Genomic DNA, 57671 nt, shown 5'->3' with positions numbered 1-57671 from the left:
GAGGGTGCGCAGCAGGTGCGGTACGTGCCCTACGGGGAGCCCGGTGCGATCCCCGACTGGGCGCTGCAGGAGCGGACCCGCCCGCGGGTGCTGGTCACCCTCGGCTCGGTGCAGCCGCAGATCGGCGGGCTGCCGATGCTGGCCCAGATGCTGGGGGCCCTGTCGTCCCTGGACGCCGAGCTGGTCGTGGCGGTGGCCGACCACCTGGTGGAGGGCCTGGGTCCGTTGCCGGACAACGTCATCGCCGCCGGCTGGGTGTCGCTGACCTCCGCGCTGCCCGGCTGTGACGCCGTGGTGCACCACGGCGGTCCGGGCACCATGCTGGCCAGCCTCTGCCAGGGCCTGCCCCAGGTGGTCATCCCCGGCCGCGGCAAGCCGATCGATGCGGTGCGCCGGCTGGCCGAGTTCGGCGCGGTGCACCACCTGCCGCCCGCCGAGCTGACTCCTGAGCGGCTGCTGGAGTCCTGCCGGGCCCTGCTGGAGGAGCCCGGCTACGCCAAGCAGGCCGTCGCGGCGCGGGAGGAGATCGCCGGTCTGCCGTCGCCCGCCGCGATGGTGCCGGTCATCGAACGCCTGGTGGCGGACGCTCGATGAGACGCCCGACGCCCGGAGCGGCACCGCACGGGCGGCGGGCGGTCGTGCTGGGCGGCACCGGCTGGCTCGGCCGGCACGTCTGTGCCGAGCTGGCCCGCCGCGGCTATGGGCTCATCGCGGTGGCCCGCCACCCGGCGCCCCATGCGGCGGGCCACCGGTTCGTCTCGCTGGACCTGGAGACCGCCACCGCCGAGCGGATCGGCGCGCTGCTGGCGCGGGAGCGGGCGCACCTGATCGTCAACGCCACGGATGCGGCGAACGCCACCGACGGCTGGGACCGGACGGAGGAGGAGATGGTCCGGATGAATCTGGACCTGGTGCGGCGGCTGCTGGCCGGAATCGGCTCCCTGCCGTGGCGTCCCCGCCTGGTGCACATCGGCACCGTGCACGAGTACGGGGACGTCCCCGTCGGCACGTCGGTCGGCGAGCACACCCGGCCGAACCCGCGCACGCCCTACGCCAGGACGAAGCTCGCCGGCTCGCAGGCGGTGCTGCGGGCCGCCCGGACCGGCGAGGTCGACGCCCTGGTGCTGCGGTCGGCCAACATCAGCGGTCCCCACCCGTCCCCGGAGAGCTTCCCCGGCAAGCTGGTGGCGATGCTGCGCGCGGCGCTGGCCGAGGGCGGTGTCATGTCGGTCACCGTCACCGACACCCGGCGTGACTACGTGGACGTCCGCGACGTCGCCCGAGCCGTCGCCCTGGCGGCCGAGGCGGACTGCCCGGGCCGGGCGATCGCCATCGGCAGCGGACGGGCCGTCGCCGCGCGGACCCTGGTGGAGACGTTCGCCGCGGTGACCGGCCATCCGGTGCGCATCGTCGCCGCCGAGGACCGGCGGGCCGCCGGCCTGGGCGGAGCATGGATGCGAGTCGATCCCCGGCCCGCCGCCGAGCTGCTCGGCTGGCGGGCCCGCATCGACCTGGCGGACTCGCTGCGGGCCATGTGGGAACAGGCCGCGGTCCCGGCGACCGGGCGGTGAGGAGCGCAGGACACGGTGAAGGGTCCGGGCCGGCCGGCCCGGACCCTTCGTCCGTCGGCGATCGTCAGACGGCGCGCCTCATTTGAGCACCCCGACGAACAACCCGCAGTCAAAGCGCCCGTCCGTCAGGTACTCGACGGCGAAACCGGCCCGCTCGAAGGCCCTCTCGTACTCCTCCCGGGTGAACAGCCTCATCAAATGCAGGTCCGTGAAGTGCCGGATGCCGGCCGACTTGTCGGCGACGATGTAGTGCACCGTGATCGGCACCTGCCGGCCGTTCCTGGTGGAGTGCGAGACCCGGGCCACCACCCGGTCACCACAGGAGACCAGGTCACGGGCGATGTAGCCGTCGATGAAACGCTCGGGAAAGTACCAGGGCTCGATCACCAGGACGCCGCCGGGGCTCAAGTGCCGGGCCAGGCGGCTCAGCGTGGCCTCCAGCTCTCCCGTCGACCCCAGGTAGCCGATGGAGCTGAACATGCACATGGCTGCGTCGTAGGTGCGGCCCAGGTCGAAGTCGCGCATGTCGCCCCGGTGCACCGGGACGCCGGGCAGCGCCTCCCGCGCCTTGGCGATCATGTGCTCGGACAGCTCCAGCCCTTCGACGGTCTCAAAGCGCTCCCGGGTGAAGGCCAGGTGCGCACCGGTCCCGCAGGCCACGTCCAGCAGCGACACCGCGTCCGGCCTGCGGGCCAGCACCAGTTCGCTCACCTCGGCGGCCTCGGCGGCGTAGTCCTTGCCCCGGCCCCGGTACACCATGTCGTAGATCTCGGCGAGGTCTGCCTCGTACATGGGCCTCACGTCTCCCAGGTGACGGGCAGGGACCACAGGCCGTAGACGATGGCGCCCTCCTTGCGGGGCACCTCGGCCAGCGGTTTGACCAGCCGCAGCGATGGGATGCGGCGGAACAGGGTCGTCCACACCAGCTGCAGTTCCAGCCGGGCCAGCTCGGCGCCGATGCAGTGGTGCGCCCCGTACCCGAAACCGAGCTGCTTGCGGCTGCCCCGGCGCAGCTCGAGCCGTTCGGGGTCGGGGAAGACCCGCGGGTCGTGGTTGGCGGTCAGCAGCAGGCACAGGATCCCGTCCCCGGCGGGGATCACGGTGCCGTCGATGTCGATGTCCTCCAGCGCCACCCGGGGCACCGCCAGGTCGCCGATGCTCGCCAGCCGCACCAGCTCCTCGACGGCCGGCTCGATCAGGCCTTCGGGGTCGGCCAGCAGCTCGGCCAGCTGGTCGGGATGCTCCAGCAGGCAGGCGGTGCCCAGCGAGATCATGCTGGCGGTGGTCTCATGCCCCCCGTTCAGCAGCATTCTGATCATGTTGACCAGCTCCCGCCGGGAGTACTCCTCACCGCAGGCGCGGTACTCGGCGATCACCGCACTGGTCAGGTCGTCGCCGGGCTCCTTCTCCTTGTGCTCGACCAGGTCGGCGATGTAGTCGTTGACCTCCACGATCGCGGCCAGCCGCTCCTTGGGGGTGCTGTCGGCGCCGAACAGATTGTTGCTGTGCTTGATGATGAAGGCGTGGTCGTTCTGAGGGACGCCCAGGTACTCGCAGATCACGGTGGTCGGCACCGACAGCGAGAAGTTCCAGTGGAAGTCGACCGGTGGCTCGCACTCCAGCAGCCGGTCGATGTGCTCGTCGATGACCCGCTGGATCATCGGCCGCAGCAGCCTGACCCGCTGGCGGGTGAACGCCGCGGCCACCTTGCGCCGCGCGGCGGTGTGCTCGGGGGGGTCGTAGCCGATGAAGGAGGTCTCGGTGCGCGCCTGCGGCGGGGGGACGAAGAAGAACGGGAAGTTGTCGTGCTTGCGGGAGGCGCTGATCCTCGAATCGGCCAGCAGCCTGCGGATCCGGTCATAGCCGGTGACCGCCCAGACGCGGAGCCCGGTGTTGGCGAGCGTCACTTGGACGACGCCCTTTTCCACCATCTCCGCGTACGTCGCGGGCACGGTGAACGGACCCTGCCGGGGGTGGGGGAACGGCTGCTCGGACCGGTGGACCGGACAGGACTCGTGGGTGGTCGCGGTCATCGTCGGTTGCTCCTCGAACTGTGCTGCGGGACGCGTCGGTGCACCACGGTCACGAGGCCGTGCGCACGCCGGACCGGGCGTCGCCGATGACCACCGGCGTGTCCCAGTGAATACGGTGGGTGTGCGGCCAGACGGGGTTGTTCTTGGACCCCTCCCGGAAGGCGCGCTTGATGAAGAAGTCCCGGATCACCCGTCCCAGCGGGCCGGCGGTGTTGCCCTCCTTGTTGTGCTTGCCCAGCGCCACGATGGCCTCCGCCCGCTCCCGGCGGAGCGACTCGTAGGCGTCGAAGGCGGCCTCGACCGTCGGCGCGTCCCGCAGGCACTTGGCCAGCACGATCGCGTCCTCCATGGCGACGGCGGCGCCCTGGCCTGCGGTCTGGGACACCGCGTGCGCGGCGTCCCCGATGATGATCATGCGGTCGCGGTGCCAGCGCGGCACCTTCGGCACGTCGTAGGCGAGGGTGGGGGCGGGCAGGTCCGTCGAGGCGGCGACGATCCGGGCGGCGGGCATTTTGTCGCCCCCGAACACCTCCAGCAGCCACTCCCGCCGGCTCTCGGCCGGCAGGCGGCGCAGCCGCTCGGCGCGCGCCTCGTCGGGCACCGCCGGGTTGGCGAACCACCACACGTCACCGCTGGGGGTCTTGATGTACATGAAGAAGCCCTTGCGCCCGAAGAACATGTGCAGCGGGCCGGGCTTGCCCTCGACCCGCAGGCCCTCGGCGGAGCCGAAGACGTTGAGCACGCCCAGGAAACGGGGGGCGGGCGAGGCCGGGTCGATGACGCTCCGCACCTGCGAGTGCAGGCCGTCGGCGCCGATCAGGATGTCGCCCTCGGCGGTCTGCTCGTCGGCGAACACCGCGCGCACCCCGTCGGCGGTGGGGACGGCGTCCACCAGGCGCTTGCCGTACTCGATGCGGATGCCGCGGCGGATGGCCTCGTTGCGCAGCTCGGCGTACAGCTCCGGGCGGCGCAAGGTGCGGATCACGGCACCGTCGCCGGAATGGCGGCCGATGCTGATCGGACCGGTGAGCGGCTTGCCGGTGTGCTTGTAGAAGGCGATCTCGGGGGTGTCGAAGCCCTTGCGGGTGACCAGCTCGGCCAGGCCTAGGTTCTCCAGGGCGTTCAGGCCGTTGGGGGCGAGGTTCACGAAAGCGCCGACGCCGTCTGCGGCGCGGTCGAAGGCCTCGTAGATCGTCGGCTCGAAACCGACCTTCTGCAACGCCATCGCGGCGACCGGGCCGGCGATGCCACCCCCGATGACCAGTGCGCGTGCCATGCTGCCTTCCTCTCTGAGCGCCTGTGCGGATGTGATCGGTTCGCGGACGGACGTCACTCGGCCGGGTCGGCCGGGATGTCCGGACGGGGGACGGTGCTGGCGCAGACGACGTCGTGCGGCGGCAGGACGCCGTCGACGAGGTAGCCGGTGACCAGGGCGTCCACTTCGGGGTTGCGGCACAGCAGGTAGATCTCGTGCTGGCCGGAGTCGGCGACGGTGATCAGCCGGTGCCCGAGCCGGGCCGCCATGGCCGCGCCGCCGGCGGCGTGGTCGATCGGGTCTCCGTCGGCGCGCACCACGATCCCGGCCGGGTAGCCGTCCCGGCGCAGGACGGTCGGCGGCTCCGGCGGGCGGAAGGAGCGGAAGGCCCCGACCCACGGCTGGGCCCGCATCACGCCGTACCCGTAGGGGTAGCGCTCGCGGTAGCGGCGCATGTCGGCGTAGTAGGTCTCCAGGTCGGTGGGCCAGTCCTTCTCCAGCGTGACGGCGTCCAGGACGCCGCAGCGGGTGGTGCCGCCGGTCTCGGTCGGCGGCCAGATCCGCTCGTCGGCCAGCCAGGTCCGGGCCGCTTCCAGGTCGCCGCCGCGCAGGTCGGCGACCATCCGGCCGAGCTCTTCCCAGCGCGCCCGGTTCGCCGATCGCGAGCCGAGCGCGCCGTCGAACAGCGTGCGCAGCCGGATGCTCTCTGCCCGCCCGTCCGCAGCCAGGGCGGCGGCGGCCTCTTCGACGGCCTCCAGGACCTGCTCGGCGGAGGTGCCCAGCCCGAAGTGCCGGTTGCGCTCGGCCACCCAGGCGGCCCACTTCTCCACGTTCTCCCGGTTGGCCGGGCCCTGCGCCATCAGTTGCTCGCGCCAGGACCAGTCCGGGTGCACGCACGAGTCGAGCACGCTGCGGTCCAGGTGGGCGGGGAACATGCTGCCGTAGACGGCGCCCAGGTAGGTCCCGAAGGTGTAGCCCAGGAAGTTGATCACCGGTTCGCCCAGCACGGCCCGGATCAGGTCCATGTCGCGGGCGATGTTGCGGGTGCTGAAGTGGGGACGCAGGTCGCCGCCGGCCCGCTGGTTGCCCTCTTCGCGGACGCGCATGTCCTCGGCGATCAGCGCGAAGGCCGCGTCGTCGGGCCGGGAGTCGAGCGGAGCCCGCACCGGGGTGACCTCGGAGGTCAGCGGGGTGGAGTCGCCGGTGCCCCGGGGGTCGAAGCCGATCAGGTCGTAGCAGTGGGCGAGCGGGCTGTCGGCCAGGATGTCGGGGAAGCGCCGGCCGAACCCGAAGTATCCGCCGGGCCCGCCGTTGACCGCCAGCAGGATGCCCCGGCGCCGCTGCGGGTCCAGCGCCCGCCGGCGGCTGATCGCGATGGTCAGCCAGCGTCCGGTGGGGTTGGAGTAGTCGAGGGGGACTTCGATGGTGGCCTGTTCCAGGCCCTGGCCGGCGTCGGTCCAGCGCACCTGCTGGTCGCGGAACGCCTGCAGGGCGTCTTTCGCTTCGGCTACTGTCATGATCTTCTGGCCCGCTCTCTGTTCTTTTGCGGCACTTGGTGCGTTTTGTTGGGATTTGCTGGCGAGGCTTCCGCACTGCTCTCGAATCCGCGTGGAAGAGGGCTGGACGCCCGGTGCGGGCGTTCAGGGGATGCGCAACACGTCCAGCACGGCCACCGTCCAGGCGAACCCGCCGCCGGCACCGATCAGCGCGCATGATTGGCCGGGCGCCAGCGCGCCGATGCGCACCAGATGAGCCAGCCCAGCGATCTGGTCACCGGCGCCCAGATGACCGACCCCCGAACCCCACGGCCAGGTCGTGCGGCCGGGGTCGATGTCCAAAGCGGTGAAGAACTGGAACTCCATCTTCGGGTGACCCAGGTTGGGCACCACGAACCAGGCGATCTCCTTGGCCTGGAGGCCGGCCTCGGCCAGGGCCCGCTCGTAGGCCGCCCGCTGCCCGGCGCGCAGCCGGTCGATCAGCTCCGATGCGCCCAGTTCCTTCATCAGCAGAGCGCGATGCTGCTCCAGGCTGATCGGGACGCGGGCCGTCAGCGGCCCGGCCCCGAACGGGTCGGCGCCCCGGCCCATCTTCTCCAGCGCCGGGTCGGAGACGGTCACCAGGCTGCGCAGCCGGGCGAAACCGCCGACCCGCGACAGCACGAGCGCGGTGCCGCCGTCCCCGCACACCGTGCCCGGGTCGGTCGCCCAACGGTCAAAGCCCGGCGGGCAGAACCGGTCACCGGTGGTGATCAGCGCGCTGTGCCGGCGAGGGTCGGCCCGCAGGTAGGCCGCGGCCAGTTCCATGGCGGCCAGGCCGCCGTTGGACAACTGCCCGACGTCCATGGCGGGGCAGGCGCCCCGGGGCCGGTCGCCGATCGACTCCCGCTGCACGTAGGAGGCCGGCGCCCACAGGTCGTGACCCTGAAAGTAGGTGCTGGCGTGCAGCACCAAGTCGATGTCGTCCGGGGCGGCACCGGCGTGGCGCAGCGCGTCCCGGGCGGCCTTGACCGCCATTTCGGGGCCCGACTCCTCGCCGACGCACACCGAACGCATCCGGGTGCGCCGGACGGTCCAGAGATCGGTGAGCCCGCGTTCGACCGCCTCCTCGGCGGGCATGGCCGGCGCCAGGTACAGGCCGACACCGGATACGAAGATCTCCGCGCCCCCCACCGCTCCTCCTTCCGCGACATGGGTCCACCGTTCGACAGACCCTGTGCGGCGGTGCTCGCAGGCGGCTCAAGCACAGACGGAGCCCTGGGGCCTCGATCGATCCTCAGGCGAGTCTTGAAGCCCTCGCCGCACCGTCGGGGCGAGGAGAGGAAGGTGACCGGATGTCGCTCACAGGGCAGCAGACCGTCGGGCCGGTCGCCCTCGTCCTTCCCGGGCAGGGTGCCCAACACCCGAGGATGGCGGCCGGCCTGTACGGGCACGAGGAGACGTTCACGGCCTGGATGGATGAGGCCTTCGGCCTGATGGGCGACGACGGCCCGCGGCTGCGAGCCGAATGGCTCGCATCGTCGCCGTCGCCGATGTTCGACGACGTGACCGTGGCGCAGCCGCTGCTGTACGCGGTGAACCACGCGCTGGGACAGATGGTGCTCGGCTGGGGCGTCCGCCCGGTGGCCCTGCTGGGGCACAGCGTCGGCGAGGTCGCCGCCGCCACCCTGGCCGGGGTCATCGACTTCGGCGACGGCATGCGGCTGATGCGCGAGCGGATCGCCTGCTTCGCCGACACCCCGCCCGGCGGCATGCTCGCCGTGGCGGCCTCGGTGGAGGACGTCGCCGATCTGCTGGGCGGCAGGGTGCACCTGGCAGCGGTCAACGGGCCCCGCCAGGTGCTGCTGGCCGGGGAGCGTGAGCCGCTGGAGGAGGCGGCACGGATCCTGGACGGCCGGGGCCTGATCTGCCGGGACGTGCTGGCCCGCCAGGCGTTCCACAGCCCGGTGGTCGAGAAGGCGGTGCTGGCCACCCTGCCGGGATTCCGTCAGGTGCGGCTGCGCCCGCCGCGGCTGACCGTCTACTCCGCCTACACCCAGGCCGTGCTGACCGACCGGCAGGCGACCGATCCGGAGTTCTGGGCGTGGCAGGCCGCCCAGACCGTCTACTTTCACGGCGCGCTGACCAAGCTGCTGGACGACCACGACTGCGTGCTGGTGGAGGCCGGGCCGGGCAACAGCCTGACCCAGCTGGCCCGCCGGCAGCGCCGGGTCGTCCAAGGACACAGCCGTGTCCTGCCGCTGCTGCCGGACCGTCCGCGGGGCGACGAGGCGGACCGCAGGGCCGTCGACGAAGCGCGCCGCCGGCTCACCGCCCCGCCGGCTGCTCGGGCCCGGCGACCCGCCGCGATGGAGGCGGGAGGACGCCATGGCTGACCGCACCGCCGCGCAGGCCGCACTCGCGGAACCGGTGGCCGTGGTCGGCATGGCCTGCCGTTTCCCCGGAGCCGACGACCTGGCCGGGTTCTGGCGGATGCTGCTGTCGGGCGGCGAGGCCATCGGATCGGGCACCGGTCGCCGCAAGGGCCGCCGCCCGGGCGGCTACCTCGCCGAGGTCGAGCGTTTCGACGCCGCCTTCTTCGGCATCTCCGCCCGCGAGGCCGCCGCGATGGACCCTCAGCAGCGGATCCTGCTGGAACTGTGCTGGCACGCCCTGGAGGACGCGCGCATCCCGCCGAGCGCGCCACCCGGTCCGACCGGCGTCTTCGTCGGCTCCTGCTCCGACGACTATGCGCTGGCCAGCCGCGCCTCCGGGACGGTCGGCCCCTACACCATGACCGGGATCGGCCGGGCCTTCCTGGCCAACCGGCTCTCGCACGCCTTCGGGTTCACCGGGCCCAGCATGGTCATCGACACCGGCCAGTCCTCCTCGCTGGTGGCATTGCACCAGGCGGTGGGCGCCCTGCGGCGCGGGGAGTGCGCCATGGCCGTGGTCGCAGGCGTCCAACTGAACCTGGAGGCCATCGGAGACCGGATCCTGGCCGAGCTGGGCGCGATGTCGCCCACCGGCCGCTGCCACACCTTCGACTCCCGGGCCGACGGGATCGTGCGCGGCGAGGGCGCCGGTGTGCTGATCCTCAAACCGCTCGACGCCGCCCTGGCCGCCGGTGACCGGGTGTACTGCACCGTACTGGCCAGCGCGGTCAACAACGACGGCGGCGGTCCCGGCCTCACCGCGCCCAGCCGGGACGCCCAGCGGGAAGTGCTGACCAGGGCCTACCGGGAAGCCGGGGTGGCGCCATCCGAGGTGGCCTACGTGGAACTGCACGGCACCGGCACCCCCGTGGGCGACCCGGTGGAGGCGGCCGCCCTGGGCGAGGTGCTGGGCCGGGGACGCCCGCCGGGCGCGCCGCTGCTGGTGGGCTCGGTCAAGACCAACATCGGCCATCTGGAGGGGGCGGCGGGCATCGCCGGGGTCATCAAGACGGCGGCGAGCCTGTTCCACCGCCGGCTGCCGCCCAGCCTGAACTACCGGCGGCCCAACCCGGCGATCGACCTGGAGGGGCTGGGACTGCGGGTGTGCGACGAATGGCAGGACTGGCCGGCCGCCGATCGGCCGCTGGTGGCCGGGGTATCCTCCTTCGGCCTCGGCGGCACCAACTGCCATGTGGTGCTCGGCGAGGCCCCCCGCCCGCAGGCCGGGCCGCCGCCGCAGACCGGGGACCGGGCGGTCCCGGTGCCGCTGTCCGCGCACGACGAGACGGCGCTGCGCCGGCTGGCGGCCGGGCTTGCCGACCGGATGACGCGTTCCCGCCGCCCCGCCCTGCTGGACCTGGCCTTCTCCGCGGCCACGACCCGGGCGCCGCTGCGCTGCCGCGCCGCCGTGGTCGCCGCCGACGCCGCCGGCCTGGCCTCCCGGCTGCGGGCCCTGGCCGACGGGACGGAACCGCAGGAGCCGGGCCCGATCACCGGCGCGGAGACCGCCCCGATCACCGGCGCCGTCGCGCCGGGCGAGTGCCGCATCGCCTACCTGTTTCCCGGCCCCGGCGCTTGGCGGACGGGCCTGGGACGACGGCTCCACAAGGAGTTCGAAGTCTTCGCACGGGCGTTCGATGAGGCCTGCGCCGCGGTCGAACCGCACCTGGGCACCGCCCTCCAGGACACCTTGTGGGAACGCGACGACCTGGACGTGCGTGCCGTCCACGCCCAGCCGGCGCTGTTCGCGCTGCAGATCGCCCTGTACCGGCTGCTGGAGTCGTGGGGAATGACCCCCGGCGTGCTGGCCGGCCGCTCCCAGGGCGAGTTCGTGGCGGCCCACGTCGCGGGCGTGCTGTCGTTGGAGGACGCGGCGACGCTGGTCGCGCACCGCGCCCGGCTGATGGACGGCGCGGCGGGAGGTTCCATGGACGAGCTGCGGGCCGTCGCCGACACGCTGACCTGGAACCGGCCCGTCGGCCCGGTGATCGTGTCGGCGGTGACCGGCCGGGCGGCGGCCCCGCAGGAGAGCGCGCACCCGGACCACTGGCTGCGGCACCCGGGCGCCGCCACTCGCTTCGACCTGGCCGTGCGGACCGCCCATGAGCTGGGCGCCCGGCTCTTCATCGAGGCCGGTCCCGGCGCGCAGCTGTCGGCCCTGGCGGCCGAGACGCTCGGGCCGGACGCCGCCCGGTACGCCGCACCGCTGGCCGGCGGCGACGAGACCGCCGGGGTCGCCGCGGCCGCCGCCGCGGCCTTCGTCTGCGGCGCCCCGGTCGACTGGTCCGCCCTGTACGGGCCGGGGGCGCGCCCGGTCGACCTGCCGCTGTACCCCTTCCAGCGCAAGCCGTACTGGCTGGACACCGCCCTGCCGGAACTGACCGCCGGGCCGGCCGCGCCGGTCCCGGACTGGGACGGCGATCCGGCGGCCCTGGTCGTTGAGTGCACCAACCGGCTGCTGGGCGCCGACCCGGGCAGTGAGCTGGACCTGGACCGCACGTTCACTGACCTGGGGCTGGACTCGCGGATGGCGGTGGCGCTGCGCACCGCGATCGCCGGGCGCACCGGCCGCGACCTGCCCGCCACCCTGCTGTTCGACCATCCCACCCCGGCGGCGCTGATCGAAGCGCTCCGGACGGAAGCATCCGGCTGACCGCCCGCCGCCCGGCACGGCGCATCCGCTGCACGTTCGCTGCAACCCGACGAAAGGCCACGTTGACGATGACTGCTGGAACCAGAGCCCCACGCGGTGAGCAGGAGGCCATCGCGATCGTGTCCATGGGGTGCCGATATCCCGGCGGCGTCCGCTCGCCGGAGGACCTGTGGCGGCTCGTCGCCGAGGGCGTGGACGCCACCTCGGGCTTTCCCGACAACCGCGGCTGGCGGCCGGAAGATCTCGCCGGCGGCCGGGCCGGCACCGACCGGGGCGGCTTCCTGCACGACGCCGACCAGTTCGACGCCAAGTTCTTCGGCATCTCGCCGCGCGAGGCCGAAGGCATGGATCCCCAGCAGCGGGTGCTGCTGGAAGTGGCCTGGGAGACCTTCGAACGGGCCGGCATGGACCGCGACGGCCTGGCCGGCAGCAACACGGGAGTGTTCGTCGGCGCGATGGCTCAGGAGTACGGGCCGCGGCTGCACGAGGACAACCAAGGCGCCGGCGGTTACCGCATCACCGGCAGCACGCCCAGCGTCGCCTCCGGACGCATCGCCTACTACTTCGGGCTGCGCGGTCCGGCGATCACCGTGGACACCGCCTGCTCCTCCTCGCTGGTCGCCGTGCACCTGGCCGTCCAGGCGCTGCGCCAGGGCGAGTGCGACCTGGCGCTGGCCGGCGGGGTGGCGGTGATGGCCACGCCGGGCATGTTCGTCGACTTCCACCGGCAGGGCGGGCTGTCTCCGGACGGGCGCTGCCGGGCCTTCTCCGACGACGCCAACGGCACCGCCTGGTCGGAGGGCGCCGGGTTGCTGCTGCTGGAGCGGCTGCCGGACGCGCTCGCCCGGGGACACCGCATCCACGCCCTCATCCGGGGCAGCGCCACCAACTCCGACGGCGCCAGCAACGGCCTGACCGCGCCGAGCGGGCCGGCCCAGGAGGAGGTCATCCGGCGGGCCCTGCGCAGCTGCGGCCTCGCCCCCCACGACGTGGACGCGGTGGAGGCGCACGGCACCGGCACCGAACTGGGCGACCCGATCGAGGCCCGCGCGCTGGCGGCCGTCTACGGCAAGGACCGGGACGCCGAACACCCCCTGTGGCTGGGCTCGCTGAAATCCAACCTGGGACACTCCCAGGCCGCCGCCGGAGTCGGCGGGGTCATCAAGATGGTGCAGGCGATGAAGGCCGGGACGCTGCCGGCGACGCTGCACGTCTCCAGGCCCACCCGGCACGTGGACTGGGAGCGCAGCGGGCTGGCGCTGCTGACCGAGGCCCGCCCATGGCCCCGGCGGGACGGCCGGCCCCGCCGCGCCGGGGTGTCCTCCTTCGGGATCAGCGGCACTAACGCGCACCTGGTGCTGGAGGAGGCTCCGCCCGTTCCGGAGCAGGACGACGAACCCGCCGCCGCCGGCCCACTGGTGTGGAGCCTGTCGGCCCCCACCCCCGAGTCGCTGCGCACCCAGGCCAGGGCCCTGGCCGGCTTCCTGGAGAGCAGGCCGCAGGCCGCCCCTGAGGACGTGGCGCGCACCCTGCGCGCCAAGACCCGCTTCCCCCACCGCGGCGTCGTCATCGCCGACACCCGGGACGACCTGACCGCGGGGTTGGCGACCCTGGCCTCCGGCGGCCCCGCCTCGCCCCCCACCGGCCGCTACCAGTCGCCGACCGTGCTGCGCGGCGAGGCCCGCCCGGACGAGGCCGGACCGGTCTTCGTCTTCCCCGGCCAGGGATCGCAGTGGCGGGAGATGGGCCTGGCGCTGCTGGAGGAGTCCCGGGTCTTCCGCGAGAGCATGCTCGCCTGTGAACGCGAATTGGCCGGATTGTGCGGCTGGCGGCTGACCGAGGAGCTGCGCGGCGACTCCTTCGACCGCGTCGACGTGGTGCAGCCCGCCCTGTTCGCGGTGATGGTGTCGCTGGCCCGGCTGTGGGAGTCGGTCGGCGTGCGCCCGGCGGCGGTGGTCGGCCACTCCCAGGGCGAGATCGCCGCCGCGCACGTGGCCGGCGCGCTGAGCCTGGCCGACGCCTGCCGGGTCGTGGCGCTGCGCAGCCGGGCCCTGCGCTCGCTGGCCGGCACCGGGGGGATGGTGTCCGTCCCGCTGGGCGTGGAGGCGACGCAGCGGCTGCTGAACACCGTGGACGGCGTGAGCGTCGCCGCCATCAACGCCCCGACCGCCACCGTGGTGGCCGGGAGCACAGACGGCTTGGAAGACCTCCTGGCGGTCTGCGAACGCCAAGGCGTGGAGGCCCGCCGGATCGAGGTCGACTACGCCTCCCACACCCACGCCATGAAGGCGCTCAAGGACACGCTCCTGGAGGAACTGGCCGGGGTGTCCCCGCGTCCGCCGCAGGTGCCGCTGCACTCGACGCTGACCGGCACCGTCATCGACGACGCGAGCATGGACGCCGCCTACTGGTACGACAACCTCCGCAGCACCGTACGGTTCGACCCGGTGATCCGGCAGCTGATCGACCGCGGCCACCGGGTCTTCATCGAGGTCAGCCCGCACCCGGTGCTGACCTACGGAGTGCAGGAGATCTGCGAGGAGATGGGGGTCCGCGGCACCGTCGTGGGCACCCTCCGCAGGGACGGCGGCGGACTGGGCCAGTTCCTGATGTCGGCGGCCGCACCGGCCGGCGCGGCCGGACCGGTCGACCTGACCGCGGTGCAGCCCCCCGGGCGGCAGATCGACCTGCCGACGTTCCAGTTCGACCGCAGTCGCTACTGGGTGACCGCGCCGTCCGGCGGCACGGGCGGCGCATCCGGCACCGCCGGCGGGGCGTTCGTCACCGGGCGGACCGACCTGCCGTCCGGGCAGACCGTGCTGACCGCGCGGATCGATCCGCAGATCCACCGCTGGCTGCCCGACCACGCCGTGCGGGACACCGCCCTGGTGCCCGCCACGGTGTTCCTGTCACTGCTCACCGAGGCGGGCGAGCGGATCGGCCGCCCGGTCGTCGCCGAGCTCGCCCTGAGCGCCCCGCTGCCGCTGCCCGACCAGGGCACGGCCGAGCTGCGGATCGTCTGCAAGGCCGCTGACGCCGCCGGCCGGGTGCCGCTGACCGTGCACTCCCGCCGTCCGGACGGCGGCTGGATCGAACATGCGACGGCGGTCCTGGCCGCCCGCGGCGGGGAGCAGGGCCAGGGGATCGAGCAGTGGCCCCCCGCCGACGCCTCCCGAGTCGACCTCACCGACGCCTACCGGCGCCTGTCGGGCCGCGGCTACCGCTACGGTCCGGCGTTCACCGGCCTGCGCGCCATGTGGCTGCGCGGCAACGAGATCTTCTCCGAGGTGACGCTGCCCGACGAGGTCGGCGGCCCGGGGGACTTCGCCACCGCGCACCCGGCGCTGCTGGACGCCGCCCTGCACGCCGCCGTGCTGCAGTCGGGCACCAGGCTCGTGGTGCCCTTCGCATGGCGGGATGTCGCCTTGGCCCCCACCCGGGCGCGGACGCTGCGGGTGCGCGCGGTCACCGAGGCCGGCCGGCTCTCCCTGAGCTGCTGCGATGAGGAGGGCCGCGTCGTCGGCTCGGTCGGGGAGCTGGAGCTGCGGCCCCCCGCCGACCCGGACGAAGAGGGCACCACCCTGGAACTGGCCTGGGAGCCGATGCCGCAGGAGGAAGAGGGCCCGTCCGCCGAATGGGCGACGCTGGCCTCTCCCGGCCTCGGCGCCCGGCGCGACTACCCCGACCTGGAATCGCTCCCCGACCCGGCGCCGGCGGTCGTCGCGGCCGCCCTGGCCGCGGACGGCCATGACTTGCCGGAGTCCGCCGAAGAGCTGGCCGTCGCCGCCACCGACCTGCTGCAAGGCTGGCTGGCCGACCGGCGGTCGGCTGACACGAGGCTGGCACTGGTGACGCGCGGGGCGCTGTCGATCACCGACCGGGAGCCGGTGCCCGGGCTGGCCTCCTCGGTGGTCACCGGGCTGGTGCGGTCGGCGCAGTCGGAGCACCCGGGAACGTTCGCACTGGTCGACATCGACGACAACCCCGCCTCCCTCCAGGCCCTTCCCCGGGCGTTGAGCTGTGACGAGCCCGAAGTCGCCATCCGGGCGGGACGGCTGTACCGGCCGCGGCTGCGGCCCCTGCACGACGACGGCCTGCGCCCCCCGGAGGGAGAGCGCTTCTGGCGGCTGGACGTCACCAGCAAGGGCACCCTGGAGAACCTGGCGCTCATCCCGCACCCGGAGGCCGCGGCCCCGCTCGGGCCCCGGCAGGTGCGCATCGAGGTTCGTGCGGCCGGGCTCAACTTCCGCGACGTCACCGTCGGGCTGGGGCTGGTCCCCACCGAGAAGACCATGGGCAGCGAGGGCGCCGGCGTGGTGACCGAGGTCGGTTCCGAGGTCACCGGCTTTGCGGTCGGGGACCGGGTGTTCGGGATGTTCGAACGCTCCCTGGGACCGGTCGCCGTCGCCGACGAGCGCATGATCAGGCATCTGCCCGAGGGCTGGAGCTATGCGCAGGCGGCGAGCGTGCCGATCGTGTTCATCACCGCCTACCAGTGCCTGGTCGACGTGGCCGGGATCCGGCCCGGCGAGTCGGTGCTGATCCACACCGCCACCGGCGGCGTCGGCCTGGCCGCGATCCAACTGGCCAGGCACCTGGGCGCCGAGGTGTTCGCCACCGCCGGCCCCGGCAAGCACGCGATGCTGCGCGAGTGGGGGCTGCCCGACGACCACATCGCTTCCTCCCGTTCGCTGGACTTCGCCGAGCGGTTCCGAGCGGTCACCGGCGGCCGGGGCGTGGACGTGGTGCTGAACTCACTGTCGGGAAAGGCCATTGACGCCTCACTGGGACTGCTGGCCGAGGGCGGCCGGTTCGCCGAGATGGGCAAGACCGACCTGCGCGACGTCGCCCGCACCGAGGCCGAGTACCCCGGCATCACCTACCGGACCTACAACATCCTCGGCCAGCACCCGGACCGGATCGGCGAGGTGCTGGCCGAACTGGTCGCCTTGTTCGAGGCCGGCGTCCTGACCCACCTGCCGCTGCGCACCTGGGACGTCCGCCAGGGCAAGACGCCGCTGCGGATGCTCAGCAGGGCCAAGCACCGCGGCAAGCTGGTGCTGACCATGCCGCGGTCCTTCGACCCGGACCGCCCGGTGCTGATCACCGGCGGCACCGGCGGCCTGGGCGCCGTCCTGGCCCGGCACCTGGCCGCCGCGCACGGCGCGCGGCGCCTGGTGCTGGTGAGCCGGCGCGGCCCCGCCGCCGAGGGCGCGGCGGAGCTGCGCGCCGAACTGGCCGGCCTCGGCGCCGAGGTGAGCGTGATCGCCTGCGACGTCACTGATGAGAACGCCCTCGCCAAGGTCATCGCCGAGCACGAGCCCGGCAGCGTCTTCCACACCGCGGGAATGCTCGGCGACGGGCTGATCTCCCAGCTCACCCCGGCCAGGCTGCGGGCGGTGCTACGGCCCAAGGTCACCGGAGCCTGGAACCTGCACCGCCTCACCGAGCACCTGGACCTGTCGGCGTTCGTGCTGTTCTCCTCGGCGATCGGAGTGCTCGGCGGGCCGGGCCAGGCCAACTACGCCGCGGCCAACGCCTTCCTGGACGCTCTGGCCCAGTACCGCAGGGCACGGGGCTTGGAGGCGACCTCGCTGGCCTGGGGCCTGTGGCGGGAGGCCACCGGGATGACCGGGCACTTGTCGCAGACCGACACCGCCGCATTGAGCCGGATCGGGCTGGCCCCGATGGAAACCCGGCACGGGCTGCGGCTGCTGGACCAGAGCCTGGGCTCCGCCCGGTCGTTGCTGGTGCCCCTGCGGCCCGCCGACACCGGTCTTTTGAACCCCGGCAGCCGCGCGGCCGCGCTGCTGAACGGCCTGCGCGAGGACGCCTCCGCCCGCCGTCCGGCCCCGGCGGCTCCCCCTGCCGTCCGGCCCGCCGCGGACGCCCCGGCGGATCCGGCCTCCCGGCGGCCGACGGCCGAGGATCTGCTGCAGCTGGTCCGCACCCACGCCGCCGAGGTGCTCGGCTACGGCGACCCGTCCACGGTCGGCCCCCAGGACTCCTTCAAGAGCCTGGGCTTCGACTCACTGCTCAGCGTGGACCTGCGCAATCGGCTCAACGCGGCGACCGGGCTCCGGCTGCCCGCCGGAGCCGTGCTGGACCACCCGACTCCCCAGAAACTCGTCGAGTTCATGATCACCAGATTGGACGGCCACGATGCCGCAGTACTTCGCTGACACCACCCCCGATCCCGCCGTGCAGACCCCCACCACCCCCTCCAGGATCGGCATGACCGAGGTGAGCCACCGGATCGACGTGGCGGCCCCGGCCCAGGCCGTTTATCGGATCGTCGCCGACGTGAGCCGCTGGCCGCTGTACTTCCCGCCGACCGTGCGGGCGGAGCGGATCGACGGCGACGACGCCGAAGAGCGCATCCGGATCTGGGCGCTGGCCAACGGCGAACTGCGCACCTGGGAGTCGCGGCGCCGGCTGTACCCGGATCGGCACCGGGTGGAGTTCGAGCAGACCCGCCCCCAGCACCCGGTCGCCGCGATGGGCGGCGCCTGGACGATCCGGCCGCGGCCGGACGGCGGCTGCACGGTCGTCCTGGACCACCACTACCGGGCCGTCGACGATGACCCGGTCGGGCTCGACCGCATCGCCCGGGCGGTGGACTCCAACAGCCGCTCCGAACTGGAGCACCTGCGGCGCGCCGCCGAGCGCGGCGACGCCGAGGCCGAACTGCTGTTGGACTTCAGCGACACCGAGACCGTCACCGGCCCCCTGGAGGAGGTCTACGACTTCATCTACGACGTGGCCAAATGGCCCGAGCGCATCCCTCACGTGCAGCGCATCGAGGTCCGCGAGGACACGCCCGGGCTGCAGTACATGGAGATGGACACCCGCTCCCCGGACGGCTCGGTGCACACCACGATCTCCGGACGGGTCTGCCTGCCGCGGCGGATCTCCTACAAGCAGGTCAAACTGCCGCCCGTGCTCGCCGCGCACAACGGTGAGTGGCTGTTTGAACCCGGACCGGACGGCACGGTCACCGTGACCGCGCGGCACCAGGTGATCCTCGACCCCGAAGGCATCGCCGCGCTGCCCGACCCGCCGCCGTCGCCGGCCGCCGCCCGGGAGGCGGTCCGGCACGCCCTCGGCTCCAACAGCCGGGCGACCATGGCCAAGGCCCGGGAGTTCGTCGAGTCCAGGGCCGCGGCGCGAGCCGAGGCCCGATGAACCGGGAGCCCGTCATGACCACCGATCTGCTTGACCGGGTGCGGGCCTTCGTCCACACCGAGCTGATGGACAAGGCCTCCTACTTCGACGCCCTGCCCGAACAGCCCACCATCGAATCGGTCCGGTTGCATGAGGCCGGGCTGGCGAACTGGTGGATCCCGGCCCGGTACGGCGGCCGTGGGGTGTCCCTGGAGGACGGTGTGGACATCGTCTCCGAGCTGGCCTACGGCGACGCCGGGTTCGCCTTCGGCTCCTTCCTGCCGATCCTGGGCACCACCATGCTGCAACTGTACGGGGAGGAGTCCCTGGCCGGCCCGCTGCTGCGGAAACTGGCCCGCGACGGCGGGGTGCTCGGCATCCTGGGCAGCGAAGAGGAGGCCGGGAGCGAACTGGGCCGCACCGCCACCGTCTTCGCCCGCTCCGGCGACGACCTGGTCGTCACCGGCGACAAGTACTTCTCCACCAACTCCGACGCCGCCGAGGCCCTGCTGGTGCTGGCCCGTTCGGCGGATGACGACGGCGACTTCGCCGTCATCGCGGTGCCGCGCGACACCCCGGGGGTGGAGATCGTCAAGCGCTGGGATGTGATCGGTGTCCGGGGCTCGGCCACCTACCAGGTGCGGTTGCGCGGGTGCGTGGTGCCGGCCGGCAACCGGCTGCGCGGCAACGGGCTGCGCAATCTGGAGATCGGCCTGAACGCCAGCCGCATCCTCATCGCCGCCACGGCCATCGGGATCGCCCGCCGGATCCGGGACCTGTCGATGGAGTACGCGGCGGGCAAGCGGGTCAAAGGCGTCCCGCTGACCGACAACGCGGTGTTCGCCGGCAAGCTCGGCCAGATCGAGATGCTCATCGACGTCATGCGCAACCAATGCCGGGCGGCGGCCGCCGAGTTCGACCGGCTCATGGCCGCCCCCGATCCGGCGGCGGTGATGTACCGGGCCGGCACGCTGCGTTCGGCCCTGGCCGCCAAGATGTACTGCGGCCAGGCGGGCTGGCAGGTCGCCACCATCGGCTCGGAGATGTTCGGAGGGCTCGGCTACACCCACGACCACCCGATCGGCAAGCTGGTCCGTGACATGCGCTACGTCGGCATCGTGGAGGGCGGCGACGACGTCATCCGCGATCTGCTCTACACCCGGTACGTGGTGCCCGCAGGGAAACGGCGATGACCGCGGCGTTGTGAACGGCTTCGGCCGGGCCCCGCGCGGGGCCCGGCCGAAGCCGTTGGGCGGTCAGGCGGTGAAGGCGGTGGTGTCCTCCTTCACCCACTGGGCGAAGACGCGGGCGAGTTCGTCGGTTGCCTCCTGCACGGCGGGCAGGACGGTGTGGCCGGCCTTCGGCGGGTTGGTGCGCGTCTGCAGGAAGAACCCGCCGCCGTCATCGGAGCGGCCCTCCTGCCGCCGGCGGGCGGTCGGGAACCCTTCCTCGAGTCCGGCCGGAGCCGGACCCGGCAGGGCTTGAGCGAGCCCCGATCGGGCCCGTTCAAGCTGAGGGCATCGGACCCGGGAACGGAGGGTGACCTGCGATGACCATGTACGTATGGGACTACCTGCCGGAGTACGAGAAGGAACGGGACGACCTGCTCGAGGCGGTCGATAAAGTGTTCAGCTCCGGCCGGCTGATACTGGGGGAGAGCGTCCGGGGGTTCGAGCGGGAGTTCGCCGACTACCACGGAGTGGCGCACTGCACCGGGGTCGACAACGGCACCAACGCCGTCAAGCTCGGCCTGGAGGCACTGGGCGTCGGCCCCGGTGACGAGGTGATCACCGTGTCGAACACCGCGGCGCCGACCGTGGTGGCCATCGTCGGCGCCGGCGCCACCCCCGTGTTCGTCGACGTCCGGGAAGAGGACTTCCTCATGGACACCGACCAGGTGGCCGAGGCCATCACTCCCCGGACCAAGGCGATCGTCCCGGTGCACCTGTACGGCCAGTGCGTGGACATGGCGCCGTTGCGCGAGCTGGCCGACCGGCACGGATTGGTGATCCTGGAGGACTGCGCCCAGGCGCACGGCGCCCGCCACCACGGCTGGCTGGCCGGCACCATGGGGCACGCCGCCGCGTTCTCTTTCTACCCCACCAAGGTGCTGGGCGCCTACGGCGACGGCGGAGCGGTCATCACCTCCGACGACGAGGTGGACGCCGACCTGCGGCGGCTGCGTTACTACGGCATGGAAGACGTCTACTACGTGGTGCGCTCACCGGGCCATAACAGCCGCCTGGACGAGGTGCAGGCCGAGATCCTGCGCCGCAAGCTCCGCAGGCTCGACCAGTACATCGCCGGCCGCCGCGCCGTGGCCCGGCGCTACGAAGAGGGCCTGGGAGACCTGGCCGACCAGGGCCTGCTGCTGCCCACGGTGAACCCGGGCAACACCCACGTCTACTACGTCTACGTCGTCCGCCACCCCCGCCGCGACGACATCATCGAGGCGCTCAAGCGCTATGACATCTCGCTGAACATCAGCTACCCCTGGCCGGTGCACACCATGTCGGGCTTCAGCCACCTGGGGTACAAGGAGGGGATGCTGCCGGTCACTGAGCGGCTCGCCAAGGAGATCTTCTCGCTGCCGATGTACCCGTCCCTGTCAAGGGAGCGGCAGGACAAGGTGATCTCGGCGGTGCGCGAGGTGCTGCGGACGCTCTGAAACACCGCCTCCCCGGACACGCGACGCGGGCCGGTCCGCTTGCGGACCGGCCCGCGTTCCGCCGCGGCGGTGCGTTCTCAGACGAGAGCCTCGATCTTCTTGACGACCTCGGCCGGGGCGGGCATCCCGGCGATCTCCTCGGCCAGCTTGGCCGCCCGCCCGGCATAGGACGGGTTCTCCAGGATCTTGGAGATCGCCGCCGCGACCTCCTCGGGAGGCTCCCGATGCGAGGGCAGGGTGATCGACGCGCCGAACTCGTCCACCGGGCGCAGTGGGATCGCCGAGTACTTGATCTCGGGCAGCACCACCTGCGGGGTGCCGGCGTTGAGCAGCGTCATGACGGTGACCCCGCCGCCGTGGTGGACGACCGCGTCCGCGGTCGGCGCCACCACGTCCAGCGGCACGTAACCGGCCTTGAGGCCGGGGAATTCCTCGCGCAGATGCGCGGCCACGGCCTCGGAGGTCGCCGCGATCACCTCCACCTCACCGCTGCTCAGCAGCGGGGTCTGCAGCAGCGGGCGGAAGAAGTCCACCCCCAGGTTCGGCACGAACATGCTGCGCGACCCGGAGGTCAGCACCACCCGGGGCCGGTCGCCCTTGGTGTACATCCACGGCTCCAGCGGGACCTGGCTGTTGCCGGGGGTCCAGCGCATCGGCTGGGCCGGCTCCGCGTGCGCGGGGCGGACGCTGGGCGGGGTGATGTCGACGAACAGGTCCCAGGCGGGGACCTGCTCCAGACCGAACCGCGACAACTCCGGCCGCAGTTCGTCGGTGGCGCCCTGCCAGTCCACGTCGGTGCGGTCGTAGATGGCCCAGGTGTGGCTGACCAAAGGCAGCCCGAAGCGATGGGCGATCAAGGGGGCGACCAGGGTGTACTCGCCGCCGATCACCACGTCCGGCCGCCAGGCCTCGACCAGTTTCGCGGCGCCCTCGTAGCTGGCGGCCGCCAGCCGGGCGAAGCCGCGGCCGGCGAAGTCCATCTCATCGTCCTCGCCGGTGGGCATCGGCAGCCAGTTGCCCTCCCGGTCCTTGAGCATCGCATCGCCCATGCCCAGCCGGGTCACCGGGGCGGCGGGCAGGCCGAGCCCGACGATGAGGTCCAGGTTCTCCTGCGGGGCGGCCATGATGACCTCATGCCCGGCCGTCCGGGCCGCCCAGGCGAGCGGGACGCTGGCGTGGATCGGGGCCGAACCACCCCCGGTCATGAAAAGGAATCGCACGGTCGTCTCCTGAAAAGGGATGCGGGTCACCGATGAAGGTCAGCGCCGGTTGTAGGCGCGCAGCGACAGGGCGCCGAAGACGGCCAGGAAGAGCACGCCGTAGCAGGCGGTCCCCGCCAGGGCGGCCGCCTGCGGGTCTCCGTCCATCAGAGCGCGCACGGCGGTCACCGTCTGGGTGATGGGGGAGACGCTCACCACCGCCTCCAGCCAGCCGGGCAGCGTCTTGGGGTCGACCAGGATGTTGGACAGGAAGCACAGCGGGAAAAGCACGGCCATGCTCACCGAGCTGACGGTCTTCTCGCTCCGCGCCGCGATGCCCAGGGCCGTCCAGGCCCAGGAGACGGCGAAGGCGAAGGCCAGCAGCACCGCAACGCCCGCGACCACGCCCAGCGGGCCGCCACCGGGACGGTAGCCCAGCAGCATCCCGACGCCCAGGATGCAGATGGAGGCCACGACGTAGCGGAACGCGTCGGCGACCAGGTAGCCCACCAGGGGAGCCGGCCGCCAGATCGGCAGCGTCCGGAACCGGTCGAACACCCCGGTGCGCAGGTCGACGTGGATGGTCATCCCGGTGTAGATGGTGGTGAGCAGCACGCTCATGGTCATGATCCCGGGCACCAGGTACTGCACGTACTCCTGCCGGGAACCGGCGATGGCGCCCCCGAACATCAGGGAGAACAGCAGCACCATGATGATCGGGAACATGGTCACGTCGAACATCTGTTCGGGCGTGTGCTTGATCTTCAGCAGTGAGCGCCAGGTGGTGGCGCGGACGGACTCCCACACGCCCGGCGGTGTGGGCCGCCGCCGCTCGGCCAGCAGCGCGCGCAACTGCTCGGACTGGGGCGCAGCCGGGCTCTCGGCCGTGGTGGTCATGGCGATACTCCTGTTCGGTCGGGCGGTTTCGGTCAGGTGGCCGGGCCGGTCAGGGACAGGAAAACCTCATCCAGGCTGGGACGGCCGAGCGCGAAGTCATCGACGGCGACGCCTAGCCGAGCGAGCTCGCCCAGCGCGGCGGCGGCCTGGGCGGCCGAGTCGTCGGCGCTGGTCAGCCGGGCGGCCAGGGCGAGCGGGTCGTCGCCGGCCTCGACGGTGGCGGCCAGCGACCGGCTCAGTGCGGCCCGGGCCCGCTCGCGCTGTGCGGCCTCGCGCAGCCGCAGGGTGATCGAGCCGGCGCCGACGGCGGACTTCAGCTCTCCGGGGGTGCCCTCGGCGATGACCCTGCCGTGGTCGATGACCGCGATCCGGTCGGCCAGCTGGTCGGCCTCCTCCAGGTACTGGGTGGTGAGCAGGACCGTGGTGCCGCGGGCGACGATGGTGCGGACGATCTCCCACACCTGGTTGCGGCTGCGGGGGTCCAGCCCGGTGGTCGGTTCGTCCAGAAACAGCAGGTCCGGGGTGTTGATCAGGCTGGCGGCGATGTCCAGGCGCCGCCGCATCCCGCCGGAGTAGGTCTTGACCTGCCGGCCGGCCGCTTCGGTGAGCCCGAAGGCGGCCAGCAGCTCCTCGGCCCGTCCGGGAGCGGCCGCCCTGCCGTGCCCGGACAGCCGGGCCAGCAGGGTGAGGTTCTCCGCCCCGGTCAGATCCTCGTCCACCGAGGCGTACTGTCCGGTGAGCGCGATGCGGCTGCGCACCGCGTCGGGCTCGGCGACCACGTCGTGGCCGAACACCGCGGCCCGGCCGCCATCCGGCCGCAGCAGCGTGGCCAGCATCTTCAGCGTCGTCGTTTTGCCCGCGCCGTTGGGGCCCAGCACTCCGTACACCGTCCCCGCGGGCACGGCCAGATCGATGCCGTCGACGGCCCGGAGCTCGCCGAAGGTCTTCACCAGCCCTGTCGTCTCGACGGCGAGATCCGTCGCGGATGCTGCCATGGCTTGCCTTCCGTTCGAATGAGCCGTTCGGGTGTGATCCGGCGCCGCAGACGCCGCGCGTCCGCCGGGAAACCCAAGGATGGGCCTGCGCGGTTAGGCCCTGGTCGAGTCCGTCTCGAGCACCGCGGCGCACGCTGAGCCCTCGAAGGGACCGGCGGGACGAACGCCTCCGGCTTTCGGCCCGGCTCCGGTCCGCGCCGCAAGCGCGCATCGAATCGGGAGGTCAGCGATGTCTCGTCGCGCTGTGATCACGGGGATGGGTGTACTGGCGCCAGGCGCCGTCGGGGTGAAGGAGTACTGGAGTCTGCTGTCGGAGGGGAGAACGGCCATCCGGACGATCACCCACTTCGACCCCTCGCCCTTCCGGTCCCGCATGGCCGGCGAGTGCGACTTCGACCCCGTCAAGGAAGGGCTGACCCGGCAGCAGATCCGCCGTCTGGACCGCGCGGCGCAGTTCGCGATCGTCGCCGGCAGGGAGGCGATCGCCGACTCGGGCCTGGACTTCGACCGGCTGGACCCCACCCGGGTCGCCGTGGCCCTCGGATGCGCGATCGGCTGCACGACCAGCCTGGAGCGGGAGTTCGTGATCGGCAGTGCCGACGGCAGCCAGTGGGAGATCGATCAGAACTACTCCGTCCCGCACCTGTACGACTATGTGAACCCCAGCTCGATGGCCGCCGAGCTGGCCTGGCTGGTGGGTGCGGAGGGCCCCACCACCATGGTCTCCACCGGCTGCACCTCCGGCATCGACTCCGTCGGCTATGCGGCCCGCCTCATCGAGGAGGGCAGCGCCGATGTCGTGATCAGCGGGGGCACCGAGGCGCCGTTGTCCCCGATCACCGTGGTCTGCTTCGATGTGCTGCGGGCCAGCTCGACCCGCAACGACGACCCGGCCACCGCCTGCCGCCCGTTCGACCGGACGCGGGACGGCCTGGTGCTCGCCGAAGGCAGCGCCATCTTGATCGTGGAGGAGCTGGAGCACGCCAGGGCCCGCGGTGCCCGGATCTGGGGCGAGGTCGCCGGTTACGCCTCCCGCTGCAACGCCTACCACATGACCGGCCTCGAACCCGAGGGCAGGGAAATGGCGGAGGCCATCGAGGCCGCGATGGACAAGGCGCGGGTGCTGCCGGCCCACATCGACTACATCAACGCGCACGGCTCGGGCACCAAGCAGAACGACCTGCACGAGACCGGCGCCTTCAAACGCAGCCTCGGCGAGGAGGCCTACCGGATACCGATCAGCGCCTTCAAATCGATGATCGGGCATTCGCTCGGGGCGATCGGCTCCTTGGAGATCGCCGGGTGCCTGCTGGCGATCCAGCAGGACCTCATCCCTCCGACGGCGAATCTGCACGAACCCGATCCTCTGTGCGACCTGGACTACGTGCCCTTGGTGGCGCGCGAGAAGCGGGTCCACACCGCGCTGACGGTCGGCAGCGGCTTCGGCGGTTTCCAGAGCGCGATGGTCCTGCGGCAGATGGGCGGAGACAAGCGATGACCCAGCGGGCAGTGGTAACCGGGATCGGCATAGCGGCGCCCAACGGTCTTGGGCCGACCGCATACTGGCGCGCCGTGATGAACGGGGTGTCCGGCCTCCGCACGGTCACCCGTTTCGACATCTCCAAATACCGCAGCAAGGTCGGCGGTGAGGTGCCCGACTTCGACGCCGAGCGGCACCTGCAGAGCAGGCTGCTGCCGCAAACCGATCACATGACCCGCCTGGCCCTGGTGGCGGCCGACTGGGCGCTGCGGCAGGCCGGCCTCAAGGAGGGGGACGTGCCCTCCAACCGGATGAGCGTGGTCACCGCGGCGACGGGCGGCGGGTATGAGTTCGGCCAGCGGGAACTGGCCAAGCTGCACGGCCAGGGACCCGACCACGTCAGCGCCTACCAGTCGTTCGCCTGGTTCTATGCGGTCAACACCGGCCAGATCTCGATCCGGCACGGCATGCGCGGCGCCGGCTCGGTGGTGGTCAGCGAGCAGGCCGGCGGGCTGGACGCCATCGGGCACGGCCGTCGGCAGTTGGCGGACGGCTCCCGGCTCGTCCTCACCGGCGGCGTTGACAGCGCGCTGTGCCCCTGGGCGTGGGTGGCGCATCAGGCCACCGGCGCGATGAGCCGCTGCCCCGACCCGGCCCGGGCGTACCTGCCCTTCGATGAGCGGGCCAACGGCTATGTGCCCGGGGAGGGCGGGGCGATCATGGTTCTGGAGGCCGCCGAACTGGCCGAGAAACGCCCGGGCACCAGGATCTACGGAGAGGTCGCCGGTTACGCGGCGACCTTCGACTCCCGTCGCCCGGGCCGGCCCTCGGGTCTGCGCCGGGTCATCGAGCTCGCCCTCGGCGACGCCGGGATGGACCCCCGCGACATCGACGTGGTCTTCGCCGACGCGGCCGGAGACCTCGCCCTGGACCGGGCGGAGGCGGAGGCGATCGCCGCGGTGTTCGGGCCGCGCGGCGTGCCGGTCACCGCGCCCAAGACCATGACCGGACGGCTGTTCGCCGGCGGCGGCCCGCTGGACGTCGCCTCGGCGCTGCTGGCGATGTACTGGGGCGCGATCCCGCCCACCGTCAACGTCCGCGAGGCGGTCCCCGACTACGAACTGGACCTGGTGCTCGGGCGGCCCCGCTATGAACCGGTGCGGGCGGCGCTGGTGCTGGCCAGGGGGCACGGCGGTTTCAACTCGGCGATCGTGGTGCGCGAATACCGCTGATCCGCCCGGATCGCGGCCGATCCTCCCGCGCGGGTCGAGCCGGCCGCGAGCCCGGTGGCCGATCCTCGGGGAGAGCCGGGAGGCCGGGCCGGTGCCCGCTCCCGGCCGTCGGCGGCATCGGCCGTGCACCCGTTCGCACACCGGTGCATGCGGCATCGCGCCGCGTTCCTCCGCCGTCCGGCGGGGATCTTCACACGCTAGGAGTTGTGATGACGACGCCAGTGGACAAAGAGGTGGAGAGCGTCGCGGCCGAGGGGCTGACGGCCCGGGGCGGTGCCGCAGGGAACGGCGATGTGCTCACCCAACAGGACAACCTGCGTACCCGCGCCGAAAGCCTGAACCGGCTGAAGGCCGCCATCGTGCGGGGGCCGAGCGTGGAGGCCACCCGCCGGCAGCGGGCCAGAGGCAAGCTCACCGTCCGGGAACGGATCGACCTGCTGTTCGACGAGGGGACCTTCGTCGAGATCGAGGCGTTCCGCAGGCACCGGGCGACTTCCTTCGGCCTGGACCGCAAACGTCCCTACACCGACGGCGTGGTGGCCGGCTGGGGGCTGGTCTTCGGCCGGAAGGTGTTCGTCTACGCGCACGACTTCCGGATCTTCGGCGGGGCGCTCGGCGAGGCGCACGCGGCGAAGATCCATAAGGTGATGGACATGGCCGTGGCGGCCGGTGCACCGCTGGTCAGCCTGTGCGACGGGGCCGGGGCCAGGATCCAGGAAGGCGTTACCGCGCTGGCCGGCTACGGCGGCATCTTCCGCCGCAACACCCTGGCCTCGGGGGTCATCCCGCAGATCAGCGTGATCTTGGGGCCGTGCGCCGGGGGCGCCGCCTACTCGCCGGCGCTGACCGACTTCGTGTTCATGGTCCGCGACGTGGCGCAGATGTTCATCACCGGTCCGGACGTGGTCGAGGCCGTCACCGGCGAGCGCATCGACATGAACGGCCTGGGGGGAGCCGATGTGCACGCTTCGCTGTCCGGGGTGGCCACCTTCGTCCACGACGACGAGGAGTCCTGCATCGAAGAGGTCAGGTACCTGCTGTCACTGCTGCCGCCCAACAACCGCACCCTGGCCCCCGTGGTGCGGACCGGCGACCCTCCCGACCGCAGGAACGAGGCGCTGCTGGACATCGTCCCGGTCGGCTCCGCCACGGCCTACGACATGCACCGGGTCATCGAAGAGATCGTCGACCACGGTGAGTACCTGGAGCTGCACGAGCATTGGGCGCGCAACCTCATCTGTGCGCTGGCGCGGATGGATGGCCGGCTGGTCGGTATCGTCGCCAACCAGCCCTTGGTGGCGGCCGGCGCGCTCGACATCGACGCCTCCGCCAAGGGTGCTCGGTTCGTGCAGATGTGCGACGCCTTCAGCATCCCGCTGATCACGCTGGTCGATGTGCCCGGCTTCCTGCCCGGACGCGAGCAGGAGCACAACGGGATCATCAGGCATGGCGCCAAGCTGCTGTACGCCTACTGCGCCGCGTCGGTCCCCCGCATCCAGCTGGTGTTGCGTAAGGCCTACGGTGGCGCCTACATCGTGCTGGACTCCCGGTCCATCGGGGCCGACCTGTCCTTGGCGTGGCCGACCAACGAGATCGCGGTCATGGGCCCGGAGGGCGCGGCCAACATCATCTTCCGCCGCGAGATAGCCGGCTCCCCCGACCCGGAGCGGACGAGGGCCGAGTGCATCGAGGCCTACCGCGAGGAGCTGATGCACCCTTATTACGCGGCCGAACGCGGTTTGGTCGACGACGTCATCGACCCGGCGACAACCCGGCAGACCCTGATAAGGGCGCTGGATATGCTGGAGATGAAGCACGCTCCCGCACCGGCCCGCAAACACGGCAACCCCCCGATGTGACATGCCCGGTGAACCGCTTTTCAGAATTGTCGCGGGCCGTCCGAACGAATATGACATCGCGGCATTGGCCGTTGTTTTCAGCATTGTGCGGGACCGAATCGCCGAGGAATCGGAAGAGCTCGCGGTCGCCCGGGAGGCGAACTGGTTGTCGTCGTCCTGTTATCACGCGCCCGGCGACTGGTGCGGCGCACTGCAAGCGGGCGGCTGGCGGACCGCACGATGGACATCCGAAGGCGGCGAACCCGGAATTTAGAGCATTTCGTGAACTTTCTGGCGAAAGTTGCATATCCCGGCTAGGGTGGGGTCCGATGCTCCGGGTGATGCTGGCAGAAGACATGCATATCGTCCGCGCGGCCATTGTCGCGCTTTTGGACCTCGAGGAGGACATCCGGGTTGTCGCGGACGTGGCTTCGGGTGACGAGATCATGCGCGTGGCCCGCGCCTACCGGCCCGATGTGGCGATCATTGACATCGACCTGCCGGTCGTCGACGGCATCACCGCGGCCCGCATGATCCATCAGGAACTGCCCGAGACCCGCACTCTTATCCTGACCAGCCTCGGCCGTCCGGGAACCCTGCGCAAGGCGCTGACGGCCAAGGTGGGCGGTTTCATCATGAAGGACGCGCCGCCGGGGGAGCTGACCGAGGCGATCCGGACCGTCGCGGCGGGCCGGCGCTACATCGACGGCCAGTTGGCTCTCGCGGCCTGGGACAGCGGGGAGTGCCCGCTGACGGAGCGGGAGCTGGAGGTACTGCGGATCGCGGCCAGCGGGTCGGGGGTGGAGGAGATCGCCGCCACTTTGTTCCTGACCACCGGCACCGTGCGCAACTACCTCGCCTCGGCGGTCTCCAAGCTCAACGCCCGCAACCGGATCGACGCGATCAGGATCGCCCACGCCTCCGACTGGCTGTGACCGCCGCCGCATCGTGCGGCACGGCGGGGGAGGGCGCCGCCCGGACGGCGGGCCCCGGCGCGCGGAGGCTCAGCCGGGCTGCGGGCCGGGCTCCGGCAAAGGCACATGCGCCCGCAGCATGAACAGGCCGTCGCGGCCGTGTTCGGCCTCCAACGAGCCGCCCAGCTCGGTCAGCCGGGAACGGAGACTGTCGACTCCGCCGCCCTCCGCCAGGGTGCCTCCGGTCGCGGACGCCCCGTCGTTGACGATGCACAGGATCACCCCCTCGGCTGTGCGCCGGGTGGTGATGGCGCAGCGGGTCGCCTCACTGTGCCGCAGCACGTTCGTCGCCCCCTCGCGGAGCACCATGGCCAGCACGTTCTGCACCGGCTGCGGCAGCCGGCCGTGCGCCAGGCTGATGCACGGGTCGATCCCCGCGGCGGTCAGCACCGAGCGCACCGAAGAAGACTCCGAGTCCAGGGTGATGTCCCGGTGACCCGAGGCGACCTTGCGTACATCGGTGAGCGCCTGCCGGGCCACCCTCAGCAATTCGCCCAGCTCCGCCCGTGCCCGCTCCGGTTCATCGGCGCACAGCCGCATCGCCAGCTCGCCTCGGGCGATGACGTTCGACAGGCTCCGGCCCACCAGTTCCTGTAGCTGCTGGCCGAACTGCAGCCGCTGCTCCATCACGGCCAGGTCGGCCAGTTCCCGGCGGGCCGCATGCGTACTGGCCACCAGTGCGATGAGCCGGACCATCCCGAAGGTCACCAGACCGGTCATCGCGGTGGAGACGGCCCCGTACGCCACATAGAGGGGCGCGCTGCCCAGGGCGGCGTGCACGCCGGCGATGCCGAGCGCTACGGCCAGGAAACCCGGTACCGCCACGGCCGGGCGCAGCGTGAGCAGGATGCTGCCGGCGACGAGCCCGGGCGTGCCCAGGTGGGGGTTCTGCATGACCACGATCGGGGTGAAGGTCAGCGCGGCGAGCGCCAGAAGCGCCCCGTAGGAGCGCGCCGGGCGTTTCCCGACGCGCGGATTGGCGAAGTACCCCAGCTGGATCAGGGCGACCCCGCCGATGCAGGCGAAGGCGAACGCCATCGGACCGGCCCCCTTGACGGTGCTCAGCACCCATAGCACGCCGATCAGGGAGTAGCCGCCGAGCGTGGTCCACACCAGCAGCTCGGGGAAGCGGAGCCTCTCGTCCCGAAAACGCCGGCCGGAGGCGGGTGCGGGCCGGGCCGTCTTCACCGGCTCGGCGCCGTCCCCGCCCTCCGGCGTGTCCAGGGGCGCCTCGGCGCGCAAAAGGAACGTGCCATCGGGCCGGAGCCGGGCGATCAGGGTTCCGCCGATCCTGTCGATCCGGCGGGTCAGGTTGGCCAGCCCGCTGCCGCCGAGAGGCAGGTCGAGGCCGCGGCTCGGGGCGGAGCAGTCGTTGACGATCTCCAGCACGGCGGTGGCGCCGTCCCGGCCGATGGTGACCGAGCAGCGCCGGGCGGCGCCATGGCGGAGCACATTGGTGATGCCCTCCCGCAAGATCGTCGCGAAGACCGTCTCGATGGGCTCCGGCAGCCGGGTGTCCGCCCCGCGCAGCGACAGCTCGACCTCGGCGGCCGCCAGGATCGAGCGCGCCGACTCCAGTTCCTCCGCCAGGCGCAGCCGGTGTCCGCCGGCCGCCACGGACCGGGCGTCCGCCAGCGCCCGCCGTCCGATGTCGAGGATCTCGGCGAGCTCCCGTGCGGCTCGCGCCGGATTCGGCACGATCAGCCGGTGGGCCAGCTCGCTTTTGAGGACGAGCGCCGACAGGCCGGAGCCGAGCAGGTCGTGCACGTCCCGGGCGAACCGCAGCCGGTCCTCGGCCACCGAGACACGGGCCAGCTCGCTGCGCATGTCATGCAGGGTGGAGACCACCGAGCGCAACTTGGAGAGCCCGTAGACGATGAGCCCGGTCTGCCCCGTGATGAGGATCAGGTAGGGGACGCCATAGGGCGGATCGACGTACGGGGCGCCGATGACGCCGACGCTGAGCGCGATCACCGCCCAGGCGATCCAGCGTGGAACGGCCGGCAGCACCAAGAGCGCGTTCCCGGCCGAGAAAGCCTGCAGCGACACCCAGGAGTTCCCCAGGTGAATAAGCGGAAGATAAGAAACCAGCAAATGCAGAACGAGCATTCCATATGCCCGTTTGGAGCGCAAGTCGGCGCCAACGCGGCTGAAGAAGCCGAACTGCATTACCAGCAATGTGACCCCGGCCACAATGGCCAGTGCCACCCGTTGCGGCGTCGCTCCGTCTTCGAAGACCCAAACCAGGGCCATGGCGTAGAAGCCGCCGAACACCGAGGCCATGACCAGCATGGCCAGCCGGGGCGCCAGGGCGGTGGGCCGCTCGAGAGGCGGTGGCGCCGACCGTCGGCCGATGCTCGAAGTATCGGGCGACGCCGCCGTCAGTGTCATGTGATCCGCCCCTTGCCCGCTGCTCACGACAGTGAACCTTTTCCGACACGTGACCGGCGGGCCCGCGCAGCGGGCGAGCCGCGCCCGAGGCGGTCCGCACGGCGCCGGTCACCGGCTCGTCCCGACCGTGGTGGAACGGGCCATCACGCCGGTGATCAGGCAGAACGGGTACTGAAAAAGTTCGGTGACACCTGAATACGATCCAAGCCTGACTGAGTGACCTCCTTTTGGGCAAGAGAAGAATGCGAGATGGCCACTACCGGCTCATATGGGGCGTGCCTGAAAGGGGAAGTGGTCACTGCGGTGAAGCGCGGTTCCCGCGGCCGGTGGGCCGGGACGGAATCGTCGCCGCAGGTCGCGTCCGCTTTCCGGGGATGCCGGAGGGCGGCCCGATCGCGCTAGAGGGCCGGGGAGGCCGGCCCGGACCGCTCGGCCACCGTGACCATGCCGGCGCCGGCCAGATAGGCGACCACATCGACGGTCAGCCGCACGTTCAGCCGCACCGCGGCCGCGACGTCCTTCAGGAGGTGAGGCCCGCCGGCCAGCCGGCGGACCACGTTCACCGCCGGTGGGCGCAGCTCCACCTGGTGGAGCGCCGACGGGGCGGACAGCGTGTGCAACCCGCCGAGGGACTCCAGGCGGCAGCCGGGGACCAGCGTCACCAGACTGGTCTCGGTGACCGGCGGGATGGAGAAGGCGGCGTGGGCCGACACCGGCACGACCGAGATGTCCGGGCCGGCGCCGTCGCCGAGTTCGAGTGAGGCGATGACGCAGCCGCCGAGCTGCTCGATCACCCGCTGCACCCGGCGCCAGGCCGGTGAGGTCTCTTGCGAGCCCGCCCTCCAACGCAGGTAGTCCTCTCGCAGACCCGCGACGTTCCCCAAGGTCACCGGGCCCAGGGTCATGCGGTGCAGCGACTCGCGCACCACGGCGCTGCCGTCGTCGATGTGGATGTCGCCCCATCGGGTGCGCGCCACCAGTCCGTCGCCGACGTTCAGCAGCAGGACGTCCTCGGTCAGCGACCAGAGCGGACGGGCGGTCAGCGTGGGACATCTAGGCTCAGCCAACGGTTTTGCCTTCTAATGCGGGGATTCAACTGGGCCGCCGGTCTTCGGTGATTCTTCCGCCGCGACTCGAGGGCCGCTCGAGTCAGGCGAACAGCGGGATCGGATTGAGATCCGCGTAGCGTGTCGGCCGCTCCCGCAGCCCCATCCGGACCGGGACGTCGAAGAGCCGTCCGGGGGCGAACCTGGCCCAAAACGGGCGCAATCCGGGAACGATGACCTTCACCACAGGAAGCCCGACGTCCGGGCGGGTCTGGTCGAGCACCAGCACCTCCAGGCCGGCCGCCTCCAGCGTGGCCTGGATGGAGGCGATGTCCTCGGCCAGGTCGGGTTCGAAGACATACGGGTGGTCCTTGCGGCGCCGTTTGGGGGCGTGGGGGTCGGGGGTCAGATAGGGCTGCTGCTCGACGGTGATCTCACGCAGCCAGCGCTCCAGATCCGGGTCGCCGCATTCGCGCTGCTCCGCGACGACCCAGGGCATCGCCTGGTTGAGCTCGGTGAGCGCGCGGCGGACCGCCACCGCCGGGTCGAGATGGGCGCCGAAGCCGAACATGATGCGCTCGGGCCCGCCGGATGTCCGGCGGGACAGCGCGGCCATCGCCGGGACGCCCAGGTCGGAGGTGACGTCCAGCACCCACACCTGGCGGCCGAGGTCGGCGTGGACCTGCCGGAGCCGGTCGATCCACGGGTCGCCGAGGTCGTCCAGGTCGAACTCCGGCATCCGCAGCCGGTTGTACCACCAGATCGCCACCGCGTCCCGCTCGATCAGCTCCAGCAGCCCCTGCAGGATGGCGTCCTCCAGGGAGCTGCCGGCGGCGTTGCCGTTGGAGTCGGCCGGGACGGGGCCGGGGGCGCCGTAGTACAGCATCGAGGTCGGCAGCAGCCGGTGCTCCCGGCGGCTCAGCGACCAGACCGGGGTCCAGTCGATCACGGCGCGCTCGTCGAACGGCTCGGGAATGTGCAGCAGCGGGCCGTGAGCGGAGTTCCATTCGGCGCGGGCGGCGTACTGCCGTTCGTCGAACAGCTGACAGGCGTTGGGATGTATCGCCAGGTGCCGCAGTGCCTCGAAGGAGCCGCTGATCCGGCACTCGTCGCCCTGGAAGGAGCCGCAGAACCGCTCGGCCGCCTCGCACAATGCACCGGCCTTGGCCTCGACCGCGGTCACGCCCTTGCCGCCGCTGTGCGAGCGCAGCATTGAGCGCAGGCCCTTGAGGGTGCGCGCGCGCAGCGCCAGGTTGGGACCGGAACGGTAGGAGTTGAAGAATCGCGGGCCGCGCTCGTCGGGGGTGATCTCGGCGACGATGCCGGTGATGGGCCCGACCAGGTGCCGGTACCGCTCCAGGACGCTCTCCGGGGCGGCGGACCGGTGGCCGCCGCGGGCGCCGGGCGCCTTGCGCCGGGAGACGGGTTCGACCGGACGGTGAGCCCGCCGCCGCATCAGGTCCGGGTCGCCGCAGGAGGGGCACTGCGGGCGGCGGACGGCCTCGTGGTGCCGGACGCGCAGGGTGAGGGTGTCCTGGGTCCACACCCGCCGCTGGCCGGGATGGCGGTGGCCGCCGAGCCACTTGACGGCCTCCAGCGCGATCGTGCAGGCCGCTGAGGCGATGGTCACCGGCAGGCTCACCCTGGGGGGAGGCGGCACCGCCCGGTCGCCGGCCAGCTCCCGCAAGTGCGCCTCGGCGCGGCGGTGCACCGCGATCCGGTCGGCCAGGCATCGCCAGCAGGGCCCGTCGCCGGGGACGAAGAACGGCCCGACCCACACCTCGGTGCCGGTGGGCTTGGCGATGAGCCACGGCCGCCCCGTGCGCCGATGATCGTCGTTGATCGCGGCGAGCCGGGGGTCGAGGTAGTCGTCGCAGAGCACCACGGTCAGGTCGGCGCGTTCGTCCGCCGGGGCGGACCGGGAGTCCTGCGGGGACGACAAGGGGATCGCGGCGGCCTGGAAGGCGTCGGCAACTGGGGCGGTGTCGATCTGGGACAGCGAAAGGAGCTCGACTCGCTTGCCGCGCAGCTCCTCCAGTACCTGGGAGCCGTGCATCCCGGCGGCGTCCCAGTAGGCCAGCACCACCGGTTCGGCGTCGTCGTGGTCGGCGTGCACGGTCAGCAGTCCGGCCTCCGCCAGTCGCCGCACCCCGGCGGCGACCTCCTGGGAGCTCAGGGTGGCCGGTGCATCCCGCAGCACCCCGGCCAGGTCCCGGGTGCCGTCCAGCAGCCGCGCCAGCGGCGCGGCGCATGACCCTTCCAGTGCGGTGACCGCGCCCTCCTCGATCAGGTAGGTGATCCCGCCGTCGGCGAACTCGAGCCGAAGGTGCCGTTTGAAGCCGACCCTGCGGCCGGTCGACGTCGTGGTCCGGGTCATGTGCCGCGCCGCCTTTCCGTTTCTCACTCTCCGTCGATCAAAGCCCGGCAGCAGCGCGCGCTCGGCATGACCATCTGCTCGCCGTCCACCGAGCCGTCCAGCCGGTGGATCGACAGTTCGACGGTCTCGGAGGCCTCCGCCGGCAGCAGCGAGTCGATTTCCCTCAGCACTTCACTCATTTTCCATCTCCTTTCTCGGGCTTCCAGTCTCGGGGGTCGTGTCGCGCTCCACCGGTGCGGGGCCACCGCTCCCTTCCCACCGGAGACACCTTTGTGACTTGGGATTTCGTCTCCTCACTGGCGTCTTCCGTCCGCTGGGAGGGCGGTGGGGCGCGGAGCGAGAAAATCTCGTGTGGAATTGTGCGATTCAATCTTCGAAGGCGGTTCAGGTGATCGGTAGTGCGGCGCTCACGCGTCGGCTGTGAACTCCTCACAATCGGTTTCTGTGATCTTCATATGTGCCGCTGGAAAAGGCCTGTCCACCGGCACGGCTAGGCGTGGCAGGCGGGCAGGGCGCCGTGGAACTCGACCATCTCGGCGAAGGCGGACCCTACGTCGATCGGCGCACCGGGCGGCAGCCCGGCCAGCTCGGCGTAGGCGCGGTGCAGATTGCCGACCAGGCGTTCGGAGTCGAGCAGGGCGGCGAACCGGCCGAGATCGGCGCAGCGGGCGGTCTCCAGCGCCGGGCGGCCGGCCCGCACCCCCTCCTCGGCGACCTCCAGCAGCCAGGTCAGGTAGGACTCGGTCTGGTCGAACAGCTCCGGCCCGCCCACCGGTCCGTGACCGGGCACGACCACTCGGGGGCGCAGCTCGCGCAGCCGTCCGATCACCTCCAGCGAGCCGGTGATCGAGCCCATCAGGCAGAACGGGGTCGTCGCCGACCACACCACATCCCCGGTGAACAGCACACCGCTGTCGGGCAGCCAGACCACCGTGTCGCCGGCCGTGTGCGCCGGGCCCGGGTGGAACAGCTCGACCCGATGACCGCCGGGGTGAAGCACGGCCTCGCCGCGGTAGGTCACATCGGGTGCGGTGATCGGCGTCCGGCCCCAGTCCACCTCCGGCCACAACTCCCGCAGCGCAGGCCCGGCCGCCAGCTGGTCGCGGGCGCAGTTCTCGTGCGCGATGATCGTCGCCCGCGGCTTGAAATAGGCGTTGCCGAAGGTGTGATCGCCGTGGAAGTGGGTGTTGACCAGCAGGTCCGGCCCCTGGGGCGCGAGCCGTCTGACCGCCGCGTCCAACGCCCGGGTGCGCCGTTCGGTCGCCGCGGTGTCGATCAGCACCGTGCAGTCCTCACCGACGATCAGCCCGGCGTTGTTCAGGCACCATCCGCCGTCCGGCTGGATGTAGGCGTGGACCGACGGCGCCACCTCCAGCATGTGCGGACGCTCCCGTGCTGCGGTCATCTTCGGCGTCTCCTTCCCGCTTTGCGCACCGGTGGGGGGCGATGGTGGCCCGCCGGGGACGAGGACCGCTGGAGCGGCGGGCGAGACGGCCCGGGCCTGCGGGAACGGCGCACCGGACGGGGCGCTGGACCGGAAATCCAGCGCCGCTGGAGCCTGCGGGGAAACGCTGGGGCCGACCCGAAAGGCGACTGGGAGGAGCATGCGATGGGCACGCCGGTTGCGGCGGTCCGGAAGGTGACCGCCGAGGACTACGTGGACATCCTGAGCTTCTATGCCCGCCAGATGCACCTGCTGGACGGACTGAGGCTGGAGGAGTACGCCGACACCTTCACCCCCGACGGCGTCGTCGATCACGCCCACCGTGGCGAGCGGGTCGCCGGCCGGGAGGCGATGCTGGCGAGCATGCGGGCCGCCCTCCCGCGTTACCGGGGGGTGGTGGTTCGGCACTGGTTCGACCACCTGGTGATCGAACCGTCCGGCGACGGTTGGCAGGTCACCTACTACTCTCTGGTCACCCGCACCGACGCCGCCGGGAAGGTCGAATTCGAACCGACCTTCACCGTGCGCGACGAACTGGTGCGCGACGCCGACGGCCGGATCCGGACCCGGTCGCGGGTGATCCACCGGGACAAGCCGGACGCATGAAGGGGATCATCCTGGCCGGCGGCACCGGCTCGCGGCTGTACCCGATCACGTTGGCGGTGTCCAAGCAGCTGCTGCCCATCTGCGACAAGCCGATGATCTACTACCCGCTGTCGGTGCTCATGCTGGCCGGCATCAGTGAGATCCTCATCATCACCACCCCGGTCGACCAGCCGCAGTTCCGCCGTCTGCTCGGCGACGGCTCCCAGCTGGGCATCCGTTTGGAGTACGCCGAGCAGAAAGAGCCCAGGGGCCTGGCGGAGGCGTTCACCATCGGAGCCGACTTCATCGGCGGCGACAGCGTCGCACTGGTGCTGGGCGACAACATCTTCCATGGCCACGGCTTCAGCGAGACGCTGATGCGCAACGCCCGCGACGTGGACGGCTGTGTCTTGTTCGGCTACCCGGTGACCGACCCACAGCGGTACGGCGTCGGGGAGACGGACGAGTCCGGCAGGCTGATCTCGATCGAGGAGAAACCCGCCCGGCCCAAGTCCAATCTGGCGATCACCGGGCTGTACTTCTACGACAACAACGTCGTCGAGGTGGCCCGGAACCTGCGCCCGTCCGCCCGCGGCGAACTGGAGATCACCGATGTCAACCGGTGGTACCTCGAACGCGGCAAGGCCAAGCTGGTCGATCTGGGCCGCGGATTCGCCTGGCTGGACACCGGAACCCCCGAGTCCCTGCTCAAGGCCGGCCAGTACGTGCAGACCCTGGAGGAACGGCAGGGGGTGCGCATCGCCTGCATCGAGGAGGTCGCGCTGAAGATGGGCTACATCGACGCCGAGGCGTGCGCCCGCCTCGGGGAGCGACTGGCCAGTTCGCCCTATGGGCGGTATGTGATGGACATCGCCGCCGAGAGCGCCGGGCGAGGCCGCCCCGCCCGGCTGGCGTCCTGAACATCGTCGGCCCCACGGCCGCGGCGCCCGGCCCGATCATCGGGGCCGGGCGCCGCGGCCGTGAAGCGCTCTACGCCCGGGTCTGCTGTTGCACGCCGGACGGCCGCACATCGGCCCAGTAGTCCCGCACCGACTCGGCGATGGTCCGGCGCGGACGCCAGCCCAGCAGCCGCATGGCGGGCCGGATGTCCAGCTGCAGCCAGTCGGGTACCAGCGGTTTGCTGCCCTGTTCCACCACCCGGGCGGGCACCCCGCTCAGCTTGATGAGCAGGTCGACCAGGGAGCGGACCGGAATCGCCTCGCCGCGTCCGATATCGACGATCACTCCGACGTGCTCGGTGGCGAACGCGGCGGCGATCACCGCTTCCGCCGCGTCGCGGACGTCCACATAGTCGCGGTAGGCGCTCAGCGGGCTCAGCCGCACCTCGGCGACCTCGTCCCGCCCGACGCAGGCGGCCAGCCGTTCGGCCACCTGCCCGAGCAGGCTGATGGCCGGCGCCCCGGGCCCGGCGATGTTGGCCAGCCGCAGCACCATGCCGTCGACGGCGCCCGACCGCATGGCCCGCACCGCCGTCTCGGTGGCGGCGAGCTTGGCCCGGCCGTAGGCGGTGTCGGGACGCGGGACGGTGTGCGGCCCGACGGTGGTGCCCGGAGCGACGTGCCCGTATTCCAGGACCGAGCCCAGATGCACCAGCCGTGGCCGGAAGGACAGTGAGGAGAGGGCACTGATCAGTCGCTGGGTCGGCAGCGCCGCGGCCGCCCACATCTCCTCGGCCGATCGGCCCCAGATGCTCCCCACGGTGTTGATCACGATGCCGGGGCGCAGCCGTTCCAGCTCGGCGGTCAGCTCGGCGGCCGACAGCATCGCCAGGTCCATACGGACGAACGGATACTGCGACGGGCGCGGCGACGGCCGACGCCCGGCGACGATGACCCGCCTGCCGCGCTGGGCGAACGCCGCGCAGACGTGGCGGCCGACGAAGCCATGGCCGCCGAGTACCAGCACGCTGCCCTCAGGGGCCATGGGCACCCTCCCCTCGCGGTCGCATCCGGCTTCCAGGGTGGCGGCCTCCGCTCGGGGGAGGGTCGAACACCGCTGGCGCCCGGGCGGTTCGCCGCTCATGCGGCCAGGTACCGGCGCAGGTGATCACCGGTCGCCGAGTCCGGGCATTCCAGCAGTTGCCGGGGAGTGCCGGTGAAGACGACCTGCCCGCCGTGTTTGCCGCCCTCCGGGCCCAGATCGATGACCCAGTCGGCCCGCCGCACCACGTCGAGGTTGTGCTCGATCACGATGACCGTGTTGCCGGCGTCCACCAGCCGGTCCAACAGGTCGACGATGGCCTCCACGTCCGACATGTGCAGCCCGGTGGTGGGCTCGTCCAGCACGTAGATGTCGCCGGAGCCGCCGAGCCGGGCGGCGAGCTTGAGGCGCTGGCGCTCACCGCCGGACAGGGTGCTCAGCGACTGGCCGATGCTCAGGTAGCCCAGGCCCACCTCGAGCAGGCCGCGCAGCCTGTCGCGCACCTCGCGTTCGGTGAAGAACTCCACCGCCTCCTCGGCGGACATCTCCAGCACGTCCGCGATGGACTTGCCGCGCAGCCGGTGGGCGAGCACTTCGGCGTTGAACCGGCGGCCCTCGCAGGACTCGCAGCGGGTCCGGACCGGGTCCATGTAGGCCAGTTCGGTGATGAGCTCGCCGCGGCCCTTGCACTCTTGGCAGGCCCCAGCGGAGTTGAAGCTGAACAGGGCGGCGTCGGTCTTGTTGGCCTTGGCGAAGAGCTTGCGGATCGGGTCCATCGCCTCCAGGAAGCTGACCGGCGTGGACCGCGCGGACGCCTTGATCGGCGACTGGTCGACGAAGATCGCCTCAGGGTAGGTCTGCATGAACACCTGGGAGACCAGCGAGCTCTTGCCGGAGCCGGCCACCCCGGTGACCACGGTCAGCACCCCGGTGGGGAAGTCGACCGAGATCGACTTGAGGTTGTGCAGGTCCGCCTCGATGATCGGCAGCCGCCCGGCCGGCTCGCGAAAGTCGCTCTTGAGCACGCCGGTTCTGCGCAGCCCGGCGCCGGTGAGCGTGTCGGCCTCCCGCAGTTTCTCGAACGGGCCCTCGAAGACGATCCGCCCGCCGTGCACGCCGGCCTTCGGCCCGATATCGACGACATGGTCGGCGATCGCGATGACGTCCGGGTCGTGCTCGACGACCAGCACGGTGTTGCCCTTGTCCCGCAGGGCGCGCAGCAGCTCGTTGAGCCGCCCCACGTCGCGTGGATGCAGCCCGGTGCTCGGCTCATCGAAGACGTAGGTCATGCCGACCAGGCTGCTGCTGAGGTGACGGACGGTCTTCAGCCGCTGTGCCTCGCCGCCGGACAGCGACAATGTGGCGCGGTCGAGCGTCAGGTAACCCAATCCGATCGCCTCGATGCGTTCCAGCGACGTGCGGATGCCTTCGACGATCGACGCGACGGCCGGGTCGTCGATCTCCGCCAGCACGGCGATCAGGTCGCTGACCTCCATGGCCGTCCAGTCGGCGATGTTGCGCCCGTTGATCTCGGTGGCCAGCGCCGTCGGGTTCAGCCGGCGGCCCCGGCAGGAGGTGCACTCGCCGAGCGTGATGAACCGCTCGATGTTGGCCCTGCCCCGCTCGCTGAGCCCGCTGAGGTCGCGTTTGAGGTTGTTGCGGGCAAACCGGTCGACGACCCCCTCGTACTTCATGTCATAGGTGGTGTTCTTGGTGCGCACGGTCACCTTGCCGCCGGTGCCGTGGCAGAGCATGTGCCATTCCTCTTCGGTGTAGTCGCGCAGCTTCTTGGACACATCGAAGTAGCCCGAGGCGGCGTATAGCTGCCAATCCATGCTGCCGACCTTGTGCGTGGGCAGCCGGATCGCGCCCTCCTCCAGGGACTTGGACTTGTCCAGCATCGCGTCGACGTCCACACGGCGGACCTGGCCGAGCCCTTCGCACTCCGGGCACATGCCCTCGGGGTTGTTGAAGGAGAACACGTGCGGGGGGTTTTCGGGCTTGCCGTGGCGAGAGAACAGCACCCGGAGCATCGAGTAGATGTCGGTCATCGTGCCCACGGTCGAGCGGGCGTTCCCGCCGACCGGTTTCTGATCGACGATCACCGGGGCGGTCAGGCCCTCGATCGTGTCCACGTGCGGGCGCTGGTATTTGGGGAGCTGGTTGCGGACGAACCAGCTGAACGTGCCGTTGAGCTGTCGCTGCGCCTCGACCGCCAGGGTGTCGAAGACCAGGGACGACTTGCCCGACCCGGAGACGCCCGTAAAGACGGTGATCTTGTTCTTGGGTATGCGCAGCGAGACGTCCTTGAGGTTGTGCTCGCGAGCTCCGACGATCTCGATGTGGTCGACCTCCATGGCGGCAGGGTGGACGGCGCCGCTCGAGTCCCGCTCGAGTGAGGCGATAGCGGGCTCCAGTCGCGCTGCCGTGGGATTCGAGCCGCCGGCCGCACCATCGCCGGGCACTCGGGTTCCCCGTCCGCCTGGAGGTGCCAGGTGATGCGACTGCGGCCGAGGGAGGACCGGGAGCTTCCCCGTCGGCTCGCCCTGTCCGCGGACTGCACGCAAGGTCTTCGTCTGCGGACTGAGGATTTCGACGGATGGCTGGCGGAGCGGGCGGCGGCGCATCCGTTCCGGGTCCGCCGGATCCCGTTCCGCCGGTTGCGCGGCTGGCGCTTCGCCCCCAGGACCGGGAACCTGGTCCACGACAGCGGGCGGTTCTTTTCGGTGGAAGGGCTGCACGTGCGCTGGCCGGCCGGTCGGTTCCCCGAATGGCATCAGCCGATCATCGTGCAGCCGGAGATCGGGATCCTCGGCATCCTGGCCAAAGAGTTCGACGGGGTGCTGCACTTTCTGATGCAGGCGAAGATGGAGCCGGGGAATCCGCGTCTGCTGCAACTGTCACCGACCGTGCAGGCGACCCGCAGCAACTACACGCGGGTGCACAAGGGGTCGGCGGTGCGATATCTGGAGTACTTCACCGGGCGGCGCCCCGGCAGGGTGATCGTCGATGCGCTGCAGTCCGAGCACGGAGCCTGGTTCCACGGCAAGCGCAACCGCAACGTGGTGGTCGAGGTCACCGAGGACGTGCCGCTCGCCGACGACTTTTGCTGGCTGACCCTCGGCCAGCTCAACCAGCTGCTGGCCAGGGACAACGTGGTCAACATGGATTCCCGCACGGTGCTGGCCCACCTGCCGGCGGCGGCCGCGCCGCGGCGCGCCGACCGGTTCCGGGAGGCGCTGGCGGCCTCCTGCGACCCCGAGGCCGGCGCGTTGTGGACGACGGCCGAGGTGCTGAGCTGGTTCACCGGCATGCGCGCCGAGTGCGAGCTGCGGGCCGGGCGGGTCCCGCTGGAGGGCCTGCCGGGCTGGTACCGCGGCGAGGACGAGATCGCCCGCGACGACGGCCGATTCTTCCGCGTCGTCGCGGTCGATGTGCGGGCCGGCAGCCGGGAGGTCGCGGCGTGGACGCAGCCGCTGATCCAGCCGTGCGGCCTGGGCGTGGCGGCGTTCGTGGTCCGGGACTTCGGCGGTGTGCTGCACGTGCTGGTGCATGCCAAGGCCGAGGCGGGGCTCGGCGACGGCGTCGAACTGGCCCCGACCGTGCAATGCGCGCCGGACAACTACCGGGGGATGCAGCCGCCGCCGTTCTTGGAACAGGTGACCGACGCCGGGCCCGAGCGGATCCGCTATCAGGCCATCCACGCCGAAGAAGGCGGACGGTTCCTGGCCGCGGAGAACCGCTACCTGATCGTCGAGGCGGACGAGCGGGTCCCCGACTCGCCTCCCCACGGGTACGCGTGGGTGACCGTCGGCCAGCTCGCCGAGCTGGTCCGCCATGGCCGTTACCTCAACGTGCAGGCGCGCACCCTGCTGGCCTGCCTGCACTCCATGCGGTGAGGGCGGGCGTTCCAGGCAGCCTCGACCGCGCCCCGAAGAACCGCCACCACCATGACCTTCGAGCCGAGGAGGTTGCAATGAGCGAGTGCCGGGTGTGCGGCGGTGCGGTACGGGAGTTCGTTGACTTCGGCCGGCAGCCGATATCCGATGCCTTTCCCGCCGCGGGGGCGGAGTCTGAGGAGTACTTCTTCCGGCTCGCGGCAGGGCAGTGCGAGGACTGCACGATGGTGCAGTTGATGGAGGAAGTCCCCCGGGACCTGATGTTCCGCCAGGACTACCCCTACTACTCGTCCGGCTCGGCCGTGATGCGCAAGCACTTTGAGCAGACCGCGCGGCGCTTTCTGGAGACCGAGCTGACCGGCCCGGATCCCTTCATCGTGGAGATCGGCTGCAACGACGGCGTCATGCTGAAGACGATCAAGGCGGCGGGCGTGCGGCATCTGGGCGTGGAGCCCTCCGGGGGCGTCGCCGGAGTCGCTGCGGCGGCCGGTGTCCGGGTCATGGTGGAGTTCTTCGAGGAGGAGACGGCCAAGCGGATCCGGGAGACGGACGGACCGGCCAATGTGATCTTCGCGGCCAACACGCTGTGCCACATCCCCTATATCGGCTCGGTGCTGCGCGGCGTCCGGGAGCTGCTGGCCGACGACGGCGTCTTCGTCTTCGAAGACCCCTATCTGGGCGACATCGTGGCCAAGACCTCCTTCGACCAGATCTACGACGAGCACTTCTACTTCTTCACCGCCCGCTCGGTGCAGAGCATGGCCGCCCGCTTCGGGCTGGAACTGGTCGACGTGCAGCGGCTCGCGGTGCACGGCGGGGAGGTCCGCTACACCCTGACGCGGCCCGGGGCGCGCACCCCCTCGCCCGCGGTCGCCGAGCTGATCGCCGCCGAGGACGCCCAGAAGCTGACCGAGCGGGCCACGCTGGAGGGCTTCGCGGCCAATGTCCAGCGGATCCGCGATGACCTGGTCGCTCTGCTGACGCGGCTGCGGGACGAGGGCAAGACGGTGGTCGGCTACGGCGCCACGGCCAAGAGCGCCACGGTCACCAACTACTGCTCTCTGGGAACCGGGCTGATCTCGTACGTGTGCGACACCACGCCCGCCAAGCAGGGCAGGCTCACTCCGGGCACGCACATCCCGGTGCGGCCGGTCGAGGCGTTCCAAAGCTGCTATCCGGACTACGCGGTGCTGTTCGCCTGGAACCACGCCGACGAGATCATGGCCAAGGAACGCGGCTTCCGCGAGGCCGGCGGCAAATGGATCACCTACGTCCCCGAGGTCCGCATCAGTTAGCCGGACGGTGTCACGAGCCGGGGCCCGATCCGGCGAAGCGTTCGGTGACCTCTTCGCCGGTCAGGCCGAAGTCGGCCAGGTCGTAGCGGTGGGCGGGGCGGGCTGCGCCGGTGCGGCTCTCTTCCAGCAGTCGCGCCATGGCCGCGCGCGCCTGGCCGGTGAAGGGCAGGCCGAAGTGGGCGTAGATGGCCTCGACCGTGCCGAGGGGGTCGCCGGTGAAGTCCTCGTAGCGGACGTCGAAGAAGCGGGCCGGGTCGTGCTTGGCGCGTTCGGCCCGGAAAAGCGCCAGGCCGCGGCTCCACAGCTCCAGCTGGTCGCGTCCGATCACCTTGCCGGTGAACACCTGTGACCAGCCGTCGGTGGCGTGGGCGGCCAGGCTGCACATCGACGCCATCGCGGTGCGCGGGTCGCGGTGGGTCTGCACGATGAGCGCATCGGGGTAGACCTCCAGCAGCGCGTCGAGGGCGAACAGGTGGCTGGGGTTCTTCAGCACCCAGCGCCGGCCGGGGTCGTTGAGCCCGATCAGCTGCAGGTTGCGGCGGTGGCGGCGGTAGGCCGGCCGCCAGTCCTGCTCCGCCAGCCAGGCCGAGTACGACGGCAGGTGCGCCAGGCATTCGAAGGACACCGACCGCATCGACTGGCGCAGCAGCTGCCAGCATTCCTCGACCATGTCGGCCGACATGTAGTGCACGCCCATGAACTCCGGGTGCGCCACATGGTGCCGCTGGTAGCCGGCCTGGATGGCCTGGAACACCGGGTTGTCCGCCCAGGTTTCGCGCGGGGGCCGCGGCTGGGGCACCTCGGCCAGCCACACCTCCAGCCCCTGGTGGGCGGGGTCGGCGGTGAGCAGCCGGTGCAGCGCGGTGGTGCCGGTACGCGGCAGGCCGGTGACGAAGATGGGCCGTTCGATGCGCACCTCGGCGTGCTCGGGATGCCGTTTCCAGGCGTCTTGGGCGAACAGCCGGGCGGCCAGGGCGGCGCGCAGCATGGCCCGTGCCGCCTTGACGCCCCGCGGGGTCAGCGCGGCCTCCTCGGCGTAGGAGTCCAGCAGCACCCGCAGGCCATCAAGGTGGTCCTCCCCGCCGAAGTCGCTCAATCCGGTGATCTTGCAGGCGGCCTCGTGCAGCTCCTCGGCCGTGCCGATCCCCTCGGTGGGCATGGCTGATCCTTCCGCCTCAGTGGTGCCACTCGCCGCCGTTGACGTCCAGGCACTGCCCGGTGACCGCGCGGGCCAGCGGGGAGAGCATGAACACCACCGCATCGGCGATCTCATCGGGTTCGGGCAGTTTGCGCAGATCGAGGGTGGCGGCGGTCTCGTCGTAGATCTGCTGGGGGCTCACGCCGCGCTTTTCGGCCAGGTGGTTGAAGTACCACTTGAGGTTGTCGGCCCAGATGTAGCCGGGGGCGACGGTGTTGACCCGCACCCCGCGCGGCCCCAGCTCGGTCGCCAGGCTCTGGGCCAGGGCCAGCAGGCTCGCCTTGGCCATCTTGTAGGCGCCGAAGGTGCGCCGCGAGTGCCGCAGCACCGCCGAGTTGATCATCACCACCGAGCCGCGGGTCTCGCTGAGCGCCGGCACCAGCAGCCGGGTCAGCCGCAGCGCGCCCAGCACGTTGGTCTCGAACCCGGCGCGCACCGCCGCCAGGTCCACGGTGGTCAGGTCGGTCAGCGGTGGGATGGCGAAGGCGTTGTTGACCAGGCCGTCCACCCGGCCGTAGCGCTCCAGCGCGACCTTTGCCAGGTTGCGGCAGGAGTCCTCGTCGGTGATGTCGGTCGGCACCGGCAGGGCGCGGCGGCCCAGCGCGGCGACCTCCTCGGCGACGCGGACCAGCCGCTTTTCGGTCCGCGCCGCCAGCACCACGTCCGCCCCGGCCTTGGCGCATTGCAGCGCCAGGCCGCGTCCCAGCCCGGGGCCGACGCCGGAGATGACGACGACCCGTCCTTGCAGCAGCATCAGCCCAGCATCCGGCGGGCGACGGCGCTCTGCCGGGCGGCGATCCGCGCCGCCCATTCCTGCGGGGTCACCCGCTGCTGCTCGTAGTAGGGCAGCCGGCGCGGCAGCTCGTCGAATGGCATGATCTCCACCGTGGGGCCGTCGTCGGCCTTCAGCTCCCGGCTCAGCCGCTGCCAGCGGATCTGCAGGAACCCGCGGCGGTGCCCGGTGCGTTCGATCCAGTTGGCCAGGCCGGGGTCGCGTTCGCTGACCACGTAGCGGATCATCCCGTCGGGGTCGATGCGGGCCTGGTCGGCGGTGAGGCTGGTCTGGTGGTTGATGTAGTCCAGCGAGATGTACCACATGCTGCCCAGCTGGAAGCCCTGGTAGGGGGCGTCCGACTTGGCCGCCGCCGGCACCGTGATCACCATGACCTCCTCGTCGTCCAGGTCGTAGTGGCCGACCGAGGAGTACTGGGTGGCCAGCCCGCCGGGGGTGGGCCGCGGCTCGGTCATCGTGTTGACCGGCAGATTCAGGTAGTGCCACTGCGGGAAGGCCAGGAAGGTCCGCAGCCGCGCCACCAGCATCCGGCCCGCCACCTCATACCGCTTGGCGATCTGCTCGGCGGTCGGCGGCGGGGGAGCCGACCCCAGCGTGTCGGCGCGGTGGATGCGGATCTCGCCGGGGCGTTCGGTGTCCCAGTCGCTGAAGACCTCCCGCACGATCAGCATCGCCGAGCCCGGCGGGAGCGCGAAGTAGTTGGGCCCGGGGTTCGGTTTGGGCGGCCCGAAGCGCAGCTCGAACGATCCGTCCGGGGCGATCTGGATCTCCCGGTCGTCGAAGGCGGTCAGGCTGTCGGGGGAGCGGGCCGGGGAGTAGTCGCCGTTCATCACCTGAAAGCTCAGGTCGGCGGTGGTGCCGCGGCGCCCGGTGACGACGTACTCGGCGTCGTCGCGCAGGTAGGCGTGGAAGTAGAGGGTGTCGGGGTTGTCCAGGCCCAGCTTGGTGTACGGCCCGGTGGAACGCGCGAAGAACGGGAAGTCGCGCTGGTAGGCCCAGGCCATGTGCAGGCAGGCCTTGATGCTGCCGGCGAGGTAGTCCAGCCCTTCGGCCAGATCCTGCTCGGTCTGCACATGCGGGGCCGAGCGGATGATCTGCTCGGCCTCGGCGATCGCCCGGGCGAATGACTGTGTGACCACCGCACCCCCTCGGCCGCCGGCGCGTTTTGGACGTGTTTTCCGAACGAGAGTAGAACGTGTTCTAAAAATGGTCAATGGCCGGGCGGCTCTCACGGGGCGGCGGGCGTTCCCCAGGGGGCGGCGGTGAAACGGAGCGAGGGCACATCGTCCAGCGACACGGTGTACTCATAAGTCCGCTCATGCCCGGTGGAGCTGATCCGCCACCGCCCGTCGGGGCAGCGCCGGTAGGTGTCGGTGTAGTAGGCCGCGCCGCGGATCATCAGGCGGTACCGGGGGAGGATCACGGTGTCCTCCAGGCACCAGGTTCCCTCGGCCCGGTCGCCGTCGATCTCGATTTCCGGGTGGCTGACCAGGTGCGTGGTGATCGTCCCGGGCCCCAGGTTGTCGCGCATGTAGGCGACGATGGCCTGTCGGCCGCTCAGCTGCAGCGGCTCGCCCAGCACCGGGGTGTCATAGCGCGCCACGGCGTCCTCGGTGAGGGCGTCGGCGAACTCCTCCCACCGTTTCAGGTCCAGGCAGCGCAGGTAGCGGTATTTGGCCCGGCGGATCTCCTCGAGCGCGATCAGGTCCATTCCCTCAGCCTGCCCGCCCTTTCGCCACTTGGCAAGAACGCGTTCTACTTTCCCGGTTCCGGCGGCGACGCCGGAACCGGGAGGGCCGCTCCCTGTCAGGAGGCGGCCGCCGGCGGGATGATCAGGGCGATCAGCACGGTGAGCACCCACAGGGCGGGCGCCGACCCCAGGGTCTGCGCCCGCCGGGCGGCCACCCGCTCGGCCTCGACCTGGTTGCGGGCCCGCCCACCACGGGTTGGCCCGGGACTCCAGCAGGTTGCAGACCAGGCCCAGCGCCGCCCCGGCCGGCATGCCCGTCACCGCCCCGGAGCGGTCCGCTCCGGCAGGCGGCCGCTCTTTTCCCGTCATCGCATTTCCTTCAGCACCGCCACATTCCGCTTTCAGGCGCATCTGCGGACGCCGGGCTCGGACGCGTTCCCCGGTAACCGGGGTTTCCAGCCGTCCGGAAAGAACGTTCCGGCGCTTTGAGGCGGCTCTGGAGATCGTCCGCCCTTTTCACAGGCGGACGATTCCGAAACCGGACAGAAGACACCGAATCCGGAGCGCTCGACGTCACCTCGCCGACATCACGGAAGAGGCGGCCAGAAGGGTCACGGCGATGACGGAGAATCCGGCCGCGGACGTGTCCCGAAGGCGGTCAGGAAACGGTCACGGAAGGCGTCCATGCGCCAGACCGGGGCGTCCGGCCCCGGCTTCACGCCCTCCTGCCAGCCCCACCCGGAGATCCGCTCCAGCACGGCCCGGTCGCGGGCGACGATCGCGATCGGCACGTCCCGGCTAGCGTCGGGGCCGGTGATGACGGGGGCGGGCTGGTGATCGCCGACGAAGATCACCACCAGGTTCTCATCGCCGTAGGTCTCCACGTAGGACAGGAGCGCGGCCAGCGTGTACTCGATGGCGCCCCGGTAGGCGGCGCGCATCCGCTCGGGAGTGCGCCAGGCGTCCTGCCAGCGCTGGCCGGCCGCCGCGATCGGGCCGAAGACCTCACCGTCGCCCACCTCGTCCCAGCCCACCAGGCGGGGAGTGGGCGCCCACGGCGAATGGCTGGACACCAGCGGGATCTCCGCCATCAGCGGCGGACGGTCGCGCCTGGCCCGTTCCGTGCGTTCAAAGAACGACAATGTGTACTGGTCGGGCGGGGTGTCCCAGTTGAAAGGCGGACCCTTATAACCCAGGGCCGCGCGGGGATAAACCTTGTCATATCCGTAGAAGTTCCCCTCCGGCCAGGGTTTGGTGTTGCCGGGCATGACGGCCACCGTCCGCCATTTCGCGCGCCGGAAGGCCCCGGTGAGGGTCAGCCGGTCGCTGGTGACCAGGTCGCGGTGGCGTTTTTGGTTGTCGATCCACAGCCCCGACAGCAGCGTGGCGTGGGCCAGCCAGCTGCTGCCGCCCACCGTCGGCGAGGTGAGGAAGGCGCTGCGGGCCTCGAACCCGGCCTTGCGCAGCCGGCGGTTCCCGTCCTCCAGCACCGCGCCGACCCGCGCGGCGAACGTGGGGTTCTCCAGCGCGTCGCGGCCGTAGCTTTCGATGAACGCGAAGACGACGTCCTTGCCGCGCAGCGCGGTCAGCATCTGCTCGCCGGGGGTGTGCGCGAAGGCGTCCCGGCCGGCCTGCGCGGCGAACCTGCGCTGTTCCCGCAGGTCCGCGGGGATCTGCAGGGCACGGTCGAAGGCGACGGCGGCGACCGGGACGCCCGGTGGGAGCCGGGCGCCGAGCACGGCGCAGGCGACCCAGACGGCTCCCAGCGCCACGGCGGCGCGGGCGGCCGCGGCGCGGTGCCGCACCACCGGCCGGCTCAGCCGCAGCAGCGACAGGGTCGTGGCGGCGAGCACGGCCACCGCCAGCGCCACCGCCCCGGCGGCGGCGCCGATCGCGGTGGCCCGCCCGGCCGACTGGTCGAGGTACTCCAGCGCGGGCCCGAACAGGGACCAGTCGAACACCGGGTGGAACGGCCGGTCCAGCGTCGCGTGAAAGCCCATGTCGATGACCTTCACGATGACCAGCAGGCCGAGCGCCGCGCCCAGGAGCGCCGCCACCGCACGCCGCGCCCGGGGCACGGCGGCCACCACGGCGAGGCCGAGGACGATCTCCAGCGGCAGCCGCACGAAGGCGCTCGGCGTCAGGCCGTCCAGGTCGTTGGGCATGGTGAAGCCCGCCACCACGACCAGGCACGCCGCGGCGGTGGCCACCCGCCCCGCGATCCGCCGTGCCCTTCTGGGGCGGCCGGGCTTTTCGGCGGTCTCCTCTTCGGATGCGCGCCGGGAGAGATCGGTGGTCGTGTCAGTCACCGCCGCTCCGTCCGCTCGAGGAGCCGTTGGGGGAGAAGGCGCCCAGATGGGGCAGCTCGTGCCCGAGCCGGTCGCGCTTGGCGGTCAGGTACCGGATGTTGTGGTCGTGCACCTTCATCAGCAGCGGGACCCGGGCCGCCACCGTGATCCCGTGCGCCTGCAGCGCGTGCACCTTGTCGTGGTTGTTGGACATCAGCCGGACCGAACGGACCTGCAGGTACTTCAGGATCCGGGCCGCGGGGCCGAAGTCGCGGCGGTCGACCGGGTAGCCCAGGACGGTCGCCGAGTCCACGGTGTCCAGCCCCTCCTCGTCCTGCAGCAGGTGGGTGCGCACCTTGGCGACCAGGCCGATGCCGCGTCCCTCGTGCCCGCGCAGGTACACCAGCACCCCGCTGCCCTCGCGGACGATCGCATCCAGCGCCGCGCCGAGCTGGTCGCCGCACTCGCAGCGCAGCGCGGCGAAGATGTCGCCGGTCACGCACTCAGAGTGCACCCGGGCCAGCACGCCCTCCCGGCCGCGGACGTCACCGCGCACCAGGGCCAGGTGCTCATGACCGTCCACGGGGTCCCGGAACGCGACGGTGCGGAAGGTGCCCCGGCGGGTCACCAGATCGGCCTCGGCGATGTCCTCTTGTTCGAGGGCATGGTCGTGCATCTGTCGCTCCTCCTTCACCATGCCGTGCCTTGGTGTTCTCATCGCTGACTCGGTGAATCCGGCGGCCTGCGGGCGTTGCCGATCCGGTGCGGGCGGCGGAGGCTGGCATGCCATGAACGACTCCGCGCACGAGGCCTTCCTGCCGCTGAGCACCTCCGCCGAGGAAGGGGAGCGGCGCGCCGCCGTGGCGCTGCTGCCCGTCGGCAGTTTCGAGCAGCACGGCCCCTACCTTCCGCTGGCCACCGACACCGTCGTGGCGTGCACGATCGCCGGCGCCCTGGCCGCCGCCTACCGGGTGCTGCGCCTGCCGCCGATCACGATCTCCTGCTCGCACGAGCACGAGGGCTGGCCGGGGACGGTCAGCATCTCCGCCGCCACGCTGCACGCCCTGGTGGGGGACGTGGCCGCCTCCCTGCGCAGGGCGGGGATCGGCAAGCTGGTCGTCGTCAACGGCCATGGCGGCAACTACGTGCTGGGCAACGTCGTCCAGGAGGCCAACGCCGCCGCCGGTGAGCCGGTGATGGCGCTTTTCCCCGGCCCGCAGGAGTGGGAGTCGGCGATGGCGGCGGCCGGGGTGCAGACCTCGGCCTGGAGCGACATGCACGCCGGCGAGCTGGAGACCTCGCTGCTGCTGCACGCCCACCCGCACCTGGTGCGCCCCGGCTACGAGGCCGGCGACCACCTGTGCGACGACCGCCGGCACCTGCTCACCTTGGGCATGGCCGGCCATACCCGGTCGGGGGTCGTCGGCAGGCCGTCGCTGGCCTCGGCGCGCAAGGGCGAGAAGGTTCTCGGTCATCTAGTCGAACTGTTCGCGGACTGCCTGGCCGTGCTCGGCGGCCCGGACGGCCAGGAGGGGACGGGGAGCTAGCACGAGGGGTTCCGGCGGGGCGGCGGGCGGGCCGGGAGGCGCGTCATGGCGGCCGGCCGGGCGGGTCAGGCAGCGGGCGGCCAGCACCAGGCCGCCCGGCAGGCCGGCCACGAAGGTGAGCACCCCGTAGGTCACCGCCGCCGTCAGGCCCAGCTCGGCGCCCAGCCCCGCGGTGCCGAACGCCACGGCGGCCAGCGCCTCCCGCGGCCCCCAGCCGCCGATGCCCACCGGCAGCAGCATTCCCAGCAGCGCCAGCAGCATCAGCGGTATCAGCCGCCCGACCGGGGCCGTGGCGCCCGCGGTGCGCGCGGCGACCAGGAACAGCGTCAGATAACCGGCCAGCGCTCCCGCCGACAGCAGCAGCACCCCCGGCCAGGTGTCCTTGGACAGCAGGCCCGTCCGCATGTCGGCGACGGCGACGGCGAACGCACCGCGCAGCTTCACGGCGATCGCCCCCCGCCACGCCCACGCCGCCACCGCCGACGCGACGGCGGCCGCGAGGATCAGCACGGCGGCCGCCGCCCCCAGGCCATGGGCCAGGTCGCGGGCCACCGCGCGGGCCAGGGAGGGGTCGGCCGCCAGCGCCGCCGCCCCGGCGACGGCGAAGACCACCTGCCCGCCGGCCCGTTCCAGCACCACGGCGCGCACGCCGCGCCCCACATCGCCGGCGCGGCGGCCGTGCCGCACCGCCCGGTGCGCGTCGCCGAGCACCCCGGCCGGCAGCACCGCGTTGAGGAACAGCGCCTGGTAGTAGTCGGCCATGGCGGTGCCCAGCGGCAGCGGCAGCCCCAGCCGGCGGGCCACCAGCCACCAGCGCCCCACGCTCAGCGCGGTGGTCACCAGCCCGATGCCCAGCGCGGCCAGCACCGCCTGGCCGTCGATCAGGCGCAGCCCGGCGGTGAACGCCCCGGTGCCCAGCCGCCAGGCGAGCACCCCCAAGATCGCCGCCGCGGCCGCCGCCCGCAGCCAGGCCCAGGCGTGCCGGCTCACCGGGACGCTCCCGCGGCCGGCAGGGCGAGCAGGTCGTCGTGGTGGACCACCACCGTCAGCGCGCCCGCCGCGCACTCGGCGAGCCTGCGCTCCAGGTAGCCGCGGGCGCGGGGAAGCAGCTCGGGGCGCTGCTCGCAGGCCGCCCCCACCCAGCCGCGCAGCCACTGGCCGATCAACGCGCCCTGGTCGGCGGCCAGCCGCCACGGGCTGGGCCGGACGAGCACCTGCGCTCCGCGGGCGGTGAAGGCCGCCGCCGCCGCGGGCACCGCGTCCGGCCCCAGCAGGCGACGGCCGCCGGCCTTGCGGCGCTGGTGGTCGTTGAAGGCCGCGCCGAGCTCGGCGTCCAGCTCCCCGGGCGGGTCGAGCTCGACGCGGCCGGTCACCGAGATGGTCAGCAGCGCCGGGCAGCCGGCCGCGGCGCAGGACGCCGCCAGCGCGTCCACCTCCGCGGCGGTGAGCAGGTCCAGCAGCGCCGAGGCGGTCACCAGCGAGGTCCCCGCCAGCAGGTCCGGGTCGAGCCGGGTGATGTCCCCCAGGTCGGTCTGCACCGTCACCTCTCCGCCGTCGGCGGCCGGGCCGGTGACGGAGGCGGCGGCACGGGCCAGCAGCCGCGGGTCCCGGTCGTGCAGGATCCAGTGCTGCGGCCCGGGCAGCCGGCCGGCCAGCCACCGTCCCATGGACCCGGTGCCGCAGCCCAGGTCGCGGATGACCAGCGGCCCGGCGGGCGGGCGGGCCGCCAGATGCGCCCGCAGCGGGCCGAGCAGCTCCACCGACCGGGCCGCGGCGTCGGCTTCTTCGCGCAGCGCCAGCCACTGCGGCGTGAACTCCGGAGCGTGCGCGCTCTGCTGAGCCGTCACATCTGCCCTTTCGTGTCCCAGGCGGCCTTCAGCGGCTGCCGTTGAAGCTCCTGGAGCACCTTTCCCAGGTGCCGGACGGTCAGATCCCACCCGGGCAGCGTCCGCCGCCTGGCCCGTGCCGCCTCCCGCAGCCGTTCCCGCAGCGCCGGGTCGCCCAGCCACCGGCGCAGCGCGTCCGCCAGCGCCGGCACATCGTGCGGCGGCACCAGCAGCCCGGGCACCCTTCCGTCGGGAGCGCGGCCGAGAGTGTCGGGCAGCGCGTCCGCGGTCGTGGTCAGCACGGGGATTCCCCGGGCCAGCGCCTCGGTGACGACCATCCCGTAGGTCTCTGCGCGCGAGGGCAGGACGACCAGGTCGGCGGCGGCGTAGCAGGCCTCCAGGCGCTCGCCGGTGAGCGGGCCGGCCAGGCTTATCCGCTCGCCGAGCCCCAGCCGGCCGATCAGCTCCCGGACGCGGGCGACGTGGCGGGGGGCGCGCTGCAGCGGCCCGGCGCAGATGCAGCTCCAGCGCAGCCCGCCGATCAGCCCGAGCGCCCTGACCAGCAGGTCGTGCCCCTTGCGGGGGGTCACCGCGGCCACGCACACCAGGCGGGAGGCGCCGTCGGTGCCGGGGGCGAGCGGCGCCGGATCGGTGCCGGGCGGGACGACGCGCACCCTGCCGGGGGCCAGGCGGTGCCGCTCGGCCAGCTCCCGTCCCGCCCACGGGCTGGTCGCCACCGTCACGGCGGCCGCCTGCAGCATCGCCCGTTCCCGCCGCTCCAGGTCGCGGGCCTCCTGCGGGGCGAGCCCGGTCTCGGCGGCCAGCGGCAGGTGCACCAGGACCGCCAGGCGCAGCCGCCCGGCCTGCGGGACCACGATCTCGGGGACCCCGCAGGCCACCAGCCCGTCCAGCAGCGTCACGGCGCCGTGGGGGAGGGCGGCCAGCGTCCGGGCCAGCTCGGCGCGCGCCCCCTGGCGCGGCCGCGGCCACTCGCCCGGCACGGCGTGCCGGTGCACCCGCCAGCCCGCCTCGGCCAGCCCCTGGCACACCCGCCGGTCATAGACGTTGCCGCCGCTGGGCACGGCCGGGTCGGCGACGTCACCGGGCAGGACGAAGTGCACCGTGCGCGTCGCCCCGGCGGCCTCGATGCCGGAGGTGCTCACAGCGCCCGCTCGTAACTCGCCCAGGCCACGTGCGACTCGTGCAGGGTGACGGCGATGCCGGTCAGGCCGCGGGCCTGCTCGCCCAGCGCCCCGGCGCGCACCCGCTCGGCCAGCCGGTCGGCGATGACCTTGGCCAGGAATTCGGTGGTGGTGTTGACCCCGGCGAAGTCGGGATCGTCGTCGAGATTGCGGTAGTTGAGCTCGGCCAGTACGGCGTTGAGTTCCCGGGTGGCAAGCCCGATATCGACTACTACGTTGTCTTTGTCCAATTCGGTTCGGCGGAAGGTCGCGTCCACCACGAACGTCGCGCCGTGCAGCCGTTGCGCCGGCCCGAAGACCTCACCGCGGAAACTGTGCGCGACCATGAAGTGGCCGCGCACCGTGACGCTGAACAAACGAGCTCACCCTCCAGGAAGATCGGCCTGCGTGCCCCCCGAAGCGGGGTCATAAACGACACGCAGGCACAAGCCGGATGGTTCACCGCGGGCGATCCTCGGCATCGCCTCGGGCAGTTCCCAGAACGCGCACTCGCCGGTGATCAGCGCATCGAAGGCGTCATCGGCCAGCAGCCGCAGGGCCAGCGCCATCCGGTCGGCGAAGGTGCGCCGGGACCGCCGGGCCGCGGCGACCGCCCCCACCTGGCTGCTGCGTACCACCAGACGGCGGGAGTGGAACGCCTCGCCCAGCGGCACGCTCACCCGCCGGTCGCCGTACCAGCTCAGCTCCAGCACCGTCCCCTCGTCGGCCAGCAGCTCCAGCGACCGCGCCAGCCCCGCCTCGGAGGCGCTGGCGTGCACCACCAGGTCGCACTCGGCGGCGGCCTGCTCGGGCGCGGCGAAATCGACCCCCAGCGCCTCGGCGACGGCCGCCCGCCCGGCATCGACGTCCACCAGCTGCACCCGCACGCCCGGGATCTGAGCCAGCAGCCGGGCCACGCAGCAGCCGACCATGCCCGCCCCCACCACGGCGATGCGGTCCCCGATCAGCGGCGCCGCGTCCCACAGCGCGTTCACCGCGGTCTCCACCGTCCCGGCCAGCACCGCCCGGCCGGGCGGCACCGCCTCGGGGACGGGCGTCACCGCGCCGGCCGGCACCACATAGCGGGTCTGGTGCGGGTAGAGGCAGAAGACGGTGCGTCCCAGCAGGTCGGGCGGCCCCTGCTCGACGACCCCCACATTGAGGTAGCCGTACTTGACCGGCCCGGGGAACTCCCCCTCCTGGAAGGGCGCCCGCATCGCCCGGTACTGGCTGACGGGGACCCGGCCGCGGAAGACCAACGTCTCCGTGCCCCGGCTGATCCCCGAGTAGAGGGTCCGGACCAGCACCTCGCCCGCTCCGGGCGGCGGCACCGTGACGGGCCGGATCTCTCCCTCGCCGGGAGATCGCAGCCAAAAAGCGTGTTCTTTGAACTCCAACGATATTCCTTACGTAGCTGATGACAGTGGATCGCTGCTCCGAATCGGGGCAGTCGAAGGATATGGGACGCCTCGCGTCCGGATCTGGCGAGCGGGGGAGGCACGGTGACCACAGTCGATTGGCAGGCGAAAGACCTTTTTCAACCCGAGGTTCCGGAATCTTCAGAAGAAGCCGAGTGGGCGAGTTTTCGGGAGGTTCCCCATACTTCCGGGCGCCGCCCGCGGAAACGGAAGCCTGAAAAAAGGCCGGGGAAGACGCCCGCCACAAGGGTGTCGGCGAGCGGGCCGGTCGCCGGAGTGGGCGCGCAGATCGTGCTGCTCGCCCTCCTGGAGGCCGGGGTGGGACTGCACCCGGCGGGCTGGGCGGCCGGAGTCTGCTACGCGGTGATCCTCACCCTGCTCCTCACCCGTGCCATGCTCCGCGCCGGGACCCCCGGCCTGGGCCCCGCCGACTGGGTGACCTTGACCCGCGCCGAGCTGACCGGCGGCGTCACGGCCCTGGCGGTGACGGCCGGGGCGGGGGAGCGGGTGCCGCCGGCCTGCCTGGTCGCGCTCGCCGCCGTGGCGCTGTTCCTGGACGCGGTCGACGGCCAGGTGGCGCGGCGCACCGGGACGGCCTCGGCGCTGGGGGCCCGCTTCGACATGGAGGTCGACGCCTTCCTCGTCCTGGTGCTCAGCGTCTTCGCAGTCGGCCCGGCCGGCATGCCGGCATGGGTGATCGCCATCGGCGCCATGCGCTACCTGTTCGTGGCGGCCTCCTGGGCCGCGCCGTGGCTGCGGGCCCCCCTGCCGCCGAGCTTCGCCCGCAAGACCGTGGCCGCGCTGCAGGGGATCGTCCTGGTGACGGTGAGCGCCCAGGTGTTGCCCCACCCGGCCGCCGCCGGTCTGGCCGGGCTGGCACTGG

45 protein-coding genes (2 of these 45 only partly in view) are annotated in these 57671 nt (G+C 72.0%); 19 read left to right on the top strand and 26 right to left on the bottom strand.

Going from position 1 to position 57671, the window contains the following annotated elements:
- Positions 1 to 594 carry the 3' portion of a nucleotide disphospho-sugar-binding domain-containing protein gene (locus BUE48_RS13770; protein WP_012853119.1) on the top strand. 549 nt of this gene lie to the left of the window's left edge, so 594 of the gene's 1143 nt are visible here — the last part of the coding sequence; its start codon lies beyond the left edge, outside the window; its stop codon occupies positions 592 to 594.
- The gene (locus tag BUE48_RS13765) at positions 591 to 1571 is read left to right on the top strand and encodes an NAD-dependent epimerase/dehydratase family protein (protein ID WP_012853118.1); all 981 of its coding nucleotides are present in this window, start codon (positions 591 to 593) and stop codon (positions 1569 to 1571) included. The genes BUE48_RS13770 and BUE48_RS13765 overlap by 4 nt, the downstream gene beginning before the upstream one ends.
- Before the next feature lie 78 nt (positions 1572 to 1649).
- Here the strand turns inward: BUE48_RS13765 and BUE48_RS13760 are convergent, their stop codons facing one another.
- The 5 genes from BUE48_RS13760 to BUE48_RS13740 form a co-directional block, all read right to left on the bottom strand.
- Positions 1650 to 2363, bottom strand: coding sequence for a class I SAM-dependent methyltransferase (locus BUE48_RS13760; RefSeq protein ID WP_012853117.1), 714 nt, complete (start codon positions 2361 to 2363; stop codon positions 1650 to 1652).
- A gap of 5 nt (positions 2364 to 2368) precedes the next feature.
- The gene (locus tag BUE48_RS13755; protein WP_012853116.1) at positions 2369 to 3604 is read right to left on the bottom strand and encodes a cytochrome P450; all 1236 of its coding nucleotides are present in this window, start codon (positions 3602 to 3604) and stop codon (positions 2369 to 2371) included.
- A 49-nt stretch (positions 3605 to 3653) separates the two neighbouring features.
- Positions 3654 to 4880: an FAD-dependent oxidoreductase gene (locus tag BUE48_RS13750; protein ID WP_286990051.1), complete on the bottom strand. Its 1227-nt coding sequence runs from the start codon at positions 4878 to 4880 to the stop codon at positions 3654 to 3656.
- A 53-nt stretch (positions 4881 to 4933) separates the two neighbouring features.
- Positions 4934 to 6376, bottom strand: coding sequence for an alpha/beta fold hydrolase (locus BUE48_RS13745; protein WP_012853114.1), 1443 nt, complete (start codon positions 6374 to 6376; stop codon positions 4934 to 4936).
- A gap of 123 nt (positions 6377 to 6499) precedes the next feature.
- Complete coding sequence (locus tag BUE48_RS13740) at positions 6500 to 7528, bottom strand: ketoacyl-ACP synthase III family protein (RefSeq protein WP_286990049.1); 1029 nt, start codon at positions 7526 to 7528, stop codon at positions 6500 to 6502.
- Between the two features lie 161 nt (positions 7529 to 7689).
- On the opposite strand from BUE48_RS13740, the gene BUE48_RS13735 reads away from it, so the two are divergent.
- The 6 genes from BUE48_RS13735 to BUE48_RS13710 all read left to right on the top strand — a co-directional run bounded on the left by BUE48_RS13735 (position 7690) and on the right by BUE48_RS13710 (position 21254).
- Positions 7690 to 8730, top strand: a complete 1041-nt coding sequence (locus BUE48_RS13735) for an acyltransferase domain-containing protein (protein ID WP_012853112.1) — start codon at positions 7690 to 7692, stop codon at positions 8728 to 8730.
- Positions 8723 to 11422 carry a type I polyketide synthase gene (locus BUE48_RS13730; RefSeq protein WP_012853111.1) on the top strand — a complete coding sequence of 900 codons (2700 nt, stop codon included), beginning with the start codon at positions 8723 to 8725 and terminating at the stop codon, positions 11420 to 11422. The genes BUE48_RS13735 and BUE48_RS13730 overlap by 8 nt, the downstream gene beginning before the upstream one ends.
- 125 nt (positions 11423 to 11547) lie before the next feature.
- The gene (locus tag BUE48_RS13725; protein ID WP_502694616.1) at positions 11548 to 17604 is read left to right on the top strand and encodes a type I polyketide synthase; all 6057 of its coding nucleotides are present in this window, start codon (positions 11548 to 11550) and stop codon (positions 17602 to 17604) included.
- Positions 17585 to 18607, top strand: coding sequence for an aromatase/cyclase (locus BUE48_RS13720; RefSeq protein WP_012853109.1), 1023 nt, complete (start codon positions 17585 to 17587; stop codon positions 18605 to 18607). The genes BUE48_RS13725 and BUE48_RS13720 overlap by 20 nt, the downstream gene beginning before the upstream one ends.
- A 14-nt stretch (positions 18608 to 18621) precedes the next feature.
- Positions 18622 to 19779: an acyl-CoA dehydrogenase family protein gene (locus BUE48_RS13715; protein WP_052305510.1), complete on the top strand. Its 1158-nt coding sequence runs from the start codon at positions 18622 to 18624 to the stop codon at positions 19777 to 19779.
- 356 nt (positions 19780 to 20135) lie between these two features.
- Positions 20136 to 21254, top strand: a complete 1119-nt coding sequence (locus tag BUE48_RS13710) for a DegT/DnrJ/EryC1/StrS family aminotransferase (RefSeq protein WP_012853107.1) — start codon at positions 20136 to 20138, stop codon at positions 21252 to 21254.
- A 77-nt stretch (positions 21255 to 21331) separates the two neighbouring features.
- Here the strand turns inward: BUE48_RS13710 and BUE48_RS13705 are convergent, their stop codons facing one another.
- From BUE48_RS13705 to BUE48_RS13695, 3 genes are read right to left on the bottom strand one after another with little or no spacing between them, the layout of a single operon-like run.
- A complete protein-coding gene (locus tag BUE48_RS13705; RefSeq protein ID WP_012853106.1) occupies positions 21332 to 22474 on the bottom strand; it encodes a nucleotide disphospho-sugar-binding domain-containing protein in 1143 nt (380 codons plus the stop codon).
- 39 nt (positions 22475 to 22513) lie between these two features.
- Positions 22514 to 23350, bottom strand: coding sequence for an ABC transporter permease (locus tag BUE48_RS13700; RefSeq protein ID WP_012853105.1), 837 nt, complete (start codon positions 23348 to 23350; stop codon positions 22514 to 22516).
- A 32-nt stretch (positions 23351 to 23382) separates the two neighbouring features.
- Positions 23383 to 24345 carry an ATP-binding cassette domain-containing protein gene (locus BUE48_RS13695; RefSeq protein ID WP_286990042.1) on the bottom strand — a complete coding sequence of 321 codons (963 nt, stop codon included), beginning with the start codon at positions 24343 to 24345 and terminating at the stop codon, positions 23383 to 23385.
- A 229-nt stretch (positions 24346 to 24574) separates the two neighbouring features.
- Between BUE48_RS13695 and BUE48_RS13690 the strand changes: the two genes are divergently transcribed.
- The 5 genes from BUE48_RS13690 to BUE48_RS13670 all read left to right on the top strand — a co-directional run bounded on the left by BUE48_RS13690 (position 24575) and on the right by BUE48_RS13670 (position 29830).
- Positions 24575 to 25843, top strand: coding sequence for a beta-ketoacyl-[acyl-carrier-protein] synthase family protein (locus tag BUE48_RS13690; protein ID WP_012853103.1), 1269 nt, complete (start codon positions 24575 to 24577; stop codon positions 25841 to 25843).
- Positions 25840 to 27057 (top strand): ketosynthase chain-length factor, encoded by a 1218-nt coding sequence (locus BUE48_RS13685; protein ID WP_286990041.1) that lies wholly within the window; start codon positions 25840 to 25842, stop codon positions 27055 to 27057. Before BUE48_RS13690 ends, BUE48_RS13685 begins: the two co-directional genes overlap by 4 nt.
- A gap of 209 nt (positions 27058 to 27266) precedes the next feature.
- Positions 27267 to 28916, top strand: coding sequence for an acyl-CoA carboxylase subunit beta (locus BUE48_RS13680; protein WP_012853101.1), 1650 nt, complete (start codon positions 27267 to 27269; stop codon positions 28914 to 28916).
- Between the two features lies 1 nt (position 28917).
- Positions 28918 to 29169, top strand: a complete 252-nt coding sequence (locus tag BUE48_RS13675) for an acyl-CoA carboxylase epsilon subunit (RefSeq protein ID WP_286990040.1) — start codon at positions 28918 to 28920, stop codon at positions 29167 to 29169.
- Positions 29170 to 29224: 55 nt separating this feature from the next.
- Entirely contained in the window at positions 29225 to 29830 is a 606-nt protein-coding gene (locus BUE48_RS13670) for a response regulator transcription factor (RefSeq protein ID WP_012853100.1), read from the top strand.
- Between the two features lie 69 nt (positions 29831 to 29899).
- Here the strand turns inward: BUE48_RS13670 and BUE48_RS13665 are convergent, their stop codons facing one another.
- From BUE48_RS13665 to BUE48_RS13645, 5 genes are all read right to left on the bottom strand, one after another.
- Positions 29900 to 31918, bottom strand: coding sequence for a sensor histidine kinase (locus tag BUE48_RS13665; RefSeq protein WP_286990039.1), 2019 nt, complete (start codon positions 31916 to 31918; stop codon positions 29900 to 29902).
- A gap of 740 nt (positions 31919 to 32658) precedes the next feature.
- Positions 32659 to 33327, bottom strand: coding sequence for a hypothetical protein (locus BUE48_RS13660; protein WP_012853098.1), 669 nt, complete (start codon positions 33325 to 33327; stop codon positions 32659 to 32661).
- Between the two features lie 82 nt (positions 33328 to 33409).
- A complete protein-coding gene (locus BUE48_RS13655; RefSeq protein WP_012853097.1) occupies positions 33410 to 35683 on the bottom strand; it encodes a TOMM precursor leader peptide-binding protein in 2274 nt (757 codons plus the stop codon).
- A 23-nt stretch (positions 35684 to 35706) separates the two neighbouring features.
- Positions 35707 to 35862 carry a hypothetical protein gene (locus tag BUE48_RS13650; RefSeq protein WP_012853096.1) on the bottom strand — a complete coding sequence of 52 codons (156 nt, stop codon included), beginning with the start codon at positions 35860 to 35862 and terminating at the stop codon, positions 35707 to 35709.
- A 311-nt stretch (positions 35863 to 36173) separates the two neighbouring features.
- Positions 36174 to 37088, bottom strand: coding sequence for an MBL fold metallo-hydrolase (locus BUE48_RS13645; RefSeq protein ID WP_012853095.1), 915 nt, complete (start codon positions 37086 to 37088; stop codon positions 36174 to 36176).
- A gap of 204 nt (positions 37089 to 37292) precedes the next feature.
- On the opposite strand from BUE48_RS13645, the gene BUE48_RS13640 reads away from it, so the two are divergent.
- Complete coding sequence (locus BUE48_RS13640) at positions 37293 to 37733, top strand: nuclear transport factor 2 family protein (protein WP_012853094.1); 441 nt, start codon at positions 37293 to 37295, stop codon at positions 37731 to 37733.
- Complete coding sequence (gene rfbA / locus BUE48_RS13635; RefSeq protein WP_012853093.1) at positions 37730 to 38632, top strand: glucose-1-phosphate thymidylyltransferase RfbA; 903 nt, start codon at positions 37730 to 37732, stop codon at positions 38630 to 38632. The genes BUE48_RS13640 and rfbA overlap by 4 nt, the downstream gene beginning before the upstream one ends.
- A gap of 70 nt (positions 38633 to 38702) precedes the next feature.
- Here the strand turns inward: rfbA and BUE48_RS13630 are convergent, their stop codons facing one another.
- On the bottom strand, positions 38703 to 39656 hold the full coding sequence (locus tag BUE48_RS13630) for an NAD-dependent epimerase/dehydratase family protein (protein ID WP_286990035.1): 954 nt from the start codon (positions 39654 to 39656) through the stop codon (positions 38703 to 38705).
- Between the two features lie 95 nt (positions 39657 to 39751).
- Positions 39752 to 42010: an ATP-binding cassette domain-containing protein gene (locus tag BUE48_RS13625; RefSeq protein ID WP_012853091.1), complete on the bottom strand. Its 2259-nt coding sequence runs from the start codon at positions 42008 to 42010 to the stop codon at positions 39752 to 39754.
- A 141-nt stretch (positions 42011 to 42151) separates the two neighbouring features.
- Between BUE48_RS13625 and BUE48_RS13620 the strand changes: the two genes are divergently transcribed.
- Together BUE48_RS13620 and BUE48_RS13615 are read left to right on the top strand one after the other, a co-directional pair.
- Entirely contained in the window at positions 42152 to 43552 is a 1401-nt protein-coding gene (locus BUE48_RS13620) for an NDP-hexose 2,3-dehydratase family protein (protein WP_012853090.1), read from the top strand.
- Between the two features lie 77 nt (positions 43553 to 43629).
- Complete coding sequence (locus BUE48_RS13615; RefSeq protein ID WP_012853089.1) at positions 43630 to 44847, top strand: class I SAM-dependent methyltransferase; 1218 nt, start codon at positions 43630 to 43632, stop codon at positions 44845 to 44847.
- 10 nt (positions 44848 to 44857) lie between these two features.
- Here BUE48_RS13615 and BUE48_RS13610 read toward each other — a convergent pair whose 3' ends face one another.
- The 6 genes from BUE48_RS13610 to BUE48_RS13585 all read right to left on the bottom strand — a co-directional run bounded on the left by BUE48_RS13610 (position 44858) and on the right by BUE48_RS13585 (position 51492).
- The gene (locus BUE48_RS13610) at positions 44858 to 46006 is read right to left on the bottom strand and encodes a sulfotransferase family protein (protein ID WP_286990033.1); all 1149 of its coding nucleotides are present in this window, start codon (positions 46004 to 46006) and stop codon (positions 44858 to 44860) included.
- A gap of 16 nt (positions 46007 to 46022) precedes the next feature.
- On the bottom strand, positions 46023 to 46799 hold the full coding sequence (locus BUE48_RS13605; protein WP_012853087.1) for an SDR family oxidoreductase: 777 nt from the start codon (positions 46797 to 46799) through the stop codon (positions 46023 to 46025).
- Positions 46799 to 47977 carry a DUF1214 domain-containing protein gene (locus BUE48_RS13600; protein ID WP_012853086.1) on the bottom strand — a complete coding sequence of 393 codons (1179 nt, stop codon included), beginning with the start codon at positions 47975 to 47977 and terminating at the stop codon, positions 46799 to 46801. Before BUE48_RS13600 ends, BUE48_RS13605 begins: the two co-directional genes overlap by 1 nt.
- A gap of 89 nt (positions 47978 to 48066) precedes the next feature.
- Entirely contained in the window at positions 48067 to 48549 is a 483-nt protein-coding gene (locus tag BUE48_RS13595) for a nuclear transport factor 2 family protein (protein WP_012853085.1), read from the bottom strand.
- Positions 48550 to 49139: 590 nt separating this feature from the next.
- The gene (locus BUE48_RS13590) at positions 49140 to 50837 is read right to left on the bottom strand and encodes an alkaline phosphatase family protein (protein WP_012853082.1); all 1698 of its coding nucleotides are present in this window, start codon (positions 50835 to 50837) and stop codon (positions 49140 to 49142) included.
- A complete protein-coding gene (locus BUE48_RS13585; RefSeq protein WP_041441788.1) occupies positions 50830 to 51492 on the bottom strand; it encodes a GTP cyclohydrolase II in 663 nt (220 codons plus the stop codon). The genes BUE48_RS13590 and BUE48_RS13585 overlap by 8 nt, the downstream gene beginning before the upstream one ends.
- Positions 51493 to 51604: 112 nt before the next feature.
- On the opposite strand from BUE48_RS13585, the gene BUE48_RS13580 reads away from it, so the two are divergent.
- Entirely contained in the window at positions 51605 to 52363 is a 759-nt protein-coding gene (locus tag BUE48_RS13580) for a creatininase family protein (RefSeq protein ID WP_012853081.1), read from the top strand.
- On the opposite strand, the gene BUE48_RS13575 is transcribed toward BUE48_RS13580, so the two are convergent.
- From BUE48_RS13575 to BUE48_RS13555, 5 genes are read right to left on the bottom strand one after another with little or no spacing between them, the layout of a single operon-like run.
- The gene (locus tag BUE48_RS13575) at positions 52292 to 53353 is read right to left on the bottom strand and encodes a lysylphosphatidylglycerol synthase transmembrane domain-containing protein (protein ID WP_012853080.1); all 1062 of its coding nucleotides are present in this window, start codon (positions 53351 to 53353) and stop codon (positions 52292 to 52294) included. The two genes, BUE48_RS13580 and BUE48_RS13575, sit on opposite strands and share 72 nt — an antisense overlap.
- Complete coding sequence (locus BUE48_RS13570) at positions 53350 to 54210, bottom strand: class I SAM-dependent methyltransferase (RefSeq protein WP_286990028.1); 861 nt, start codon at positions 54208 to 54210, stop codon at positions 53350 to 53352. Before BUE48_RS13570 ends, BUE48_RS13575 begins: the two co-directional genes overlap by 4 nt.
- Entirely contained in the window at positions 54207 to 55352 is a 1146-nt protein-coding gene (locus BUE48_RS13565) for a glycosyltransferase family 4 protein (RefSeq protein WP_012853078.1), read from the bottom strand. The genes BUE48_RS13570 and BUE48_RS13565 overlap by 4 nt, the downstream gene beginning before the upstream one ends.
- Positions 55349 to 55747 carry a 6-pyruvoyl trahydropterin synthase family protein gene (locus BUE48_RS13560; protein ID WP_012853077.1) on the bottom strand — a complete coding sequence of 133 codons (399 nt, stop codon included), beginning with the start codon at positions 55745 to 55747 and terminating at the stop codon, positions 55349 to 55351. Before BUE48_RS13560 ends, BUE48_RS13565 begins: the two co-directional genes overlap by 4 nt.
- A 6-nt stretch (positions 55748 to 55753) precedes the next feature.
- Positions 55754 to 56767, bottom strand: coding sequence for a zinc-dependent alcohol dehydrogenase (locus tag BUE48_RS13555; RefSeq protein ID WP_286990026.1), 1014 nt, complete (start codon positions 56765 to 56767; stop codon positions 55754 to 55756).
- A gap of 297 nt (positions 56768 to 57064) precedes the next feature.
- On the opposite strand from BUE48_RS13555, the gene BUE48_RS13550 reads away from it, so the two are divergent.
- On the top strand, positions 57065 to 57671 hold the 5' portion of the coding sequence (locus BUE48_RS13550) for a CDP-alcohol phosphatidyltransferase family protein (RefSeq protein ID WP_286990025.1). 149 nt of this gene lie beyond the right edge of the window; the window shows 607 of its 756 coding nt (coding positions 1-607); it begins with the start codon at positions 57065 to 57067; its stop codon lies beyond the right edge, outside the window.

The organism is Thermomonospora sp. CIF 1 (assembly GCF_001896795.1).
Taxonomy (GTDB): Bacteria; Actinomycetota; Actinomycetes; order Streptosporangiales; family Streptosporangiaceae; genus Thermomonospora; species Thermomonospora curvata.
The sequence above is the reverse complement of the archived record's forward strand: the minus strand, read 5'-3'. Positions and strand labels throughout refer to the sequence as shown.

Coding starts and splice junctions, on each gene's coding strand:
- BUE48_RS13690 (WP_012853103.1), top strand. CDS start 24,575: ATGTCTCGTCGCGCTGTGATCACGGGGATGGGTGTACTGGCGCCAGGC.
- BUE48_RS13670 (WP_012853100.1), top strand. CDS start 29,225: ATGCTCCGGGTGATGCTGGCAGAAGACATGCATATCGTCCGCGCGGCC.
- BUE48_RS13750 (WP_286990051.1), bottom strand. CDS start 4,880: ATGGCACGCGCACTGGTCATCGGGGGTGGCATCGCCGGCCCGGTCGCC.
- BUE48_RS13610 (WP_286990033.1), bottom strand. CDS start 46,006: ATGCCCACCGAGGGGATCGGCACGGCCGAGGAGCTGCACGAGGCCGCC.
- BUE48_RS13625 (WP_012853091.1), bottom strand. CDS start 42,010: ATGGAGGTCGACCACATCGAGATCGTCGGAGCTCGCGAGCACAACCTC.
- BUE48_RS13760 (WP_012853117.1), bottom strand. CDS start 2,363: ATGTACGAGGCAGACCTCGCCGAGATCTACGACATGGTGTACCGGGGC.
- BUE48_RS13580 (WP_012853081.1), top strand. CDS start 51,605: ATGAACGACTCCGCGCACGAGGCCTTCCTGCCGCTGAGCACCTCCGCC.
- BUE48_RS13620 (WP_012853090.1), top strand. CDS start 42,152: ATGCGACTGCGGCCGAGGGAGGACCGGGAGCTTCCCCGTCGGCTCGCC.
- BUE48_RS13735 (WP_012853112.1), top strand. CDS start 7,690: ATGTCGCTCACAGGGCAGCAGACCGTCGGGCCGGTCGCCCTCGTCCTT.
- BUE48_RS13730 (WP_012853111.1), top strand. CDS start 8,723: ATGGCTGACCGCACCGCCGCGCAGGCCGCACTCGCGGAACCGGTGGCC.
- BUE48_RS13765 (WP_012853118.1), top strand. CDS start 591: ATGAGACGCCCGACGCCCGGAGCGGCACCGCACGGGCGGCGGGCGGTC.
- BUE48_RS13655 (WP_012853097.1), bottom strand. CDS start 35,683: ATGACCCGGACCACGACGTCGACCGGCCGCAGGGTCGGCTTCAAACGG.
- BUE48_RS13700 (WP_012853105.1), bottom strand. CDS start 23,350: ATGACCACCACGGCCGAGAGCCCGGCTGCGCCCCAGTCCGAGCAGTTG.
- BUE48_RS13755 (WP_012853116.1), bottom strand. CDS start 3,604: ATGACCGCGACCACCCACGAGTCCTGTCCGGTCCACCGGTCCGAGCAG.
- BUE48_RS13585 (WP_041441788.1), bottom strand. CDS start 51,492: ATGCACGACCATGCCCTCGAACAAGAGGACATCGCCGAGGCCGATCTG.
- BUE48_RS13710 (WP_012853107.1), top strand. CDS start 20,136: ATGACCATGTACGTATGGGACTACCTGCCGGAGTACGAGAAGGAACGG.
- BUE48_RS13630 (WP_286990035.1), bottom strand. CDS start 39,656: ATGGCCCCTGAGGGCAGCGTGCTGGTACTCGGCGGCCATGGCTTCGTC.
- BUE48_RS13650 (WP_012853096.1), bottom strand. CDS start 35,862: ATGAGTGAAGTGCTGAGGGAAATCGACTCGCTGCTGCCGGCGGAGGCC.
- BUE48_RS13725 (WP_502694616.1), top strand. CDS start 11,548: ATGGGGTGCCGATATCCCGGCGGCGTCCGCTCGCCGGAGGACCTGTGG.
- BUE48_RS13685 (WP_286990041.1), top strand. CDS start 25,840: ATGACCCAGCGGGCAGTGGTAACCGGGATCGGCATAGCGGCGCCCAAC.
- BUE48_RS13595 (WP_012853085.1), bottom strand. CDS start 48,549: ATGGACCTGATCGCGCTCGAGGAGATCCGCCGGGCCAAATACCGCTAC.
- BUE48_RS13615 (WP_012853089.1), top strand. CDS start 43,630: ATGAGCGAGTGCCGGGTGTGCGGCGGTGCGGTACGGGAGTTCGTTGAC.
- BUE48_RS13720 (WP_012853109.1), top strand. CDS start 17,585: ATGCCGCAGTACTTCGCTGACACCACCCCCGATCCCGCCGTGCAGACC.
- BUE48_RS13640 (WP_012853094.1), top strand. CDS start 37,293: ATGGGCACGCCGGTTGCGGCGGTCCGGAAGGTGACCGCCGAGGACTAC.
- BUE48_RS13745 (WP_012853114.1), bottom strand. CDS start 6,376: ATGACAGTAGCCGAAGCGAAAGACGCCCTGCAGGCGTTCCGCGACCAG.
- rfbA (WP_012853093.1), top strand. CDS start 37,730: ATGAAGGGGATCATCCTGGCCGGCGGCACCGGCTCGCGGCTGTACCCG.
- BUE48_RS13605 (WP_012853087.1), bottom strand. CDS start 46,799: ATGCTGCTGCAAGGACGGGTCGTCGTCATCTCCGGCGTCGGCCCCGGG.
- BUE48_RS13680 (WP_012853101.1), top strand. CDS start 27,267: ATGACGACGCCAGTGGACAAAGAGGTGGAGAGCGTCGCGGCCGAGGGG.
- BUE48_RS13675 (WP_286990040.1), top strand. CDS start 28,918: ATGCCCGGTGAACCGCTTTTCAGAATTGTCGCGGGCCGTCCGAACGAA.
- BUE48_RS13695 (WP_286990042.1), bottom strand. CDS start 24,345: ATGGCAGCATCCGCGACGGATCTCGCCGTCGAGACGACAGGGCTGGTG.
- BUE48_RS13645 (WP_012853095.1), bottom strand. CDS start 37,088: ATGACCGCAGCACGGGAGCGTCCGCACATGCTGGAGGTGGCGCCGTCG.
- BUE48_RS13715 (WP_052305510.1), top strand. CDS start 18,622: ATGACCACCGATCTGCTTGACCGGGTGCGGGCCTTCGTCCACACCGAG.